The sequence below is a fragment of the Parasaccharibacter sp. TMW 2.1891 genome (assembly GCF_023337675.1).
Lineage (GTDB): Bacteria > Pseudomonadota > Alphaproteobacteria > Acetobacterales > Acetobacteraceae > Bombella > Bombella apis.
Genome location: NZ_QORT01000004.1, coordinates 1 through 57671, shown reverse-complemented (window position 1 = coordinate 57671; position 57671 = coordinate 1). Strand labels below are relative to the sequence as shown.

The 57671-nt window shown below is 59.8% G+C and carries 46 protein-coding genes, 3 tRNA genes and 1 riboswitch (1 of these 50 running past the window's edge); of the genes, 31 read left to right on the top strand and 18 right to left on the bottom strand.

Features of this window, described 5'->3' with window-relative positions:
- The 4 genes from DTJ15_RS08690 to DTJ15_RS08675 form a co-directional block, all read left to right on the top strand.
- Window positions 1-493, top strand: the 3' portion of a protein-coding gene (locus tag DTJ15_RS08690) for a glycosyltransferase (protein WP_248630878.1). 2489 nt of this gene lie to the left of the window's left edge; only the last 493 of its 2982 coding nucleotides appear in the window; its start codon lies beyond the left edge, outside the window; the stop codon is at window positions 491-493.
- Between the two features lie 134 nt (window positions 494-627).
- Entirely contained in the window at window positions 628-1518 is an 891-nt protein-coding gene (locus DTJ15_RS08685) for a hypothetical protein (protein ID WP_081563372.1), read from the top strand.
- Between the two features lie 49 nt (window positions 1519-1567).
- Window positions 1568-2821, top strand: coding sequence for a glycosyltransferase (locus tag DTJ15_RS08680; protein WP_197981651.1), 1254 nt, complete (start codon window positions 1568-1570; stop codon window positions 2819-2821).
- A complete protein-coding gene (locus tag DTJ15_RS08675; protein WP_086431843.1) occupies window positions 2818-3357 on the top strand; it encodes a hypothetical protein in 540 nt (179 codons plus the stop codon). The genes DTJ15_RS08680 and DTJ15_RS08675 overlap by 4 nt, the downstream gene beginning before the upstream one ends.
- A gap of 163 nt (window positions 3358-3520) precedes the next feature.
- Here the strand turns inward: DTJ15_RS08675 and dps are convergent, their stop codons facing one another.
- Window positions 3521-4027 (bottom strand): DNA starvation/stationary phase protection protein Dps, encoded by a 507-nt coding sequence (gene dps / locus DTJ15_RS08670; RefSeq protein ID WP_043559660.1) that lies wholly within the window; start codon window positions 4025-4027, stop codon window positions 3521-3523.
- 90 nt (window positions 4028-4117) lie between these two features.
- Complete coding sequence (locus DTJ15_RS08665) at window positions 4118-6622, bottom strand: glycosyltransferase (RefSeq protein ID WP_249109842.1); 2505 nt, start codon at window positions 6620-6622, stop codon at window positions 4118-4120.
- 255 nt (window positions 6623-6877) lie between these two features.
- Between DTJ15_RS08665 and pstC the strand changes: the two genes are divergently transcribed.
- Genes pstC through phoU form a run of 4 tightly spaced genes read left to right on the top strand, consistent with a single transcriptional unit; the run spans window position 6878 to window position 10300 of the window.
- Window positions 6878-7822, top strand: coding sequence for a phosphate ABC transporter permease subunit PstC (gene pstC / locus DTJ15_RS08660; RefSeq protein ID WP_081562574.1), 945 nt, complete (start codon window positions 6878-6880; stop codon window positions 7820-7822).
- A complete protein-coding gene (gene pstA / locus DTJ15_RS08655; protein WP_043559651.1) occupies window positions 7819-8727 on the top strand; it encodes a phosphate ABC transporter permease PstA in 909 nt (302 codons plus the stop codon). The genes pstC and pstA overlap by 4 nt, the downstream gene beginning before the upstream one ends.
- 20 nt (window positions 8728-8747) lie before the next feature.
- Window positions 8748-9554 (top strand): phosphate ABC transporter ATP-binding protein PstB, encoded by an 807-nt coding sequence (pstB, locus tag DTJ15_RS08650; protein WP_198027217.1) that lies wholly within the window; start codon window positions 8748-8750, stop codon window positions 9552-9554.
- A 20-nt stretch (window positions 9555-9574) separates the two neighbouring features.
- Window positions 9575-10300 carry a phosphate signaling complex protein PhoU gene (gene phoU / locus DTJ15_RS08645; protein ID WP_043559648.1) on the top strand — a complete coding sequence of 242 codons (726 nt, stop codon included), beginning with the start codon at window positions 9575-9577 and terminating at the stop codon, window positions 10298-10300.
- 108 nt (window positions 10301-10408) lie between these two features.
- On the opposite strand, the gene DTJ15_RS08640 is transcribed toward phoU, so the two are convergent.
- Both DTJ15_RS08640 and DTJ15_RS08635 read right to left on the bottom strand, forming a co-directional pair.
- Window positions 10409-11827 (bottom strand): amino acid permease, encoded by a 1419-nt coding sequence (locus DTJ15_RS08640; protein ID WP_043559646.1) that lies wholly within the window; start codon window positions 11825-11827, stop codon window positions 10409-10411.
- Between the two features lie 172 nt (window positions 11828-11999).
- The gene (locus tag DTJ15_RS08635) at window positions 12000-12629 is read right to left on the bottom strand and encodes a TetR/AcrR family transcriptional regulator (RefSeq protein WP_052349008.1); all 630 of its coding nucleotides are present in this window, start codon (window positions 12627-12629) and stop codon (window positions 12000-12002) included.
- 264 nt (window positions 12630-12893) lie between these two features.
- Between DTJ15_RS08635 and DTJ15_RS08630 the strand changes: the two genes are divergently transcribed.
- Genes DTJ15_RS08630 through DTJ15_RS08615 form a run of 4 tightly spaced genes read left to right on the top strand, consistent with a single transcriptional unit; the run spans window position 12894 to window position 19089 of the window.
- Complete coding sequence (locus DTJ15_RS08630) at window positions 12894-14069, top strand: efflux RND transporter periplasmic adaptor subunit (RefSeq protein ID WP_081562571.1); 1176 nt, start codon at window positions 12894-12896, stop codon at window positions 14067-14069.
- 6 nt (window positions 14070-14075) lie between these two features.
- Complete coding sequence (locus DTJ15_RS08625) at window positions 14076-17219, top strand: efflux RND transporter permease subunit (protein WP_043559643.1); 3144 nt, start codon at window positions 14076-14078, stop codon at window positions 17217-17219.
- Window positions 17220-17221: 2 nt separating this feature from the next.
- Window positions 17222-18709 carry an efflux transporter outer membrane subunit gene (locus DTJ15_RS08620; protein WP_408902178.1) on the top strand — a complete coding sequence of 496 codons (1488 nt, stop codon included), beginning with the start codon at window positions 17222-17224 and terminating at the stop codon, window positions 18707-18709.
- Between the two features lie 26 nt (window positions 18710-18735).
- Window positions 18736-19089, top strand: coding sequence for a hypothetical protein (locus tag DTJ15_RS08615; RefSeq protein WP_052349007.1), 354 nt, complete (start codon window positions 18736-18738; stop codon window positions 19087-19089).
- 25 nt (window positions 19090-19114) lie between these two features.
- Here DTJ15_RS08615 and pnuC read toward each other — a convergent pair whose 3' ends face one another.
- Genes pnuC through DTJ15_RS08600 form a run of 3 tightly spaced genes read right to left on the bottom strand, consistent with a single transcriptional unit; the run spans window position 19115 to window position 23049 of the window.
- Window positions 19115-19690, bottom strand: a complete 576-nt coding sequence (gene pnuC / locus DTJ15_RS08610) for a nicotinamide riboside transporter PnuC (RefSeq protein WP_249109840.1) — start codon at window positions 19688-19690, stop codon at window positions 19115-19117.
- Between the two features lie 3 nt (window positions 19691-19693).
- Window positions 19694-20818, bottom strand: a complete 1125-nt coding sequence (locus tag DTJ15_RS08605) for a phosphotransferase enzyme family protein (RefSeq protein WP_249109839.1) — start codon at window positions 20816-20818, stop codon at window positions 19694-19696.
- A gap of 2 nt (window positions 20819-20820) precedes the next feature.
- On the bottom strand, window positions 20821-23049 hold the full coding sequence (locus DTJ15_RS08600; RefSeq protein WP_249109836.1) for a TonB-dependent receptor domain-containing protein: 2229 nt from the start codon (window positions 23047-23049) through the stop codon (window positions 20821-20823).
- Window positions 23050-23299: 250 nt separating this feature from the next.
- A riboswitch (TPP riboswitch) is annotated at window positions 23300-23414 on the bottom strand.
- Window positions 23415-23573: 159 nt separating this feature from the next.
- Between DTJ15_RS08600 and rpe the strand changes: the two genes are divergently transcribed.
- Window positions 23574-24248 carry a ribulose-phosphate 3-epimerase gene (gene rpe, locus DTJ15_RS08595; protein WP_081847690.1) on the top strand — a complete coding sequence of 225 codons (675 nt, stop codon included), beginning with the start codon at window positions 23574-23576 and terminating at the stop codon, window positions 24246-24248.
- Window positions 24249-24251: 3 nt separating this feature from the next.
- Complete coding sequence (locus DTJ15_RS08590) at window positions 24252-25895, top strand: heparinase II/III family protein (RefSeq protein ID WP_052349005.1); 1644 nt, start codon at window positions 24252-24254, stop codon at window positions 25893-25895.
- Window positions 25896-25900: 5 nt separating this feature from the next.
- On the opposite strand, the gene DTJ15_RS08585 is transcribed toward DTJ15_RS08590, so the two are convergent.
- The 5 genes from DTJ15_RS08585 to DTJ15_RS08565 form a co-directional block, all read right to left on the bottom strand.
- Window positions 25901-27121 carry a GIY-YIG nuclease family protein gene (locus DTJ15_RS08585; protein WP_192848782.1) on the bottom strand — a complete coding sequence of 407 codons (1221 nt, stop codon included), beginning with the start codon at window positions 27119-27121 and terminating at the stop codon, window positions 25901-25903.
- Between the two features lie 4 nt (window positions 27122-27125).
- A complete protein-coding gene (locus DTJ15_RS08580; protein ID WP_249109834.1) occupies window positions 27126-29219 on the bottom strand; it encodes a DEAD/DEAH box helicase in 2094 nt (697 codons plus the stop codon).
- A gap of 4 nt (window positions 29220-29223) precedes the next feature.
- Window positions 29224-31977 (bottom strand): DNA methyltransferase, encoded by a 2754-nt coding sequence (locus tag DTJ15_RS08575; RefSeq protein ID WP_249109832.1) that lies wholly within the window; start codon window positions 31975-31977, stop codon window positions 29224-29226.
- A 128-nt stretch (window positions 31978-32105) separates the two neighbouring features.
- A complete protein-coding gene (gene tyrS, locus DTJ15_RS08570; RefSeq protein WP_249090390.1) occupies window positions 32106-33356 on the bottom strand; it encodes a tyrosine--tRNA ligase in 1251 nt (416 codons plus the stop codon).
- Window positions 33357-33401: 45 nt separating this feature from the next.
- Window positions 33402-34094, bottom strand: coding sequence for an alpha/beta hydrolase (locus DTJ15_RS08565; RefSeq protein WP_043559620.1), 693 nt, complete (start codon window positions 34092-34094; stop codon window positions 33402-33404).
- Window positions 34095-34418: 324 nt separating this feature from the next.
- Between DTJ15_RS08565 and DTJ15_RS08560 the strand changes: the two genes are divergently transcribed.
- The 5 genes from DTJ15_RS08560 to putA all read left to right on the top strand — a co-directional run bounded on the left by DTJ15_RS08560 (window position 34419) and on the right by putA (window position 42128).
- Entirely contained in the window at window positions 34419-35627 is a 1209-nt protein-coding gene (locus DTJ15_RS08560) for a cysteine desulfurase family protein (RefSeq protein ID WP_249109831.1), read from the top strand.
- Between the two features lie 7 nt (window positions 35628-35634).
- Window positions 35635-36768, top strand: coding sequence for a cysteine desulfurase family protein (locus DTJ15_RS08555; protein WP_249109847.1), 1134 nt, complete (start codon window positions 35635-35637; stop codon window positions 36766-36768).
- 32 nt (window positions 36769-36800) lie between these two features.
- Window positions 36801-37115, top strand: coding sequence for a ferredoxin family 2Fe-2S iron-sulfur cluster binding protein (locus tag DTJ15_RS08550; RefSeq protein WP_043559617.1), 315 nt, complete (start codon window positions 36801-36803; stop codon window positions 37113-37115).
- 11 nt (window positions 37116-37126) lie between these two features.
- Entirely contained in the window at window positions 37127-38203 is a 1077-nt protein-coding gene (gene mnmA, locus DTJ15_RS08545; protein ID WP_043559613.1) for a tRNA 2-thiouridine(34) synthase MnmA, read from the top strand.
- A 289-nt stretch (window positions 38204-38492) separates the two neighbouring features.
- A complete protein-coding gene (putA, locus tag DTJ15_RS08540) occupies window positions 38493-42128 on the top strand; it encodes a bifunctional proline dehydrogenase/L-glutamate gamma-semialdehyde dehydrogenase PutA (protein WP_043559610.1) in 3636 nt (1211 codons plus the stop codon).
- Between the two features lie 146 nt (window positions 42129-42274).
- On the opposite strand, the gene DTJ15_RS08535 is transcribed toward putA, so the two are convergent.
- Window positions 42275-43222, bottom strand: a complete 948-nt coding sequence (locus tag DTJ15_RS08535) for a hydrogen peroxide-inducible genes activator (protein WP_043559608.1) — start codon at window positions 43220-43222, stop codon at window positions 42275-42277.
- A 233-nt stretch (window positions 43223-43455) separates the two neighbouring features.
- Here DTJ15_RS08535 and ahpC point away from each other — a divergent pair, with 233 nt between their 5' ends.
- Window positions 43456-44028 carry an alkyl hydroperoxide reductase subunit C gene (gene ahpC / locus DTJ15_RS08530; RefSeq protein WP_043559605.1) on the top strand — a complete coding sequence of 191 codons (573 nt, stop codon included), beginning with the start codon at window positions 43456-43458 and terminating at the stop codon, window positions 44026-44028.
- A 147-nt stretch (window positions 44029-44175) separates the two neighbouring features.
- Complete coding sequence (ahpF, locus tag DTJ15_RS08525; protein WP_249109830.1) at window positions 44176-45741, top strand: alkyl hydroperoxide reductase subunit F; 1566 nt, start codon at window positions 44176-44178, stop codon at window positions 45739-45741.
- Window positions 45742-45832: 91 nt separating this feature from the next.
- Here ahpF and DTJ15_RS08520 read toward each other — a convergent pair whose 3' ends face one another.
- Together DTJ15_RS08520 and DTJ15_RS08515 are read right to left on the bottom strand one after the other, a co-directional pair.
- Window positions 45833-46702 carry a restriction endonuclease gene (locus tag DTJ15_RS08520; RefSeq protein WP_249109829.1) on the bottom strand — a complete coding sequence of 290 codons (870 nt, stop codon included), beginning with the start codon at window positions 46700-46702 and terminating at the stop codon, window positions 45833-45835.
- A gap of 29 nt (window positions 46703-46731) precedes the next feature.
- Window positions 46732-46806 (bottom strand) — tRNA-Thr (locus tag DTJ15_RS08515).
- A gap of 116 nt (window positions 46807-46922) precedes the next feature.
- Here DTJ15_RS08515 and DTJ15_RS08510 point away from each other — a divergent pair.
- From DTJ15_RS08510 to DTJ15_RS08500, 3 genes are read left to right on the top strand one after another with little or no spacing between them, the layout of a single operon-like run.
- Complete coding sequence (locus DTJ15_RS08510; RefSeq protein ID WP_081562561.1) at window positions 46923-48365, top strand: paraquat-inducible protein A; 1443 nt, start codon at window positions 46923-46925, stop codon at window positions 48363-48365.
- Window positions 48362-50044 (top strand): intermembrane transport protein PqiB, encoded by a 1683-nt coding sequence (locus tag DTJ15_RS08505; RefSeq protein WP_081562560.1) that lies wholly within the window; start codon window positions 48362-48364, stop codon window positions 50042-50044. The genes DTJ15_RS08510 and DTJ15_RS08505 overlap by 4 nt, the downstream gene beginning before the upstream one ends.
- Before the next feature lie 3 nt (window positions 50045-50047).
- Window positions 50048-50707 (top strand): membrane integrity-associated transporter subunit PqiC, encoded by a 660-nt coding sequence (locus DTJ15_RS08500; protein ID WP_249109828.1) that lies wholly within the window; start codon window positions 50048-50050, stop codon window positions 50705-50707.
- Between the two features lie 162 nt (window positions 50708-50869).
- On the opposite strand, the gene nusG is transcribed toward DTJ15_RS08500, so the two are convergent.
- From nusG to DTJ15_RS08485, 3 genes are all read right to left on the bottom strand, one after another.
- Entirely contained in the window at window positions 50870-51403 is a 534-nt protein-coding gene (gene nusG / locus DTJ15_RS08495; protein WP_043559594.1) for a transcription termination/antitermination protein NusG, read from the bottom strand.
- Between the two features lie 9 nt (window positions 51404-51412).
- Complete coding sequence (gene secE, locus DTJ15_RS08490) at window positions 51413-51667, bottom strand: preprotein translocase subunit SecE (protein WP_081562558.1); 255 nt, start codon at window positions 51665-51667, stop codon at window positions 51413-51415.
- Between the two features lie 69 nt (window positions 51668-51736).
- Window positions 51737-51813: transfer RNA gene (locus DTJ15_RS08485), tRNA-Trp, on the bottom strand.
- Between the two features lie 189 nt (window positions 51814-52002).
- On the opposite strand from DTJ15_RS08485, the gene DTJ15_RS08480 reads away from it, so the two are divergent.
- The 7 genes from DTJ15_RS08480 (at window position 52003) to atpC (ending at window position 57345) form a co-directional block, all read left to right on the top strand.
- A tRNA-Gly gene (locus DTJ15_RS08480) sits at window positions 52003-52077 on the top strand.
- Between the two features lie 27 nt (window positions 52078-52104).
- Window positions 52105-52389, top strand: a complete 285-nt coding sequence (locus tag DTJ15_RS08475; RefSeq protein ID WP_143539988.1) for a hypothetical protein — start codon at window positions 52105-52107, stop codon at window positions 52387-52389.
- Window positions 52390-52404: 15 nt separating this feature from the next.
- Window positions 52405-52980: an ATP synthase F1 subunit delta gene (gene atpH / locus DTJ15_RS08470; RefSeq protein WP_043559589.1), complete on the top strand. Its 576-nt coding sequence runs from the start codon at window positions 52405-52407 to the stop codon at window positions 52978-52980.
- Entirely contained in the window at window positions 52980-54515 is a 1536-nt protein-coding gene (gene atpA, locus DTJ15_RS08465; protein ID WP_043559586.1) for a F0F1 ATP synthase subunit alpha, read from the top strand. Before atpH ends, atpA begins: the two co-directional genes overlap by 1 nt.
- A gap of 12 nt (window positions 54516-54527) precedes the next feature.
- Window positions 54528-55424, top strand: a complete 897-nt coding sequence (locus DTJ15_RS08460) for a F0F1 ATP synthase subunit gamma (RefSeq protein WP_043559583.1) — start codon at window positions 54528-54530, stop codon at window positions 55422-55424.
- Window positions 55425-55446: 22 nt separating this feature from the next.
- A complete protein-coding gene (atpD, locus tag DTJ15_RS08455) occupies window positions 55447-56910 on the top strand; it encodes a F0F1 ATP synthase subunit beta (protein WP_043559688.1) in 1464 nt (487 codons plus the stop codon).
- A gap of 3 nt (window positions 56911-56913) precedes the next feature.
- Entirely contained in the window at window positions 56914-57345 is a 432-nt protein-coding gene (gene atpC, locus DTJ15_RS08450) for an ATP synthase F1 subunit epsilon (protein WP_043559580.1), read from the top strand.
- The last annotated feature ends 326 nt before the right edge of the window (window positions 57346-57671 follow it).

Below are 57671 nucleotides of genomic sequence, written 5' to 3'. Positions count from 1 at the left end.
CTGGCAGATCAGGGCATCAGGCCCCCTGTTGCGCAGTGAGCGCCTCCCAACGCCGGAGCGGCCTCTGAAAATACTGGTTCTGGGGGGAATCAGCCGCTGGAAAGGTCATGATGTGCTTCTGGCGCTGGGGCAGCACATCCAGAGGGAAGGGCTTCCTCTGCAACTCATAGTTGTTGGAAGTACGCATGATGACACGGCCAGCCTTGCGGCGGGCATCAGGGTGACTGGCTCTTATGAGGACAGGGATGTTCTGCCCCTGATAGAGGATGTGAAGGCGGATGTTGGTTTCGTGACATCCATTGCCCCCGAGACATGGTGCTATGCGCTGGGCTGGTTGTGGAAGGCCCGGCTGCCGGTCGTGGGCTTTGATATCGGTGCTTCTGCGGAACGTCTCAGGCAGGCGGGGCCAGCCTGGGGACAGGTTCTGCCGCTGGGGCTTCCGGTGGAACGGCTGGCTGGTGTTTTCCTGCGGGAAAAATGTCGCCAGGAGTGAACCGTGCCCATATATGACGATGACATTTTGCAGAATATTATCAAATCAGTTATGATTACAGGGACATTTTAAGATTTTCTGTGCAATGTGGGCGCCTCGCGCTTGACGCATGGAAGATGATCATCGGAGATAGCATGCCAGAGACGGACACAGAACAGCCTCGTCATCGTGTTGTGGACCTGAAGGCGGGAGCCCACGTGATGACGCTGGACGCCGGCGTTTTTTGTGTGTTTCACGCCCCGGGCCAGGTGGAAGCTGGGCCGAGCGGACTGCCGGGTGTGCGGATATCCCGGGCACCGGGTGTGCCGGAGGATGCCGTCGAGGTTGTCACGTTTGCTGCCGATGGCTGGATGGGAGCTGCCAACAGCGCTGCACTGGTAAGGGTGAGGCGTGGTCCTGCCGGTGTGATGGTGACGACCTATCAGGATGGTCAGGCAGGAAGTGAAACGCCCCGCCTTCAGGTGATCAGCCTTATCAGTGGGGTACCGGCGGACCCGGCTGCGGGCGCCATGGCGGAAGGGAACCGGGTTGGTGGCAGCAAGGCTTCCGTCTCTGGTGCTGTTGGTGGAGCAACCCGGGATGTTGTGGCCCATATCCAGCGTCGTGGTGATGTGGGCGGTGCTCTTGGTGAATGGATCGGACAGGTCGACAGCAAACGCTGGATCGAGGGTTTCGCCGTTCGTCCCGAGGGGCCTGTCCGGGCCAAGGATATTGAATATCAGGCCGTTCTGGGGCGTGGTTGGTTGTCTCCCTGGTCCGAGGGAGGGCAGTTCTGTGGTTCACGGGGGATGTCCCTGCCGATTCTGGGGCTGCGGGTCCGCCTGAAGGGTGAGGCTGCCCATAAATGGACGGTCAGGCTGGCGGCCAGCTTTACGGATGGCACGAAGGTGGGGCCCATCGAGGGGGGAGAGGAGGCTCTTCAGGCTGAGAGTCTGGCCCCGCTGGAAGGGTTCCAGCTTGAGTTTGTCCCGGTGAAGGGGCAGGGGAAAAACCAGGCTGCGGCGGCTTCTGGCAAGCGCAAATAAGGCCGTAGAAGGGGGTTGAAGGCAACGGCCCTGACAGGGCGTCAGGGGCATGATCAGGCCGGGGGAAGTGGTGCGTTTTCTTTTTGTTCATCAGAGCTTCCCAGCGCAATATGCCCATATGGTGGCTCATCTGGCCCGCAGGCCGGAGCATGACGTTGTGTTCATCACGGCGGGCAAGGGGCCGGATATTCCCGGTGTCCGCCGGGTGCTCTATCGTCCGCCGGAGGTGAGGCAGGATGGGGCGCATCCGTTCGTCCGGGAGATGGACCACGCCATCCATCGGTCTGAGGCCATTGCGACAGTGGCCCGGTCGTTGCGGGATCTTGGGTTCCGGCCAGATATTATCATTGGGCATCATGGCTGGGGGGAGCTGCTGAATATCGATTCAGTCTTTCCCGGTGTGCCTGTGCTGGGTTATTTCGAGTTCTATTATGGTCTGGAAGACCGGGACATAGGGTTTGACCCGGAGTTCCCCATGCCGCAGGAAGCGGGCCTTCTGATCCGCTGCAAGAATGCCATCAATCTTCAGGCACTGGCCGGGCCGGGGGAGGGGCAGACACCGACCCGTTTCCAGCTGGGAACGTATCCGGCCTGGGCGCAGGAGAAGATCACCCTGCTGGATGAGGGGGTTGACCTCACCCAGTATCGGCCTGACCCTTCGTTGCGGCAGAAGCCATTCCGGCTGGGAAGCATCAGCGTTGCCCCTTATGAGACGCTGGTGACCTATGCTGCCAGGAATCTGGAACCATACCGGGGGTTCCACAGCTTCATGCGCTCTCTTCCCGCCCTGATGAAGGCCCGGCCGGACTGCCGGGTCATTCTGATGGGGCAGGAGGATGTCAGCTATGGTCTTCCCCCGGCGGGTGGCGGCACTTGGCGGCAGACCATGCTGAGGGAGCTTGAGGGCAAACTTGATCTTTCCCGCATCCATTTTGTCGGCTGGCTGGAGAGGGAGCAGATGGTCCGGGTTCTGCAGCGTTCGGATGCCCACATCTATCTGACCTACCCTTTTGTCCTGTCATGGTCGCTCAGGGAGGCCATGGCCGTGGGCTGTCCGCTTGTGGCCAGTGATACGGCCCCGGTGCGGGAATATCTGACGCACGGGGAGACGGCTCTTCTGGTTCCCTTCCTGCAACCGGATGCCATCGGTGATGCTGTCCTGCACCTTCTGGAAAACAGGACACTTGCCGAGACGCTGGCTCATAATGTACGGCGCCATGCAGAAAATGTGCTGGATGTAAGGCAGTACCTTGCCCAGTATGAGGCCTTGATAGGCAGAATGACAGGTCGTGAGGGAATATGAACATGCCGGAGATGGACAGGGCTGCCTTTCAGGCATTGGTGGCTGGCTGGATTGTCAAGAAATCCCCGTCTTCTGCGCCGCAGCGGCTGACGGAAGAGGACTTTGCCCAGCTGGAAGATGCTGCCTGGCGGAGCTGGTGGGCCGGGCAGGCTGGGGCTGAGGAGAATCCGGCAGAGAAAGCCATGCTGAAGAGCGTGACCGAGGGCTGGATCGTGCAGCGGGAGCGGGGGGGCATACCGGGGCCTCTGGGGGAAGAGGATTTCAGGGCGATCATGAATAGCCTGAAGCCTGAGAGAGTTCCGCCTGCCGTGCCTGAACCTGTTGTGGAGGCCGAGCCGGAGGCCGTGTCCGAACCGGACCAGCCTGTCCTGCAGCCCTTGCCTGCAGATGCCAACATCAAGGACTGGCGTGCCGATTACATGCCGGATGATCTGGGGGCCGGAAACGACGTCCTGCCGGATGGTCGTGCTGTCAGGGATGTCTTGAAGGAAGATCCTTTCTATTTCGCACGGCTTCATCTGGCTCTGTCCCTCTGAGGGCAGATACGGTGCGGAGATTGGGAAAGGGTGGCTGTGGCCACCCTTTTTTCATGCCTGAAAGGGATGCGGGTGTCGGGCAAAGAAAAAGGCATGCCCCTGTGGGAGACATGCCTTTTCCCGGTCAGCACGAAGCCCGAAGGCCCCGGTGTGGCCCAAACCCTTAGCGGGGGCCTGCTTCAGCCTGGAGGTGAGCCTCGAGGAACCAGAGGTTCTTGTCCAGCCCGCGGGAGATCTCGGTGAAGATGTCGGATGTATCTTCATCGCCAGCTTCGGCCGTCACCTTGATGGCTTCACGGACCTTGTTGGCCACGACGCCATAACGCTCTGCCAGAGCCTTTACGTGGTCATGCACGGTGTAGATGTCCGTGGGGTACGGAGCGCAGTTGGTGTTCTTCTGCACTGTCTGCACGGTACCGAGAGCCACGCCACCCAGCTGGACGGCACGCTCTGCGGCGGTATCGACAAAGCCATCCAGCCCGCTGCGGAAGCCGTCCAGCATCTCGTGTACGCCGATGAAGTTGACACCCTTGAGGTTCCAGTGGGCCTGCTTGGTCACCAGTGCCAAGTCGATCAGGTCAGCCAGACGAGCATTCAGTGTCTCGATGGAAACAGCCTTCGTGTTGTCCGGTGTGTTGTTGCTGGTGTGATAATGATTGATCTTGCTCATCATAGTGCTCCTTCGTGTTCTCCCGTCCTTCACTGGAGGGGAGAAAACTTTTTCAGAAACCGGGAGGGACTCCTCCGGGCCTCGTCACCCTCAGGACCATAAATCCTCTGGGTTGCGGAGGTCAAAGAAGGTCCTCAGGTCCTGCCGGAAATAATGTGGGTATGCCGGATCATTTTTAAAGAGCGGATTGTCTTTCCATCGTTCCAGCATGATCTGTTTTTCGTTGAAAAAACGGGCCTCATGTTCCGGGCGGTCGTCACTCCCCCGGGAGAAGCTCTCATGATGGACGGCTTCCGCCTCGGCGCAGAAGAGGATGCGGTACCCGTTGTCGCGGATTTTCAGGCAGAGATCGACATCATTGTAGGCAACGGTCAGGCCGACTTCATCAAATCCCCCCATGGCATCAAAGAGCGGGTGGGAGACCAGCATGGCAGCCCCGGTGATGGCCGTCACCTCGTGGCTGATACACAGGCGCCCGATGTAGCCGAAAGCTTTCGCCGGCTGGAGACGATGGACATGGACCCCGATGATGTCTGGCCCGACAGCCACACCAGCATGCTGGATGGTGCCATTGGGGTAGAGGAGCCGGGCCCCGACGGCGCCAACATCCGGTGCGGCCTGTGTTTCCTGCACCATCCGTTTGAGGAAATCCGGCTGGGTGACGATGACGTCATTATTGAGGAAAAGCAGCAGGTCGCTGTTGCTGTGTCTGGCTGCCAGATTGTTGAGCCGGGCGTAGTTGAACGCTTCTTCTACATGCAGGATGCTGATCCGGTCATGGTTCCGTATTCCGTCCAGCCATGCCAGCGTTTCCCTGTGTGTAGAGAAATTGTTCACAAGGATGATGTCGAAGGCACTGTAGGTCTGGGTGTCCAGGAGGGATTCAACACAGCGCCGTGTCATGTCCAGCTGGTCCCGGAAGGGGATGATGATGCTGACGGCAGGCTGCTTCCGGAACGGCCAGCGAATGGAATAGAGGCTGAGATGCTCCACGGAAGAAACGGTCGCCTTGATGCCACGGCGTTTCAGATGCTCGGTGATACAGGCTTCACCGGCCCGGATGGCATTGCCCTTGTTGCTGACATTGCTGGACGTGGAGTTGGGGCTCTTGCGCCAGTGGTACAGAATTTCCGGTACGTGGTGGATGGCCTCGCGCGGGATGATCTCCACGGCACGGAGGAGGAAATCATGGTCCTGTGCCCCGTCATGGCGGCTGTCCAGTGGGCCGGTCTGGCGGACAGTGTCTGCCTCCATGAAGGTGAGATGGCAGATATAGTTGCAACCCAGAAGGTAGCGGTAGTCATAGTCGGGTTTCAGGTTTGGTTCGAGGAAGTGCCCTCCAGCATCCACCTTGTCCTCGTCGCAGTAGAGCAGCCTGGCGCCGGTCTCCAGCGCAGCCCGGACCATGTTCTCCAGGGCGACATCCACCAGCAGGTCATCATGGTCGAAGAAGGCAATGTAGGCGCCCTTTGCGTGGCTGATGGCCTTGTTGGTTGCCCCGGCAATGCCCCGGTTCACTTTCAGTGAGAATGTGCGGATTCTTCTGTCTTTCCGGGCATATTCCCTGAGGAGCGCTCTGGTCCGTTCACACTGGCTGCCATCATCGACAAGGATGAGCTCCCAGTTTTCATAGGTCTGGTCCAGGACGGATTCGACAGCAGCGCGGAACTCCGCCTCATCTGGCCGCCATGTCGGGCAGAGGACGGAGACGAGAGGTGTTTCCTTCAGCGGACGGGCCTTGCGCAGCAGGGCTGTCTGTTCCCGCAGGAGGGGGTAATAGCTTTTTGCCCAGCGGTCATAATGCTGGAGGCTGAGCGGCTTGCGGGGAATCAGCGAGCGTGTGGTGTTGCGCAGGGCTGTCAGCTGCTGGTGCAGGGCGGCGATGCTGTTTTCAATCTGTACGAGTTTTGCCGTCAGCTGGTCATCGGCCAGGGCCGTGACCAGCGGGCTGCCGACAAGCGGGATTTCGTCAGGCAGGCTGGTAATGGTGATCTCGTGGGGAAGGCCATCATGATAGCGCTGGGGGATGGGCAGCTCGAATCCGCAGTTGGGGGCGCTTTTCAGGAACTCGACAACATCGCCCCGGTAGCAGTCGGCCCGGACAGTCCCGACCGGCACACCATCCACCCTGACAGACACGACAACATGGCCGGACCAGTCAGCCCCCGGATGATTGCGGGAAACGACCCAGCCTCGCAGAAGCCCTTCGAACATGCCATCAACGCAGCTCTGATATTCGGTCTGGGGCGGGCGTGAGAAGGTGAGGGTCTCATGCGCCCTGTCGGGCTGGTCCTCATCGGGGAAGAGAAGGGCGGTGCGGTCATCAAAGCGGATGGAGATGCCGTGCTGTGCGCCATCACAGGCTTCCGGGGGGAGCCTGAAGCGGAAGCCCAGCTTGTTGCTGGGAATACGCAGGATCTGGCGGACATCCTCCCGTTTGAGGTCGCAGAGAACCTGCATGACTTCCTGGCCATCCACCAGGACATGCAGCAGGACAACACGGGACGGCTCGTGCAGGTTGACAGCCCAGCCTGCAATGATGCCGTTCTGGCTGTCCACCGTATCAACAAAACCCTGGAACTGATGTGCAGGCATTGTCCTCTCCTGAAATCAAGGTCTGGTGAAAGAGGTCTGTTTCATAATTGTGAAATATTTCCGTGCCAGACACATGGCATTTTTCATTCCGAAATGAGGAATACAGAAAAAAGCGGGTTCTTCCACCATCAAAGTGGGACAATCGCTTTTTCTGACGGTTGTTCTTTGCGGGCAGGGACGGTAATGCACGAAGGCGAGGCATCCTTCATCATGAGGGCAGGCCTCTGAAGGTGAAACGGTCAAGGCTTCGGATACATGCGCATGACGCCCGTATTGCGTTCATCACACCGTAGAGCGGGGTTCGACGCCGTTTTCCATGGGTTGCTCCTGCTCTGCTCACTGCTGGTGCTGGCCATGCTTGGCGGGCTGATCCTGCTGATGGCCACAGGCGGCTGGCAGGCTTTCACAAGGTTTGGCCTTTCCTTTTTCACGACAGTCTCGTGGAATCCCGTCAAGGATACATATGGGGTTCTGGCCCCTCTGCTGGGGACACTCGTCAGCACGCTCATTGCCATGCTGATTGCCGTCCCCATGGCGTTTGGTACGGCCTTCTGGCTGACCTACATCGCCTCGGGGCGGTTTGCCTCCATCGTCGGGACGACCATCCAGCTTCTGGCGGCCGTGCCCTCCATCATTTTCGGCATGTGGGGGTTCCAGACCATCGTCCCGTTCATTGCCCGTGATGTACAGCCTTTCCTGAACCATCATTTCCGGCATGTGCCTGTTCTGGGGTCCGTGCTCTCCGGTCCTCCAGTTGGTACGGGGCTTGTGACGGCCGGTATCATATTGGCGGTGATGATCGCTCCATTCATCACGGCGGTGATGGTGGATGTGTTCGGGGCGGTTCCCCCCATGCTGCGGGAAAGTGCCTACGGGCTGGGGGCAACACGCTGGGAGATGATGCGCAAGATTGTCGTGCCCTGGTCCCGCAATGGCATGATCGGGGCGATCGTGCTGGGCATGGGGCGAGCACTGGGTGAGACCATGGCCGTGACTTTCATCATCGGTAACGTGACGACCGTGGGCTGGTCCCTGTTTGCGCCACGCAGCACCGTGGCCTCGCTGATTGCTCTCCAGTTCCCGGAAAGCCCGGAAGGCTCCCTGCGTCTCTCGTCTCTCATGGCGCTGGGCTTCATCCTCATGCTCCTTTCCTGTGTCAGCCTGGCGCTGGCACGTTGTCTCAGAGGGAAACGTCAATGACGGAACCTGTGATCTCTCCGGCATCTTCCAGCGAGGCCGACAGGGCCGGTTCTGAGTCGGGGCGATGGCGTCCGGGGCGCAAGGCCCTGCGGCGGCAGATGCTGGATTATGTGGCGACAGGCGTCAGTATTGTGGCGGGGAGTGTCCTGCTTCTGGTTCTGGTCTCCATCCTCTGGACGCTGCTGAGCCGTGGGCTGGTAGGTCTCTCATGGGCAACACTGACGCACAGGATGGGGCCTCCCGGTTCTGGTGGCGGGTTGGCCAATGCCATCGTGGGCAGCCTTTTGCAGACGGGTCTTGCCCTGTTGATGGCGGCCCCGGTCGGGCTGATGTGCGGCATCTATCTCTCCGAATATGGGCGCAAGGGCAATCATTTCGCCAGCGCCGTGCGGTTTGTGGCGGACATGCTGATGTCGGCCCCGTCCATTCTGATCGGCCTGTTCATCTATCAGCTGCTTGTCGTGCCATTCGGTCACTTTTCCGGGTTCTCCGGTGCCGTGGCGCTGGCCGTGCTGGCCCTGCCTCTCATCGTGCGGACAACGGAGGACATGCTCCGCCTGGTACCAACGGCCATGCGGGAGGCGGGAGCGGCCCTGGGAGCGGCCCGCTGGCGGGTCATCCTGTCCCTTTGCCTGCGTTCGGCCCGCAAGGGCGTGACGACCGGCATTCTGCTGGCCCTGGCCCGCATGGGGGGGGAGACGGCTCCGCTGCTGTTCACATCGCTGGGCAATCAGACCATGTCCACCGACATGACCCGGCCCATGGCCAGCCTGCCCATCGCCATCTACCAGTATGCCGGTGCCTCTTATGAGGACTGGGTGCAGCTGGCCTGGACGGGTGCCCTGCTGGTGACGTTCGGCGTACTGCTCATCAACATCACCGTGCGGCTTTCATCCCGTCACTGAAATCAAGGGAAGAGAATTTCATGCCTTCTGCTTCGATGTCATCTGCCAGCCTGTCGGGCAGGGAACCTGTACAGGATGTCGCCCTTTCAGTACGGGACCTGAACTTCCATTACGGGACGCACCATGCCCTGCATGGCATTTCGCTGGATTTCCCGGCCCGCTGCGTGACGGCCATGATCGGCCCCAGCGGGTGCGGCAAGTCCACCCTGCTGCGTGTCTTCAACAAGATTTACGCCCTTTACCCCGGCCAGCGGGCCACGGGTGAGGTGATGTTCGATGGACGCAACATCCTTGATGATTCCATCAATCTGGACATGCTGCGCTCCCGCATCGGGATGGTGTTCCAGAAGCCGACGCCGTTTCCCATGTCCATTTATGACAACATCGCTTTTGGCGTGCGCCTGCATGAGAAGCTGAACCGTACGGAGATGGACGAGCGGGTGCAGGACGTGCTGACCCGTGTCGCCCTCTGGAACGAGGTGCGGGACCGGCTGAATGCCCCGGCGACCGGGCTTTCCGGCGGGCAGCAGCAGCGTCTCTGCATTGCCCGCAGTATTGCGACCAGGCCGGAGGTTCTTCTGCTGGATGAGCCGACCTCCGCTCTGGACCCGATCTCCACAGCCCGGATTGAAGAGTTGCTGGATGAGCTGAAAGAAGAGTTCACCATTGCGATCGTGACGCATAACATGCAGCAGGCTGCACGTTGTGCCGACCGTGTCGCTTTCTTCTATCTCGGCAGGCTGGTGGAGGTGGATACGGCAGACCGTATCTTCACCAACCCTCGTGAGAAGCAGACACAGGACTACATTACCGGCCGGTTCGGATAAGCGGGAAGGGGAGAGAGATCATGCCACACGAGCGTTCTCATATCGTCTCGAGTTTTGAGCAGGAGCTGGAACAGCTCCGGGCCATGATGGTGAAGATTGGCCGTATCGTGGAGGAGCAGGTGGGGCTTGCCCTTCGTGCCATTTCCGACCATGACGAGTCCGCCGCTGAAGAGGCCACGAGGCTGGACCCGGAGGTGGACGAGCTGGAGCGGGAGGTCGAGAGTCTGGTCATTCGTCTGCTGGCCCTGCGCAGCCCGATGGGGGCGGACCTGCGGGAGATCGTTGCGGCCCTGAAGATTACGGGGGACCTGGAGCGTATCGGCGATTATGCTGCCTCCATTGCCCGCAAGGCCATCAAGGCGGCGTCCGGTGATGGACAGATTTCCCTGTCCGGCCTGCGGAGCATGGGGCGGCTGGTGAAAGAGAATCTGGGCCGGACTGTGGATGCCGTCATTGAACATGATGCCAATCAGGCGATGGAAGTCTGGCACGCCGACCGGGGCGTGGACGAACATTACGTGACCGTGTTTCGTGAGCTGGTCACTTACATGATCGAGGATGCCCGGAACATCCGTGCCTGTACGGAGCTTCTCTTCATTGCCAAGAATCTGGAGCGTATTGGCGATCATGCCACCAATGTGGCCGAGCGGGTCTACTACGCCGTGACGGGTGAGAACCTGCCCACGACCCGCCCTCGCGGAGGAAGCCCAACCCGCTCACTCGGGCAGGGTGAAGACACGGACTGATCTGCTCCTCCTACCGGCTCCCGGGAGGGCCGGCCAGCAGACATGAAAAACCCCCGGCAGGCTCAGGCTCTGCCGGGGGTTTTGTGTGATGGCGGGATGCCGGGTCCCTCAGGACTCGGCCTCGTCATCATTGCGTTTCAGGAGCAGCCAGCCGCCATAGAAGATCAGGGCCAGAACAGGGATGGAACCAACCGTGATGGTGCCGGATGGATAATCAAAAGCCATCATGATCAGGACCATCACCAGGAAGGCCAGTGTCAGCCAGCCTGTATAGGGGGCTCCCGGCATGGCGAAGCCCGTCCTGGCGATGCGCCCCTGTTTTATGGCTCTGTGCAGGCGCAGCTGGCAGAGCAGGATGGTGGCCCATGTCCCCAGAATCCCCAGAGAGGAGATGCTCAGCACGATCTCGAAAATCTGCGTAGGGTACAGATAATTCATCAGTACGCCAATGAGATAGATGAAGAGTGTTGCCCCGATCCCCACATAAGGGACGGCATTGCGGTTCAGCTTGCTCATGGCCTGTGGGGCAGAGCCACCAAGGGCCAGGGCACGCAGGATACGCCCTGTGGAATACAGGCCGGAGTTGAGGCTGGAGAGGGCGGCCGTCAGCACCACGAAATTCATGATGCTGTCAGCAGCAGGCAGGCCCAGCTTGTGGAAGAAGGTGACGAACGGGCTTTCTCCGGCATGGTAGGCCGACCATGGCATGAGGCAGACCAGCAGGGCGACAGACCCGACATAGAAAACCACAATGCGCCAGATCACGCTGTTGACGGCATTGGGGACGACCTTGCGGGGGTTTTCACACTCACCGGCGGCAATGCCGATCAGCTCTGTTGCAGCATAGGCAAAGACGACACCCTGGATCAGCATCAGCGAGGCAACGACTCCGTGCGGGAAGATGCCGCCGGACTCGGTAATGAGATGGAGACCCGGCGTGTATGAGCCAACGTGCGTGCCGCTCAGCAGGACATAACCGCCCACGCTCAGAAAGATGACCAGCGTGAGGACCTTTACCAGTGAGAACCAGAATTCAATCTCACCAAAGTACCGCACGCCTGTGAGGTTCACCGCTCCGACCACAACCAGAGCTCCCAAGGCAATCAGCCACTGGGGAATATGGCCGAACATCGGCCAGTAATGGATGTAAAGCGCAATGGCCGTGATGTCGACGATGCCGGTCATGGCCCAGTTGAGGAAGAAAAACCAGCCAGCCGCATAGGCGGCGCCTTCTCCAAGAAACTCACGGGCATAGGTGACGAAGCTGCCGCTGCTGGGCCGGTACATCACCAGCTCCCCCATGGCCCGCAGGATCATGAAGGCACAGATACCGCAGATGGCATAGGTGATGGCCAGCGACGGCCCAGCAATCTGGAGGCGGGACCCCGCCCCCAGGAACAGACCGGTGCCGATGGCTCCACCGATGGCGATCATCTGCACATGCCGCCGGCTCAGATCTTTCTGGTAACCTTCATCCGTGGCGCTGGCCTGTCTGGGTCTGGTCTGGTCGGAGGGAGATGTAGTCATGCGATGATCCTGCAATGGTCGGTCTAGAAGGCCCATGGCCCGGCAGGGTGATACCTTTTCGCTTCCGTCTGGTCTGCCATGTGTTTTACGAATAGATTCTATAACTAACACTAAAGGCTTTGCCAATGCGCAGCGGAAGGAAAGAAACTTTTAACAACCTATTATTTTGCGGTTACTGGTCTGCCATGCCTGTCATGCTGGCTCTGGTGCGGCATCCATGCAGGAATATGCGGAGTCCTTCTTCCAGATAATGGTGCAGGTTTTCCCTGTCACGTGCCGGCCCGCAATGGGCAAGCCGGGACAGGATGGGGCCGCCGATGGTCAGGCCAAAAAGGTGGTCTGCGGCATCGGCAGCATTGCCAAAATGCAGCAGTCCGGCCTTTTTCTGTACCTCAAGCCAGTTCTGGATGTTTGTCTTGCTGCCGGCGTTATGGAAGAGCTCTGTCATGAGCTGCTGGATGGAGGGGGAACGGTTTGTTTCACCGATGATGGTGCGCATCAGGCCGAGGCGTTTTTCGCAGAGGAGAATTTCCGCCATCTGGAACACCATGGCACGGAGCTGGTCTTCCATCCCGGTTTCCGGGATGGGGGAGGGGGTAAGCGGGACGAAAAGCTCGGAGAGCAGGAGCTGTTCCAGCAGGTTCCGTTTGGAGGGGAAAAAGAGGTAGAGCGTCTTTTTCGACATTCCTGCATGGTGGGCGATATGGTCCATCGTGGTGTGATGGTAGCCCTGCTGTTGCAGCAGCGTGCAGGCGACCCGGAGAATGGTGCTGCGGCGGTCCGTGTCATCATGAGGCTGCATGGCACCACGCTCCTTGCGAGATGGAAGAAGAAGTTTTGCCTTGTGCCCGATTCCGGCATGGGTCTGTCAAGCCCTGCATGAAAAGAGACCGTTTTCATGATCTTTTTGTGAGAAGAGAGCAGGGATGGGATTGACCGGCGGGGAGGAAACTGGATAGTTTCCTCTTCCACTACGTTTTTTTCATGGCGTGATATGGTGCAGGCGGTCTTTTTTGCCTGTAGCTTTGTTGCCCCATGTCCATTCCTCAGAGAGGCCGTCACGTTTATGCTCATGTTCCGCCCGAAACTGGCTGTGCGTCTGTCCCAGACGGTCATTTATGGCAGTACGGCCCTGCTGGGTTTTGGGGTTCTGGCCGGATGTCAGAAGAAAACGCCCCCAGCACCGCCGCCCCAGTCCGTTGCCGTCATGACACTGCACAGGCAGAGCGTTCCGCTGGAAACATCACTCCCGGGTCGGACGGATGCCTACGAACAGGCACAGATTCGCCCGCAGGTCAGCGGCGTGCTCGTTTCCCGCACCTTTGAGGAGGGCAAGGACGTACAGGCCGGGCAGCCTCTCTATCAGATTTATATTGCACCGTTTCAGGCGGCGTATGACCAGGCCCGCGGGCGGTTGATGGAGGCCCAGGCCAGCGCCATCCGTGCCCATGCCCAGCTGAAGCGTTACAAGGCTCTTGTCGGGCCCAGGGCCATCAGCCGTCAGGAATATGACAATGCGCTGGCTACGGCCCGTCAGGCGGATGCCGAGGTGGTGCAGGCACAGGCCGCCGTCGAAACGGCCCAGGTCAATCTCAACTACACTCATGTGCAGTCACCAATTGATGGACGCATCGGCCGGACGCTTTACACGGCAGGCACACTGGTCACGGCCAATCAGAGTACCCCCATTGCCGTGGTTACACGGCTGGACCCGATCTATGTGGATGTCAATCTGGCGGCAGAAGACATGATCCGCCTGCGGCGTGAGCTGGCATCTGGCCAGCTGGAGCGGAACGGCAGCGAGGCCGCCGTGACGCTGGAACTGCCAGATGGCTCCACCTATGGTCAGACAGGTCAGCTGAAACTTTCTGAAGTGACGGTCGATCCCGGTACGGGGACGCTGGTGATGCGTGCTGTCATGCCCAACCCGGACAAGCTGCTTCTGCCGGGCATGTTCGTCCATGCCCACATCAAGGAGGGCAGCGACCCGAATGCCCTGCTCCTGCCGCAGGTTGGCGTGCAGCGGACGCCCAAGGGTGAGCCTTATGTCATGGTGGTGGATGGGCAGAATCACGTCCATCTGCGCATGGTCGGGCTGGGGCAGACAGTTGGGGCCCGCTGGATGGTTACCAGAGGCTTGAAGGATGGGGAAAGGGTGATCGTTGAGGGCTTGCAGAAAGTTCATCCTGAAGGGGAGGTCAGACCCCATGAGGTCAGTCTGGCTGATCTGGGGATGGAGTAACGGCCCATGTCACTGTCACGTTTCTTTATCGACCGCCCCATCTTTGCCTGGGTGGTCGGGCTGATCATCATGCTTGTGGGTGGTGTGTCCATCACCCAGATGCCAATCGCCCAATATCCCACCATTGCTCCGCCGCAGATTGCTGTCAGTGTGGATGATCCCGGTGCCTCGGCCGATACAGTCAACAACACGGTGGTACGGCCCATCCTCCAGCAGATGTCTGGTCTGGACCATCTGGAGTATCTGTCTGCCCAGTCCTATGGCAGCGGCCATATGGAGATCGACCTGACCTTCGAGCAGGGGACGAATCCCGACATCGCCCAGGTGCAGGTGCAGAACAAGCTCCAGCTTGCCCAGCCCCGTCTGCCGCCCGAGGTGGTCAGCCAGGGGCTGAGTGTCACCAAGGCAGCCAAGAACTTCATGCTCGTCATCGGCTTCATCTCCACTGACGGGAGCATGAACGGGAAGGACATTTCGGATTACGTGGCGTCCAACGTGATGGACCCGCTGTCCCGCATTTCCGGTGTGGGGGATCATACGCTTTTCGGGTCCGAATATGCCATGCGCATCTGGATGGACCCGGACAAGCTGTACAAATATGGCCTGACCGTGAGTGACGTGCAGAGTGCCATCCAGAGCCAGAACATCCAGGTGGCATCCGGTGAGCTGGGTGGCCTGCCTGCCCGCAAGGGGATCGGGCTTGATGCCAACATCATCGGCCCTGTCCGCCTGACGGAACCGGAACAGTTCAGCAACATGCTGCTGAAGGTCCAGCAGGATGGCAGCCAGGTCCGCATGAGAGATATCGGGCACGTTGAGCTGGGGGCACAGAGCTACAATTTCACGTCCCGCTACAACAACAAGCCGGCCACGGCCATGGCCCTGAAGCTGGCCCCCGGTGCCAACCAGCTTGTGACGGAAGATGCCGTCCGGGCGAAGATTGCCCAGCTGTCGCAGTTCTTTCCCAAGGGGCTGAAGGTCGTCTACCCGCTGGATACGGCACCGTTCATTACCCACTCCATTGAGGAGGTGATCGAGACACTGCTGGAGGCCATTGCGCTGGTCTTCATCGTGATGCTTGTCTTCCTTCAGAATTTCCGGGCGACCCTGATCCCTACCATCGCTGTTCCGGTGGTGCTGCTGGGAACGTTCGGCATCCTGTCGGTGCTGGGTTATAGCATCAACACGTTGACCATGCTGGCCATGGTGCTGGCTGTGGGGCTGCTGGTGGATGATGCCATCGTGGTGGTGGAAAATGTCGAACGTGTGATGAGCGAAAAGGGCCTTTCCCCACGGGACGCCGCCCGTGAATCCATGGATGAGATCTCTGGAGCGCTGGTGGGTATCGTGCTGGTCCTCAGTGCGGTGTTTCTGCCCATGGCCGCCTTTGGCGGGTCCACCGGGGTGATTTACCGTCAGTTCTCCATCACGGTGGTGGCGGCCATGTGGCTGTCCGTTCTGGTGGCCATGGTCATGACGCCGGCTCTTTGTGCCACCATGCTCAAACCCATGAAACATGAGGTCCATTTCCGTCCGGCAGTCTGGTTCAATGAGCGGTTCGACTGGCTGACGAAACGGTATGTCAGTGGCGTGCGCCGCATGTTGCATTTCCGCACCCCTGCCATGATCGTTTTCCTGGCCCTGACAGGGCTGGTGGGCTTCTTGTTCATGAAGGTGCCAACGGGCTTCCTGCCAGACGAGGATCAGGCCCTCATTTTCGGGCAGGTCAGCATGCCTGCTGGGGCAACCGATGCGCAGATGGGGGCCGTCAACCACCGCATCACCGAATACGTGCTGAAGACCTATGGCCGGGATGTGGAATCCGTCTTCACCATGAATGGCTTCAGCTTCGCCGGGCAGGGGCAGAATGCCGGTGCGTTCTTCATCAGGCTGAAACCGTGGGACAAGCGGCCTGGTTATGCACATTCCAGCATGGCCATTGCCAACAGAATCATGGGGCATTTCTGGGGGGATCCGGCAGCGCAGATTTACGCCCTGAACCCCCCTGCGGTGATGGAACTCGGTAATGCCACCGGGTTCGATCTGGAGCTGGAAGATAACGGCCATATCGGTCATCAGGCCTTCCTTGCCGCCCGGAACAAGCTTCTGGCAGCGGCGTCCAAAAATCCGCTTCTGTCCGCTGTGCGCCCGATGGGGCTGGAAGATGCCCCCCAGTTTGTATTGGACCTCAACCGTGAGAAGGCCAATGCACAGGGCATCAGCAATGCGGAGCTCAACACGACGATCCAGGGGGCCTTCGGCTCGATTTACGTCAACCAGTTCACCCGCAATGACCGTGTAAAGCAGGTCTATATCCAGGGTGAGCCTTTCTCCCGCATGACGCCAGAGGACCTGAACCGCTGGTATGTTCGCAACAATCTGGGGGACATGGTACCCTTCAATGCGTTTGCCACGGGCCACTGGATTCTCGGTGCGCAGAAGGTGGAAAACTATAATGGCCTGAATTCTTATGAGATTCAGGGTGTGCCTGCCGTTGGGGTCAGTTCCGGCCGTGCGGTGGAGGAAATCGAGAAGATCATCAAGACCCTGCCGCCGGGAGTGGGGCATGAATGGACGGGCCTGACCTTTGAGCAGCTGGCGTCCGGCAACGCTACGGGGCCGCTTTATGCGCTGGCGGCCATTGTGATCCTGCTCTGTCTGGCTGCCCTGTATGAGAGCTGGGCCATCCCGTTTGCCGTGCTGCTCGTGCTGCCGCTGGGCGTGCTGGGGGCCATCGGTTCGACACTCTGGCGTGGGCTGAGCAATGACGTCTATTTCCAGGTCGGGCTTCTGACAACCGTGGGGCTGGCCGTGAAGAATGCGATCCTGATCGTGGAATTCGCCAAGGCCTTTTATGAGCAGGGCGACACGCTGGAAGATGCTGTCATGAAGGCCGGGCAGGAGCGTCTGCGTCCCATTCTGATGACCTCCATAGCTTTCGTCTGCGGTGTGTTCCCACTGGCTATTGCCACGGGTGCCGGTGCAGCCTCCCGTGTGGCGATCGGGACCTGTGTGGTAGGCGGTATGCTTACCGCTACCATTCTGGCCATCTATTTCGTGCCGCTGTTCTTTGTGGTTGTGCTGCGTCTCTTCAGGGTCAGGCGGCTTTCGGAACAGCCTCATGCAGGGCAGGAAGGAGATCACGCATGACCATGAAGCAGCACGGCAGGAACAGGGCCGTTCTTGCAGGGATGATGGGGCTGGGCAGCCTGCTGCTGACTTCCTGCAACCTGTCTCCGAAATATCATCGGCCGGATGCGGCCGTCTCGCAGACCTACCCGGCCGATGCAGAGATCAGGCCGGGCCAGCCCGCCCATCAGCAGGTGTCCGATCTTGGTTGGGAAGATTTCTTCACCGATCCACGGCTGAAGGCCCTTATTGGTCTGTCCCTTGCCAACAACCGGGACCTTGCTGCCCAGATGGCTGCCGTGGCGGCCGAACAGGGGCAGTATCAGGTGCAGAATGCCGCCCTGTTCCCGACCATTTCAGTCGGGGGTGGTGCGCAGTATTTGGGGCCGTCTGATACGGCCGGGTTCTCCTTTGCACCGGGGTCTGGCACATCGGTGTCCACCCTGCGTTTCTATCAGACGTCCATCGGGTTTTCGTCCTATGAGATCGACCTCTGGGGCCGCATCCGCAATCTGAGCCAGGCCCAGAAGGAACAGACGCTGGGCACGGTCGAGAATCTGCGGAACCTGTGGATCACCACCGTCTCACAGGTGGCAAGCACCTACATCCAGTGGCTGGCGGATCGGCGTCTGCTGGACCTCGCCCACTGTACAGCCCGCACGAGGGCGGATACATGGCGTCTCAACAAGCTGGAATATGATCATGGCGAGCTGGATGCCCTGACCTTGGCCCAGAGTGCGACCGAGCTGGAGCAGGCCCGTTCTGACGAGGAGAAGGAAACAAGGGCTGTGGCGGATGACGAACATGCGTTGCAGCTGCTCGTCGGCACGCCCCTGCCTGCAGACCTGCCGCCGCCCCTCCCGATGGGACGGCAGACGATGATTTCCGACCTGCCAGCCGGTCTGCCGTCCGACCTGCTGCAGCAGCGGCCCGACATCATGGCGGCCGAGCACAGCCTGCTGGGAGCCCATGCCTCTGTCGGGGCGGCCCGGGCCGCTTTCTATCCCCGTGTGACGCTGACGGCGAGCGAGGGGACCAGTTCTCTCCAGTTCCGCCGCCTGTTCAGCCATCTGGCCGAGACATGGGGCGTCTCCCCCAACATCAGCATCCCGCTGCTGACATGGGGTGTCAATGAAGGGAACCTGCGGACGGCCAAGGCCAAGCTGAAGCAGGGCATTGCCGAATATCAGAAGGCCATCCAGTCGGCCTTCCGGGAAGTGTCCGATGCGCTGACAGCACGGGAGACATACCGTCGGCAGGACAGTCATATGATCGTGCTGGAAACACAGGCCCAGCGGGCTTACGATCTCGCCCGGATGCGCTATCATGCTGGCATCGACAGTTACCTGACCACGCTGGTGCAGGAGCGCCAGCTCTATCAGGCCCAGCAGACCCGCATCATGGTCGAGGCGGCACGGTTTCAGAACATGGTAACGCTGTATCGTGCCCTGGGTGGCGGCTGGAGCCGCAAAAGCCAGGGGACATCAAACACACCACCCGGCCATCTGTAAGGGGTCGGGCCGAGGGGAGACGGCATATGCGTTTTATGAAACAGGCTGGCCTGCTGGCAGGAACTGGCATGATGCTGATGGGTGTGGCCGGACTGGCTCCTGCGCAGGCTGATGAGGCTGATTCGGTTGTCAGAAAGCCGATGCCCGGCTCGTCCCTGCCCAGGGTACATGCCGATTATAGCATGTTTCATTTTGTTCCCCGGGGTGATGAGGTGACCGTGCAGCCCGAGCGGAACCGCCTGCTGTTCCGCAAGAAAAGTGGTCAGCCAGATGGCTATGGCGAACGCCGTGGGGCAGCCATCGTCTATTATGATTCCAGCGGGAAACCCGTCCGCATCCAGCGTCTCACGCCGGAAGAGCTGGATCGGATGAACCAGTAGGAACGGTCCTGCCTGTTTCGGGGGGTCAGCGTTTCCACTTCCAGTAGCCGTAGAGGCCGAGGCCGGTATAGCCGGCATAGAGCAGGGCCGTGATGGTGAGAGAGCGGTTGATGAACAGGCCCGTATAGATCACGTCAATGCCGGACCAGAGCAGCCAGCTCACACGGTGGCGCCGGGCTGTCCAGAGCTGGGCAAGCAGGCTGGCTCCGCTCAGCCCTCCATCCAGAAGAGGAGTTGGGTCGTCACTCCAGCGTTGCAGGGACAGAATCCAGAGAATGGAGAGAATCAGGAAGAAGCCCGTCTCCAACATGGCCCGGTTGAAGGCGAGAGGGCGGGCGGGCAGGTCATCTGCCGGGCTGGATGGCCTATCGTGGCGGAGATTCCCTCCGGCCTGTTTTTCTCGTGCCCACAAGGCCCAGCCATAGAGGATGGCGATGCTGAAGACACCTTGCAGCACCGTGTCTGCATAGAGATGGGCCTGGAAGAACACCGTGCCATAAAAGAGCGTTGCCAGCAGGGAGATGGGCCAGCCCATCATGAGGCGTTGTGCTGTCAGCCAGACGCCGGAGGCACTGAGCAGTGCGGCGATCAGTTCCGTCATGGGTCAGTCTCTTTCCAGCATGGCCAGCAGGGCCCGGCCACGTTCCGTCTGGAACCAGCGTGCATGGCCGATGAGGTAGTCCCGCCGGGATATGTTGGCGGCGTTCCTGTTGCCGAGGACATGGCCGTAATAGGCAACCTCTGAAAGGGCAAAGGTGACGTGGCAGAGGGGTAGCCAGCAGGCGGTGAGGCGTTTCTCGGCAGGGCTGCGGGGCCGCTGGACATCATAGGCGTGCAGGAAGGCCCTCAGCTGCTCCTCATGCACGGTCGGGTAGCCATCCGGGGCCAGCCAGCTGATGAAGCTGCGTTCCATGGCCACGGCGAGGTCGAAGCTGGCACTGGTCAGGTCACACATGCCGAAATCGAAGGCACGGGCAGCCACGAGCCCATTACTCTCCCTGTGCCAGAGGAGGTTGGCCCCGTGCCAGTCCCCATGCCCCCAGAGGGGGCGGTCTTCTGGCAGCAGGGGGAGCAGGGCTTCATGGAACGGGGTCAGAAGGGGCAGGACATCCCGTTGCAGCGATGAGAGGGGATATGTGTCTGTCAGCCCTTCCTGTCGGGTGATCCACGGGATCAGGCTGTCCGCCAGCCTGTCGCCCAGCAGGGGATGCCGGGCGGAAATGAGGGGTGGGTCATGGCGTGGTGGGGCCTGATGGCCCTCGCTGGCCTGATGCAGCCGTGCCAGAAGTGTTCCGCTGGAAGCCGCCTGTGCCGTGTCGTGATAGGGCCGCCATGAGTCCAGCCCCCGATAGGCGTCCTGCTCCGTGTAAAGGGGGAAGGCTTCGTAGGTATGCTCAGGCGTGGCCAGGGCGGTCCGGCCATCCAGCATGGGCAGTGGGGCGGCGGCTGGCAGGCCCCGCTTTGCCAGATGGCTGGCGAAGCGGTGTTCTTCCGTCAGTGTTTCCACAGAGCGCAGGGCACGTCCGTGGCGTTTGAGGAACAGCCGCCCCCCATCTTCCAGCGCCACGATGGCCGAGGCGGAGAAGGGGCGCCGGCTGTGCCAGAGGAGGGGATTCCGGGCGGGCCGGACGCCCCAGTGCGGCAGAAGGGCCGTGACGTCACCGTCTGTCAGGGGAGGCCAGACGCAGCCATTGTAACCGCTTTCCAGACCAAGAGGGCGTGCCGACATGCTCAGAATCCAGCCGTCAGGCTGGCAAGGGCGGCGAAGGGGGCCCCGATATAATAGCCCGGGGCCGAGCCGCTGACCCGCCCGCCATGAAGGCCGGTCGTGTCATGGGCATTCAGGGTGGTGGAGTTGATGCCCGAGAGATAACGCTGGTTGCTGATGTTGCTCAGGTTCAGCCGCAATGTGGGTTGATGCAGGAAGCCCACATTGTTGAAGCGGTAACCAAGGGTCAGGTCGGCTGTCATGATGGCAGGGATGCGCTCGTCATTCATGAAGGTGGAATATTGATGGCTCATGTAATGCATGGAGATCATGCTGAAGAAGTGCCCATCATCATAGCGCAGGCCCGCTCCTGCCTGAAAATGGGGGCTGCGGACGGCTGTTTTGCCCGCTGTGGGCAGGATGTCGCTCCCGGCGGCGATGTTGTTGTCGATGGTGGCATGGAGATACTCGAAGGACGCATAGGGGCTGATATGGTGCCATGGGCGTGTACCGAGTTCCACATCCACACCGCGGGAGGTCTGTTTCCCGGCATTGATGGTCGTGGTGATGTTGGGGTTGCTCGCTTCCCCGGTCTGTACCTGCCGGTTGCGGAAATTATAGTTGAAGAAGGTCAGGCTGGCTGTCAGCCAGTCTCCCGTGCGGCGGTAGCCGAACTCTTCGGAGACGGAATATTCATTCTTCAGGCGGTTGGTTCCGGCCTGGCTGATGGAACCGTTGGGTACGCCATTGGCATCCACACCGGCATAGCTGTTGTAATAAGTGGGAACAGCCGGTGTCCGGAAGTTGGTGTTCACGTTGAGGAAGAGTTGATCCTGTTTCGTGAAGTTCCAGCGCATTCCGAAGCGTGGCAGGGGCTCCTGCCTGTTGCTGGAGATGTTGCGCTGCGGCCCGGGTACGTCATTGGTCCCCCAGCGATGCAGCATGACCTCTTTGAAGCCGATATCCATCACCAGCCTGTCCTGCATCAGGGAGATGTGGTCTCCCACATAGAGGGCATTGGTCTGGGACATGGTGTGAAAGCTCCCGGCCAGATAGGGGTTGCCATCCGGCATGAGGATGCGGCTGCGTTTTTTGTCCGCCCAGATATTGGCGGCAGAGCCATCACTTCCGACAGATGTGAAGGGTTGTGGTTCGTTATCGTCTGAATAATCGTACCAGTAGCCCATGACGAAGTCGTTCCATTTATATCGGGCATGGAGAGCCATGTTCACGCCAGAGCGGTAGCTGCGCTGGGTGTAGTCGGCCCGTACGGTCTGGCCGTCCGTCACGGGCAGGGAGGTGACGGGCTGGGTGCCGTAATAGTTCCCCGTGCTGGAGAGTGTGGAGCCGGAGGGGAAGTTGCCATAGGCACGCTGGGCATAGGGCGTGATGTCGAAGGACAGACGCTGGCTGAAATGCAGGTGCACCGGTGCCCCGACATAGAGCGTTTCTTCCGGATCACGGGAAAGGCGCCAGTAACTGGTGCTGTTCTCCCCGGGTTCGAAATGTCTGGTCAGCCGACCGCTGCGGGTGCCGGAACTTTTCCAGTCCTCGAGGGAGGTGAAAGGGTAGTAGCTGGTGTCGGCCCTGTTCCATGATCCCAGAATGCCCGCCTGGTTTCCCTGCCCCCATTCTTTGAGCAGCCGGAAATCAATATGCTGGCGGGTATCATAGCCGCCACTGCGCCAGTTATCCGCATGTGTGTTGGAGTAGGAGACAAAGCCTCTCACGCCGCTATGGCCTATCTCACCCGTCTCCAGCCGGATGAAACCCCGCCTTGTATTGAAGGACCCGTAGGAGAAGGAGGCCAGCCCACCGGGCTTCAGGGACGGGTCGAGGAAAGAGAGCTTCATCAGCCCACCGGCGGCGTTGAGAACCGGGCTATCCAGATCGGCTGCCCCCTGCTGGAGACCGACCTTGCTGTAATTCTCCGTATCGGCGAACTGGTTGGGGTACCCGCCATAGGAGGCAACATCGTTGAGCGGCATGCCCTCCAGCACGTAGCCCAGGGCATCACCGTTCAGGCCGCGGACGCTGATGTTGGTGTTGGGCGAGATGCCGAAGGGGTCGGATGTCATGACATTGGCACCCGGCAGGACGGACACGAGCTGGAAGGCCGAGGCCGTAGGCGCCTGTATGTCCATGTAGCTCCGGCCCACCTCGCTGATGGATTGCGTGCCATGCTGGGGCTGGATCAGCCCGCCGCCCCGCTGCACGGTTTCCGGGGCCGCCCGGGTAGTGATGTATTCCACCTTTTTGGCCTGTACGGCTTTGGCCGGTCTGGCATGGGAAGGCTGTTGGGCCGGGTGGTGGTGTGCCGCCGACGGATGAGTCGGTTTTCCTGAGTCTGCCAGTGCCAAGCCGGGGCTGCACAGGAGCAGAAAGAGAGGGGCCTTTTTGTGGCTGGAAAAAAATAAGCGCATGGAATCTTCGCCTTCGGAGCACGATGGTGAAGGTTCGCTGTGCAGGCGTCAGTTCAGGGGAGATGACGGGGACATCCCGTTCCGTGCTGTTTTCCTGTCCCTTCGCCGGTACGAACCGGATCAGGTTCAAAGGGTTGGATGGGCCGGACCCACCCTCTCAGCCTTGTATGGTGAAGGCACCCCTCGGAACATTGCCCCCTGTTAGCAGAGAAGGCAGATCGTGTCCATTTTCTGTCATCTCTGTACAAATGAATGGCCATGTACCGGCGCAAAATGGGCTTCTCTTGTAAAAAAGCCTTATTCTGCCAATATCGGATGAAAATATGCATCTTCAGTTTTCAGAGAGAGGTTACATGCCCATCATCGCACCAAGCCTGCTTGCCGCCGATTTCTCCAATCTGCGTCATGAAATGGGCAGTGTGGCGGAGGCACCATGGCTGCATCTTGATGTCATGGATGGGCATTTTGTTCCGAACATTTCCTTTGGTATGCCCGTCATCAAGGCGCTGCGCCCTCACAGTAGGGCGCGCTTTGATGCCCACCTGATGATCGAGCCGGCAGATCCCTATCTGGCTGCCATGGCAGAAGCGGGAGTGGATCACATCACCGTGCATGTGGAGGGGAATGCCCATCTTCACCGTACTCTCCAGAGCATCCATGCGCTGGGTTGCAAGGCAGGTGTGGCCATCTGCCCTGCCACGCCGCCGGAGGCTCTCTCCGAGGTCATGGACATGGTGGACATCATTCTGGTCATGACGGTCAATCCTGGTTTCGGAGGGCAGAAATTCCTGCATGGCCAGTTGGCCAAGATACGGACCCTTGCCGGGATGATCCGGCAGAGCGGCCGTGACATCGTGTTGGGTGTGGATGGTGGTATTGATGAGACCACCACCCCACTGGTGACAGAAGCCGGAGCAACCATGCTGGTGGCTGGTTCAGCCATTTTCGGCAGGGATGACCGGGCGGCAGCGATCCGGGGCCTGCGTGCGGCGGCCAAGCCTGCCACACTGGCCCCATCAGGGGAATGATGGTTGTTTAGGTCCTTCAGGCGGTATTTCCGGTTGCTGCTCGTCTCCCTGCCCCAGCGGCAGCATGAGGGGACAAGCCCTGTCTGTCTCTATCAGGACAGGGAAGAGGGCGATGTGGACCAGGGCGCCCTGCTGACGGGGGGTGTGTTCCGTTTTGCCCAGAAAACCTACAGCTTGCCCCTGCGGGGGGTCTGGCAGAGCAATAGCTGGCCGGAGGATGTCCGGCGCTGGTTCTATGGGTTTGACTGGCTGAAGGACCTGCGGACCTTTGGTACGAATGGAGCCCGACTTCTGGCGCGCTCCATGGTGGCATCATGGGCAGACCGCCCCCCGGCTGATCCTGTCGCCCGGGAAAGCAGCGTGATGGGGCGGCGGCTGGCCAATTGGCTGGGGCATTATGAGTTCTGCCTTTCCACGGCTACGGAAGGGACGCAGCAGCTGGTGCTGGATGCCGCCGTGAAGGAGGCCCGTCGCCTTTCGGCCATGCTGCCTCTGCCTCCCATGGGGTGGGAAGGGCTGGCTGTTCTGCGGGGCTTGCTGGCCGTCTATATGGCCGTGCCGTATTATGATGGGTTCTTCAAACGGTTTGAGCAGCAGCTGCCGCTGGAGCTGAAGCGCCTGCTGGGTGATGAGGGCATTGTGGCCGAGCGCAGCCCGGAGGCCCAGTATCGTTGCGTGCAGGAGCTGACAGCCATTCAGGGCATGTTCACCACGTTGCAGTGGATGCCACCAGACTGTGTCCCGGTGATGCTGGGGCGGGCCTGTGCCGTGTTGCGGGCCTTCTGCCATGGGGATGGGGGGCTGGCCCTGTTCAATGGGTCGCAGGAGCGTGGTGCGAAAGCCGTGCAGGCTCTGCTGGAGCAGGCAGAGCGATACAAGGTAGTGGCCTCCAGCCTGAGCCGGGGCGGTTTTGCCCGCCTGACAGCCGGAAGGGCCCTGCTGCTGGTGGATGCCGCCGCACCACCGCCGCAGGGGATGGATGGTATGGCCCATGCCGGTACATTGTCTTTTGAGTTCTCCCACGACCGGCAGCGTCTGTTCGTCAATTGTGGGGCAGCGGAGGGCGGCCCCTGGCGGCGGGCCCTGCGCAGTTCGGCAGCGCATACGATTCTGGTCGTGGATGGTGAATCCTCGTCCGATTTCGGGAATGATGGCCACGTGACCCGCCGTCCCTCACAGGTACGCTGCGAACAGAAACGGCAGGGTCGTGTTCAGGAACTCCATCTGTCGCATAATGGGTACTACCCGTCCTACGGTGTCCTCTGGTCCCGCTCCCTGTTTCTGGAACCATCCGGGGAGGAGCTGCGTGGCAGTGAAACGGTGGAGGGGGAGCGGGATGTGTCTTTCATGCTGCGGTTCCACATCCATCCCGATGTCCGTGTGGAGCGGGAGGATGATGATATCCTGCTTCATGCGCCCTCAGAGCTGTGGCGTTTCCGTCAGACAGGCGGGGTGATCATGCTGGAGGATGATCTTTACATGGGACGGGGCGTGCCGGAACAGACAGCCCAGATTGTCGTCCAGTCCTGCCCTGGCCGTCCCCTGCCGCCTGCTGAGGAAGAGGCAACTGAAGCCGGGGGCAGGGCCGCCAAAGCGTCCAGACGCCAGCAGAAGGTGGACTGGGTGCTGGAGCATGTCCCACTATAAGGGTGTCAGGAAGACGCCTCCTTGCGGATGATGGCCTGTTGATGGGGATCATACGTATGGAGGTGGAGGGTGCCCTTCTGGAGGAGGTGGGCTGCCTGGCCGACCAGTTCGGCGTGGAGCAGGAACCATTCCTTCGGGTAGATCTGTTTTCCCAGTCGGTCCCGGACGTGAAGTATTGCCCGTGAGGGGGCAAAAAAGCGGTGCAGGCAGTCTTCCACCTTGCGATGGGAAAGATTGACCAGCGTATAGGTGGCTACAATCTCCACAGGGGCCATGAGAAAGGTGGGGTCATTGCGGGCATCAGCGACCCGGCGGCGAACGTCACCACTTGTGACGCCGATCTTGTAAAGTTTTCCCCGCAATTTACGGATTGATGGAACTTCGGAGAGGGAGCGGGCAACGTAAATGGTACCGGTGGCGTTGGCCACGGTCTCGCTCCCGGCGAGGGGCCCAAGGCCGATGCGGGAGATGAACCGGGCCGTTTTGTCCTCTGTCAGGGATTTACGGAAGGACGACATGAGCGGGTCGCTTTCCGTCCCATTGGAGAAGATGATGCGCAGGCGATGCTCTCTGTCGCCATGGCGATAGGTCTTTTCGTACTTCTCGGCGACATAGGCGATCAAACCGTTGCGGATGAAGAAATCGCCTTCTGCAGGTTCAAGAATCTGATTCTTTCTCACACGCCTTGCCGTACGGAGGCCGTTGGTTATCTCCTGCTGTACGGTCTCGAACAGGGCCTCATAATCCTGAAAATTGGCGCAGGGCGTGATGGTGGCCTGATGCTCCGGCACGGCCCGTTCTGCGGCGGGGCTGGAGTGGCGGAGGCTGAAGATGCTGGTATCCATCTCCAGATCATCATCATCGAGAATATCTTTCAGTGTGTGGGGGATGTCTGTGAAGGCCTGCTCATCCCGCCAGTCGGGCAGAGGGGGGGATGATGGCAGGTTTGGTCTGGCAAGCAGCCCCAGCCTGTCAGCTTTCTTTATGGCCGGGGAAGGGTTCTGGGCCAGACGATCAAGTGCGGCAGAGAGGCACATTTCTTCGTGATTTTCAGCCGTGTGCCTGGGAAGTCTGCCATTGTTTTCGACAAAACGTTCTGCTTCCTTCAGAAGGTCCAGTCCTGTCCTGCGGTTGGTCTGCCCTGTGCGGGCTGAGGAGGTATCAACCGGAAGCAGGCCGAGTTCATCATCTTCTGTAAAAATATCGTTCAGCGTGAGACGTTTCATCAGGTCAGCCCTGTTGCTGCTGGCGGAGAGTCCTGGCTTTTTCTCTGGCAAGATGAACCAGAGCCATGGCCAGACGCTGCTCCAGCTCATCGGGTGAATGGCTGTCTGGCATACGGCCTTCCTGGTCACGAAAAGCCTTGATGCGGGGCCAGAGGGCAATGGCCTCCTCAGTCGCCATGGGGTAACGCTGGGCGGTGAAGGCGGTCTTGATCTGTGCCAGCAGGGGGGCGTCCATGTCGCGGGAGATGATTTCAAACCGTTCCCGGAAGCAGTTGACGCTGTCGATCAGCTCAATATCGAGTTCTTTTACGTTGATGAGTCGTTGGACGAGGCTGAGCAACGTGTTGGGGGCGCTGGCCGTCTTGTCTTCCTCTGTGGTCTCTGTGGTGGGAGGGGTGCCCGCCCCGGATGAAGACCCGCTCCCGTGGGGTGGTGCTGGGGGTGTATCCGTTTCCTGAAGGGTCTGCCGGGCCAGTGTGGAAAGATTGATGCGGGCGGAAAGCTGCTGCCGGACAGATTCCGTTTCATCCTCTGTCAGATCAGGGTAGCGTTTCTCGATGATGCCGGTCAGCATGGGCTGGTTGAGGACCTCGGGGGCCGTGCCGGGGTTCAGGGCACGGCTGGACATATGTTGATGGGTGGTGGCGACAAGGTCGTTCATGTCCCTTTCGCAGATGTCACGGGCACGCTGGGTCGGCGGTTCATCAAGGTTGTGGATGCCAATGGTGACATGCCCCTGTGCATCCGTGCTGACAGGAGCACGGATATCGCCGTCTTCCCGCCTGTAGAACTTGAAGTTCGGTGCAAGCACCTGTTCCATCAGCAGGGAGCCGGAAATGGCTTTGAGCATGTCATTCACGGCATCCTGCACGATTTGCGTCTCCACCCCCGGCTCGGCGACCAGATTGGTGAAGACAGCCCGTGTTTTGGCGGGGGCGTCCCGTGTGGCCCGGCCGATGATCTGGACGATCTCCGTGAGGGAGGAACGGTAGCCGATGGTCAGGGCATGTTCGCACCAGACCCAGTCGAACCCTTCCTTGGCCATGCCGAGGGCGATGATGATGTCCACCTTGGCCCGGTCGGCTTCGTCATCCCGTTTGCCATCCGGTCCGGTGATGGTTCTGGCAAGGCTGGCCTTGATGAGGTCCCGGTTGGGGCCATCATCCACAAGGTCAGCCAGTTTGATGAGTTGGCCATCAGGCCGGCGGATGATGTCGAAGCCGGTTTCCGGGTCCCGCCTTTCAACCGTGCCGATGAGGTCGATGATCTGCCCGACTTCATCATATTTGTCACCAAAGGCCTCGGATGATCCACGGTGCGGAATGTGGATGATGGTCTTGCGTGTGGGGTCCAGAACATCCTTCAGCCCGTTGATGTAGGTGCCTTTATAGAACTCGTAGGAGATGCCCAGTTTCTTGAGGAACTCATAGCCCTCCAGCTGTTCGTAATAGCTGTAGGTAATGGGGGTGAAGCGGCTTTCATCTTCCGGGCGGAGAACGGGGATGGAATCCCCCCGGAAGTAACTGCCCGTCATCGCCATGAGGTGGCAGCGGTCCCGGCTCAGCAATTCCCGCAGGATGAAGCCGAGGCGGTTATTATCCCCCGCTGAAACATGATGAAACTCATCCACAGCGATGAAGCAGGAATCGAAACGCTCCACACCATCTTGTGCGATGACGGCATCATACCCAAAGCGGAAGGTAGCATGGGTGCAGACGAGCACCTGCGCCTTGTCATCCTGTAGAAAATCCTGAAAAGCCCGCACCTTGCGGGGGGAGCTTTCGTCACTGTCGAGGCAGAGATTCCAGCGGTCTTCCACCACCCAGTCACATTCAAAACCGGGGAGGGATGTGCTGCGGAAGGAGCCGCCGATGGAGGTCTCCGGCACGCAGATGATGGTCTTTTTCACATGCTGGTGGCGCATCTTGTCCAGCGCCACGAACATGAGGGCACGGCTTTTCCCGGCGGCAGGCGGGGCCTTGAGGAGGATATGCTGGGCCTGCCGAACATTGTAGACACGCTCCTGCATGGGGCGCATCCCCTGTGCGTTGGTGCCTGCCTTGCTATGGCCATAGGTCATGGTGAGCATGTTTGCCATCGGGTCAGCCCTCCTGCTTTTTTGTTGTGGAGCGTTTTTTGCGGGTAGTCTGTTTCTTCCGGCTTTGTGCCACACGGGCAGCATAACGGCGGAAGAGATGCTCCAGCCGTTGCGTATCGTTGGTGAAGGGCTGGCCCTTGTTGTACAGCCCCTCCAGCAGGGCATCATTGGCCCGATGGGCCTCCCGGAGATCGGCAGGCATTTTGTCCGGGTCGTACAGTTCTGCCAGATTTTTGTCGAAGTAGTACGCCCGTACCCGCATGATCGCCCGCCCGGACTGCTTCAGGGCCTCTTTGTCTGCCTCCGTGAGGGCAGGCACGGGGAAGGTGTGCCAGCCGAGCGTGTTGGAGTAGCGGAAGTCTGTTTTCAGTTTGCCGCAGACTGAGCTGATCCATGCCAGATGAAGGCGGGAAACCAGAAGGGCAAAGCACCATTCCGGGGCGTCATAGAGGACGAAGTTGAGGTCGGAGGAAATTGTGTCAGACTTGACCCGGATGGCCGGAAGATAGGGGCGGCGTTCCGAGCTGACACGGGGGACGAGGTAGGCGTGGCTGAAGGAAGGGGGAACGTTTAAGTATCCAAAACGCCATGGGTGGCTAGATAAGGAAACCGTTTCAGCTCGTTTGCTCTTTTGACGGAATAGGCTGACGGCTTCTATGTGTTTGGCAATGGGTGGAATCTGCTTTGCCTGTTTTAGTGTGGCTTCCTCAATCCAGAGGCAGTATCGCTCAAGATCATTGATGGCCTCTCTTGAGCCCATGAACCGCCGGATGAAGGGTTCAGCATGTGGGGCCTGTTGCAGAAGTTGGTCTTTTTCTTCTAATGAGAGGATGAGGTGGCCGTTATCAATAGGCATGTTGCCGAAAAGCATTTCAGGTAGGCCAAAGAGGCTTTTGCTGGCCTTTTCAATATACACATCTGGAGCATCCAGCAGATAGGCATTGATGTTCTGCGCCTGATGCTCCGTCTCTCCGGTGAAGAGCCGTTTTGGTGTTGCGATGGTTTTGGGTTCCGGGCGGTTGCGCAGCCCGACAATGATGCAGATGACAGCAGCATTATGGCTGGCATTGTTGCGCCATTTGAAGGAGGTATGGGCAAAGCTGATCTCCAAAGCTTCCCCCAACAGGTCGGGCCAGAGGGCATTGACGGCCTGCCCTTGGCAGAGCGAGTTGGTGGAAACCAGGGCGGCCTCTGCCTGTCGTCCCTGAATATAGCGGGCGGCTTTGAAGAACCATGCCGCCACATAATCCAGCCCCTTATAGTTTTTCACGGAGCCGGAGAAGGTGATGGCCATATCCTCTTTCTGTTCTGCATTCTGGTATTGTTTTCCCAGAAAAGGCGGATTGCCGATGATGTACACCAGCTCACCATCCCCCGGTGGCGGGCAGACCATATCCCAGTCGAGCCGCAGCGCATTGCTGCAGACAATATGGGCGGCCTCCCGCAGCGGCAGGGGGGCGATGGCCCGGCCAAAACGCTCTGCAAAGAGAGCATTGGCCTGATATTCCGCAATGAACAGTGCCAGCTTGGCCGTTTCTGCGGCAAAATCGGCACATTCTATGCCGTGAAAATTGGCAATCGGGATGGCAGAAAACAGCTCCATCGTGTCATTGCCGTTCAGCGCCGCCAGCCGTTGCAGGAGGGTCATTTCCAGTTCCCGCAGCTGGCGATAGGCAACGACAAGAAAGTTCCCGGAGCCGCAGGCAGGGTCAAAAACATGGATATGACCGAGCTTGTGCAGGAGCTTCTGTAGGGCAGCGGGTTTGTCCCAGTCCCTCTGGATATCGCTGCGTAGACCATCCAGAAAAAGGGGGTCGATGACTTTGCGGATATTGGGGACGGATGTGTAATGCATCCCCAGTTCGGCCCGGATGCCCGTATCCGCCACGGACTGGATCATGGAACCGAAAATGTCGGGGTTGATGTCCTTCCAGTCCAGCGCACAGGCATCCTTCAGGTAGCGGAAGGCCGTGACATCAAAGGTCGGTATGGCGATGTCCCCAGCAAACAGCCCGCCATTGACGTATTCCAGCGGGGCCGTCCAGTCTGGCAGGTGGCTGCGTTCGTCCTTTGGCAGGTTCATGGCCTCAAACCCTGCCTGAAGGACCGTATGCAGGGCCTCACCTTTTTTCCCGCCATAATCCAGTACGAGGCGGCTGAACTGGTCTTTGGGGAAGATGCCGACGTCCTCGGAGAACAGGCAGAAGATCAGCCGCATCATGAACTGGTTCATGATGTGCGTGTGGCTGGGGTCCTTCCATTCCGGGTTATGCCGGATGAGGGCATCATACAGTCTGGCCAGCTTGCCCGTTGCCTGCACGTCAACGGGGTTTTCCTCCACGGCACGGTAACGTTCTTTGCCGGCAGCAGGGAGGAAGAAGCCGAAATGTTTGGCCATTTCATTCAGCGGACAATGGAGGCTCTCCCCGCTGGCAGGATGGAAAGCGGCCAGCATGGTACCGTCCGTCGTGAGGAGGATGGCCGGTTTCGCCTGTTTGTTGCGGGTGGAGGCTTTCAGCTGGTCCAGAACGGCATCAACCGTCGTCTGCTCCGTCTCTCCGGCTGGGGCAAAATGGAACCGGCGGCTCAGCAGAACCCCGCCGGAGAGGTCGGAACGGTTCGTTGCCCCCTTGCGAAGCCTGTCCACGGTTGCTTTTGCGGCATCCGTAGCAAGGGCAAACTCGTAGGGAAATGCGCTGGCATCGTAGGGCTGAGAGGTGAGGTCCGAGAGAGCATCGTAAATTTCAGTCGGATTCACAGCATTAACCCTATATTAATAATGAGGGATAAGCGGATCACATACCGTCAGTTTTGTCCAGAGGTGTTGCGGCATGTCACGCTGCCAGAGAGGGCGCTGCTTTCCCTCCCTGACGGCGTGGTGTGCGGTTACCCAACCCGGATGAGGATGTGCTTCTTCTTGCCGGAGGACAGTTTCAGCGTGCCGTCCGTCAGGTCGGCGGGGGTGACGGTCTGGTTCTCATCCTTGATGACGACGTCATTCAGCCGGGCACCACCGCCACGGATAAGACGGCGTGCCTCGCCCCCGCTGGCGGCCAGGCCTGCCTCTGCAAAGAGCCTGAAGGCAGGCACACCCTCGGCAAACAGGCTGGCGGGCACGGCAACTTCCGGCAGGGCGGCCTGGACGCTGCCCTGCTCGAACACCTTGCGGGCAGTTTCGGCAGCTTCCTCGGCGGCTTCACGGCCGTGGCAGATGGCCGTGGCCTCGGTGGCCAGAATCTTCTTGGCCTCGTTGATCTCTGCCCCTTCCAGCGCACCGAGGCGTTCACATTCCTCCACGGACAGGTCCGTGAACATCTTCAGGAAGCGGCCCACGTCGGCATCCTCGGTGTTGCGCCAGAACTGCCAGTAATCGAAGACAGGCCGCCGCTCCTTGCGGACCCACACGGCCCCGTTGGCGGACTTGCCCATCTTGGCCCCGGAGGAGGTGGTGACAAGCGGCGTTGTCAGCCCGAACAGGCGTGCCCCATCCGTGCGGCGGGCCAGGTCGATGCCGGAGACGATGTTGCCCCACTGGTCGGACCCGCCCATCTGGAGAATGGCCCCGTGGCGGCGGTACAGCTCCCGGAAGTCGAACGCCTGAAGGATGGAATAGTTGAATTCAAGGAAAGTCAGTCCTTGTTCCCGGTCCAGCCGCTGCTTCACGCTTTCGAAGGAAAGCATCCGGCTGACGGAGAACTGCACCCCGACATCCTGAAGCAGGCTGATGTAGGAGAGCCTGTCCAGCCAGTCCGCATTGTTGACGAGACGGCACGCCCCATCCCCAAAATCCAGAAACTGTCCCAGAGAGGCCCGCAGCCCGGCAAGGTTGTGGGTGATGGTCTCGTCCGTCATCAGGGAGCGGGCCTCATCACGGAAGGATGGATCACCGATCTTTGCCGTGCCGCCGCCAATCAGGGCGATGGGGTTGTGCCCGTGCTTCTGGAGCAGCCGCAGCATCATGATCGACATGGCATTGCCCACATGCAGGGAGTCTGCCGTGGGGTCAAAACCGATATAGGCCGTAACGGGACCTGCCAGCATCAGCTCGTCCAGCGCCTCGAAATCGGTGCACTGGAAGATCATCCCACGGGCCTGGGCTTCCCGCAGGAATGGGCTTTTAAGTGATGTATCGGTCATGAAGGGCATCTTTCCTGATGGCTGTCCTGTCGGGGCGGAGCGGGCTTAGCCCACGGCCTCTGCCGCAGGCTGGATCATGGCGTCTTCAGGGGCGAAGAGATTCCGCTGGCGGGTCGTCACATGGTCCTCCAGCGCATCGGCAATCAGTTCTGCCTGCTGGGAGAAGATATGATCGGCCTCGGGGAAAACACGGTAATCCACCGTGACATTCTTCTGCGTGTTCAGCTTGTCCACCAGCTTGCGGATGACGGGCTCGGGGGCCATGCTGTCCTTTCCACCGGCGATCATCAGGCCGCTGCACGGGCAGGGAGCGAGGAAGTTGAAATCGTAATCGTCAGCCGGAGGAGCGACGCTGATCCAGCCACGGATTTCTGGCCGACGCATGAGCAGCTGCATCCCCACGAAGGCACCGAAGGAATAACCGGCGATCCACAGCTCCGAGGAGTTGGGGTTGATCATCTGCATCCAGTCCAGCGCAGCGGCGGCATCGGAGATTTCCCCGATTCCACCATCATACCGCCCCTGGGAGCGGCCAACCCCACGGGAGTTGTAGCGCAGGACAGAAAAGCCCATGGTCTGGAAACGGCGGTACATGGTGTAGGCGATGCGGTTGTTCATCGTCCCGCCATGCAGCGGATGTGGATGGATGATCAGGGCGAGAGGGGCGTTGGGGTCTTCAGAATGATGGTAATGGCCTTCGAGCCGCCCATCCGGGCCGGCAAACATGACTTCAGGCATGTGTCTCTCATCTCTTTGTCCACCCCGTTGCCTGCTGAAGGCCCAGAGCGGTTATGCGAACCGATAATGCCCGGGTCCCTGTCCGGGCCCGGGCATGATTTTACGCCCCGGGCAGAAGGCACGGCCCCAGTCCGGGAAGAACATACCGGCGTTGTATATCGGTTCCATCCTCGTGATTTCTACCAAAATCGACTCTTCTGCGCTGGTTTTTTCAAAATGGTAAAGAAGATTGTATCTATCATCCTGTTTGGGCAGGGTTTGTCATGGGGCTTGCGGGAAAGGCACTGTCCCGGATGTGCATGAGCGGAGCAGAAGGTTTTTTTCATGGTTCAGGATACAGCTGTGCAGCAGGGCCCTGTCTATCTCGATGCCAATGCAACCGAACCCCTGCGGCCTGCTGCACGGGCTGCCATGCTGGCCGGGCTGGAGCAGACAGGGAATCCGTCTTCTGTCCATGCCGCAGGACGCAGGGCCCGCATCATGCTGGAAGAAGCCCGCCAGACGATGGCCTCCGCTTTTGGCAGGGAGGCTGACTGCTGTGTGTTCACGTCAGGGGGAACGGAGGCGGATACGCTTGTCCTGCATGGCTTTGGTCGGGCGGAAGGCCGTGCCATTCTCATTGGTGCCACCGAGCATGATGCCATCCGCAAAGCTGCCCCGGAGGCGTCCCTCATTCCGGTTGACGGGCAGGGGGTGATCGACTGCATGGCGCTGGAGGAGATGCTGGCAGCCCATACTCCCGGAACAGGTGATCGGCCGGGGCCGCTGGTCTGCATCATGGCGGCGAATAATGAGACGGGGGTATACGCTCCCCTGCGGGATGTAGCCTCTCTCTGTCGCCAGCATGGTGCCTTTCTGCATGTCGATGCCGTACAGGCTGCAGGCCGGATGCAGGAGCGGGACGAGTTCTCACTGGCTCTGAAAGACGGGTCCCTGGCGGGGGCCAGTCTGGCCCTGTCCGCCCACAAGATGGGTGGTCCCAAGGGGGCCGGTGCCCTGCTGCTGCCGGAGGACAGGCCCCTGGCTCCCCTGCTGCCCGGTGGCGGGCAGGAACGGGGACGGCGGGGTGGCACACCGGCCCTTGCATCCCACATGGGTATGGCCGCTGCTCTTGAGGAGAGCCGGAAGCAGGACTGGACCCTCCTGGAGGCGCTGCGGGATGAGCTGGAGGGTGTCATGGTGCAGGCTGGAGCCCTCATCATGGGGCATGGTGTGGCCCGGCTGTCCAATACCATCAGTGCGGTCCTGCCCGGTGTGGCGGCCCAGATGCAGCTCATGGCGCTGGATATCGAGGGATATTGCGTTTCAGCCGGTTCGGCCTGTTCATCCGGCAAGGTGGCCCGATCCCATGTGCTGGAGGCCATGGGGCAGGGGGAGGCAGCCGGGCAGGCCATCCGTGTCTCGCTGCCGTGGAATGCCGAAGCTGGAGCTGTCAGGGCATTTGGGCAGGTTTATGCTCTCATGGCCCAGCGTTTTGCCGGACGTGGCCTTCTGAAACGCAGCTCTCTCCAGGGAGGTGGCCGTGCACCCTGAAGCTGATGTGATCTATCTGGATTACCTTGCTACGACTCCGTGTGATCCAGCCGTGCTGGAGATCATGCTGCCATGGTTCACACAGTATCCCGCCAACGCAGGGAGCCTGCATCTGCCGGGGCAGAAGGCCAATGCGGCCGTGGAGCAGGCCCGGGAGGAGCTTGCCGGGGCTCTCGCCGTCAGCCCGCAGGAGCTGATCTGGACCTCCGGGGCAACGGAGGCCAACAATCTGGCCATCAAGGGAGCCGCCCGTTTCCTGAAGGAACAGGGTGATGGGCGACGGCGCCTTGTCACCGTGGCAACGGAGCATAAATGTGTGCTGGAAGCTGTACGGTCACTGGAGGGCGAGGGGTTTGAGCCTGTCATCCTGCCGGTGGAGCCGGATGGCCGCCTGTCACCGGATCGTCTGGCAGAGGCCCTGAAGACACCCGCGCTGCTGGTCAGCATCATGGCAGCGAACAACGAGACAGGCGTGGTGCAGGACCTTGGGCGCCTCATGCCGCTGGTGAAGCAGGCCGACGCCCTGCTGCATGTGGACATGGCCCAGATGTTCGGCAAGCTGCCCTGCACGCTGGAGGGTGTCGATCTCGCTTCATTTTCGGCACACAAGATATATGGTCCCAAAGGCGTGGGAGCGCTGTATGTCCGGCGGCGGCCCCGTGTGCGGCTGCTACCTTTGTTTTCAGGCGGCGGGCAGGAGCGCAGCCTGCGTTCTGGCACGTTGCCGGTCCCGCTGATCATCGGCATGGGGAAGGCTGCCCGGCTGGCCGTGGAGAGCGGGAAGGAGGAGGCTGACCGTCTTGCGGGCTTGCGGGAGAGGCTGTGGCAGGGTATGCGGCAGCTGTTCCCGGTGGTGCGTCTCAATGGTGCGCCTGCCCCACGGCTGCCGGGCGTCTTGAATGTGTGCCTGCCCGCCGGGCTGGAGGCCCAGCAGGTCATGGCAGCAGTGCCGGGGGTTGCTTTTTCATCCGGTTCGGCCTGTTCAGCGGCATCTGGGGCACCATCCTATGTCCTCAGGGCAATGGGATTGACAGAGGCGGAGGCACGCAGGAGCTTGCGCCTGTCGGTGGGACGTTTTACCTCGGCAGGTGATGTGGAGTGCGCAGTGGCCCGTTTTGGGCAGGGCCTTGCCGGGAGGTGAGACCGCTGCATGGATACAGGGAGTAGGGACTTATGCCCCGGATGGTTTTTGTTGAGCGTGATGGTAGCCGCCACGAGGTGGAGGCACAGGCAGGTCTCTCTGTGCTGGAGATCGCCCATGAGAATAATATCGACCTTGAAGGGGCCTGCGAAGGCTCGCTCGCCTGTGCGACCTGTCATGTGATCGTGGACCCGGCCTGGGCGGACAAGCTGAAAAGCCCGACTGATGATGAGGAAGACATGCTCGACCTCGCTTTCGGGCTGGAGAAGACATCCCGTCTGGGTTGCCAGATCGTCATGACGGAAGAGCTGGACGGTCTTGTCGTCCATCTTCCCAAGGCTGGCTGAGGTTTCCAGTCATGCGCATCCTTGTGGCCATGTCTGGTGGGGTGGACAGTTCCGTGGTGGCAGCCCTGCTGAAGCGGCAGGGCCATGAGGTCATCGGAGCAACCCTCCAGCTTTACGACCATAGCGGTCCGGCAAAGCCTGGGGCTTGCTGTGCTGGACGGGACATCATGGATGCCCGCATGGTCGCCGAGCGTATCGGCTTTCCCCATTACGTCATCGATGCGGAGAGCCGCTTCCGGGAAAGTGTGATCGAGAGTTTTGCCGATTCCTACGCTCGGGGGGAGACCCCCGTTCCCTGTGTGGCCTGCAATCAGGGGGTTAAATTCACGGACCTCCTGAACATGGCCCGGGACCTCGGCTGTGAGGCCATGGCAACCGGTCATTACGTACGTCGGCTGGAAGGCCCGGAAGGTGTGGAGATGCACCGCCCGGTGGACCGGGACCGGGACCAGAGCTGGTTCCTGTTTGCCACGACCCGTGAGCAGCTGGAGTTCCTGCGCTTCCCGCTGGGCGAGATGCCCGACAAGGCCCATGTGCGTGCTCTGGCGGAGGAGCTGGGGCTGGATGTGGCTACCAAGCGGGACAGCCAGGATATCTGCTTTGTCACGAACGGCTCCTATGCCGGGCTGGTGGAGAAGATGCGGCCGGAGATTGAAGGGCCGGGTGACATTGTGGCTGAAGACGGGACCGTGCTGGGCCGTCATGAGGGCATTGCCCGTTATACGGTTGGCCAGAGCCGTCGTCTGGGGGATATTCATACGGGGACGGGGGAGCGCCAGATGGTCACGGCCATTGATGTGCCCTCCCGCCGCATCATTGTTGGCCCCCGCCGGAAGGTGACCAGTGATGAAGGCCGCCGGACCGTTCGCCTGCGGGATATGAACTGGTTGATTGACGCCCCGGCAGAGGGTGTGCGCTGTGGTGTACAGCTGCGGGCACGGGAAGGGCTGCGGCAGGCCCTGGTGCGGCCCCTGGAGGGGAACCGGGCCGAGGTGCAGCTGGATGAACCCGCCCTGCCAGCCCCTGGTCAGGCCTGCGTGATGTATGAGGGTGACCGTGTTCTGGGGGGTGGTTTCATCCTTGCCTGAGGGGATGGAACACACTGTTTCCCCAAGCCTTCACACAATATTTATCCAGCCCTTCGGGAGGGTTGTTCCGTCTTGCAGGGGCGGTCGATTGAAGCGGAGGGACGGACATTCCTTGCCGTGCTGCCTTTCTGGCATTCGGAAACGTTTCGTAACCCGAATATAATTTGTGCGAATCGCATTTTTGGATATGGACAACACCCCATGTTTCATGGTCTGGCTGGAGATAGAGAAGTTCCTTCTCCTCTAACAACAGGAAGTGGTTGTCACGCGATCAGCTTGAAGGTTTGCTATGGCTTATTTTGCACGTCATTTTGGTTCATTGCCGGAACGTTCTGCTCTGCGGAAGGCCATCGCCGAGAAGATCCGGTATCCAGAGCAGGAGTGTGTGGAAGCGCTTCTTCCCGCCGCTGAACTGAAACCTGACGAGGAGATCGTGGCTGGCAAGGTGGCCCTTGCTCTGGCCCGCAATCTGCGTGATCACCGTCGGCCCGGCCTGGTTGAGACGCTGGTGCAGGAATTCAGCCTTGGTTCCGCCGAAGGTGTGGCACTGATGAGCATGGCCGAGGCCCTGCTGCGTACTCCTGACCACGCAACCCGGGATGCTCTGATCCGGGATCAGGTTAGTGTCGGTGACTGGCTGTCCCATATGGGGCGTGACAGTGGGCTGATCATCAATGCTGCCTCTTGGGGGCTTGATGTCACGAGCCGTCTTGTATCCCCCAAAAAGCGCATGGGGGCAATTCATGACCTGCTGCGCAAACGGGGTGAGCCGGTTGTCCGCAAAGCCGTGCAGTTTGCCATGCAGATGATGGGCCAGCAGTTCGTGCTGGGCCAGACCATCGAGGGGGCGCTGAAGGATTCCCACAAGCGGCAGGCCCAGGGCTTCAACTACTCTTACGACATGCTGGGTGAGGCAGCGCTGGACCGTAACGATGCCGAGAGGTATCAGGCCTCCTACCATGCCGCTCTGGAGGCGATCGGCTCCATGGCCAGGGGCAACACGGTTTATGAGCGCCCCGGTCTGTCCATCAAGCTGTCTGCCCTGCATCCTCGCTACGAGCGTGCCAAGCGTGAGCGTGTGATGGGTGAGCTGCTGCCGACGGTCAAGGCACTGGCCGTACGTGCCAAGCATTACAATATCGGCCTGAACATTGACGCTGAAGAAAGCGAACGTCTGGATCTGTCCCTGGATATTCTGGACGCACTCTGCCGTGACCCGGAGCTGGCCGACTGGGATGGCATCGGTTTTGTTGTGCAGGCCTATGGCCGCCGTGCCGCTGCCGTACTGGATTACATCATCGCTCTTGGCCGTGAGACGCACCATCGCATCATGGTCCGCCTCGTCAAGGGGGCCTATTGGGATACCGAGCTGAAAAAGGCCCAGATTGATGGTGTGCCGGACTTCCCGGTTTTTACCCGCAAATGTCATACGGATGTCAGCTATATCGCCTGTGCCCGCAAGCTGCTGGCCGCTGGTGATGCCGTTTTCCCCCAGTTTGCCACGCATAACGCCCGCACGGTGGCGTCCATCTACGCCATGGCTGGCCGGGACTTCCACGAGGGGCAGTACGAGTTCCAGTGCCTGCATGGCATGGGCGAGGCTCTTTATGAAAGCGTCGTAGGGCAGAAACATCTGGGTCGCCCCTGTCGCATTTATGCCCCGGTCGGAACCTATGACACGCTGCTGGCCTATCTGGTCCGCCGCCTGCTGGAGAATGGAGCCAATTCGTCCTTTATCAATCTTCTGGGAGATTCGAAGATTTCCCTGGAGAAGCTGGTGGAGGACCCGGTCAAGACAACCCGGTCCTACACTCCGGTTGGGGCCCCTCATGCTGAGATCAGCAAGCCGCTCGACATGTTTGAGCCTGACCGCCACAATTCGAAGGGCATGGACCTGAATGATGATCTCGTTCTGGCCCGCCTTGGAAAGGGGCTTGAGGGACTGCCGGAGCATTATGAGGCGGCTCCGCTGGTTCCGGGCCTTGGCAAGGCCGAACGCCCTGTCCACCCGGTGACGAACCCGGCGGAGCGGAGTGACCAGGTCGGGACAGTGACATTCGCCGTGCCAGAGGATGTCACTCGTGCTGTGGATGTTGCTGAGGGAGCTTTCGAGGAGTGGGCAGCCCGGTCCCCTGATGACCGTGGCGCCATTCTTGAGCGTGCGGCCGACCTGCTTGAGGAACGCTACATCGCCTATATGGGGCTGGCTGTCCGGGAGGCTGGCAAGTCCTATCCCAATGCCGTAGCTGAGGTACGGGAAGCGATCGACTTTCTCCGGTACTATGGCGGGACGGTCCGGCGTGAGTTCAGCAGCAAGACCCACCTCCCATTGGGGACAGTTGTCTGCATCAGCCCTTGGAACTTCCCGCTGGCCATTTTCCTTGGGCAGGTCTCTGCCGCTCTGGCCGCTGGTAATACCGTTCTGGCCAAACCGGCAGAAGAAACGCCGCTGATCGCCATGGAGGCCGTCAAACTTCTGCATGAGGCTGGCGTGCCGGAAGAGGTCCTGCAACTCCTGCCGGGTGAGGGTGATGTCGGTGCTGCCATGGTGGCGGACAAGCGCATCGCTGGTGTGCTCTTTACCGGTTCCACGGTTGTGGCGCAGATCATTGCCCGCCAGCTGACTGGCCGTCTCGGGCGCAATGGGCAGCCTGTGCCGCTCGTGGCGGAGACGGGTGGCCTGAACGCCATGGTGGTTGATTCTTCGGCCCTGCCGGAACAGGTGGTGAAGGACATCGTTGCCTCCGCTTTCGACAGTGCCGGCCAGCGCTGTTCCGCCCTGCGTGTTCTCTGCGTGCAGGACGATGCAGCCGATCGCATCATTTCCCTCCTGAAGGGCGCCATGGAAGAACTGCGGATCGGCATCCCGGCCAAGCTGGCCACGGATGTCGGGCCGGTCATCAGTGAAGTGGCCCGCAAGGGAATTGTCGATCACATTGAGGCGCTGCGTGGCCGTAACCATCCGGTCTTCCAGGCGCCGGTCGTGAAGGACGAAACGGCTGACGGCACCTTTGTTCCGCCGACACTGATCGAGGTCAATGCGATCGCTGATGTGGGGGGTGAAATCTTTGGCCCGGTGCTGCATGTGCTGCGTTACCAGCGTGAAGAGCTGGAGGCCCTGATCACCCGCAGCAATGCGGGCGGCTATGGGCTGACCTTCGGCGTGCATAGCCGTGTTCCGTCCCGGATCGACTATCTGGTCGAGCGTGTCGAGGCTGGGAACATCTACGTCAACCGCAACATTGTCGGGGCGATTGTCGGTGTCCAGCCGTTTGGTGGTCATGGCCTCTCAGGGACTGGCCCCAAGGCAGGTGGTCCTCTGGCCCTGCGTCGGCAGCTCGCCCATGCGCCCCGTACGCTGCTGGCCAAACCGGACGCCATGCCTGCCATGGCACGGTCCTGGCTGCTGTGGCTGGGAACGGATGACCGTGAGCTGGTCCGTGAGGTGACGCCATGGATGGATCATGGCCTGCTGGATTGCCGTCTGGAGCTTCCTTCTCCTGTAGGTGAGCGGAATACGTACAGGCTTGAGCCCCGTGGCCGTGTGCTGGTTGTGGCAGAGACACCTACCGGCCTGAAGCGCATGATCAGCTATGCGATCAGCTGCGGGAATGAGGTCGTGGCGCTGGCTGCTCCTGCGGTCATTGCCTCTCTGGATACGCTGCCTGATGTTCTGCGGGAGGTGATCAAGCCAGCAGATTCTCTGGGGGATGTGGAAAAATGTTCCGTCATCCTGACGGAGACCATCAATGAAGGGCTGTGGCAGATCGTTGCAGACCATCTGAAGAACCCGGATGCACCTGTCCCGCTGGTCTATTGGGCTGACAGTGTGACGTTGCAGCCGGAAGCCCTGTTGCAGGAGCGGGTGGTCAGCGTCAATACGGCAGCTGCCGGTGGCAATGCCGAGTTGATGACACTGAGCTGACAGGCTGAAAGGAGCCGGGCTGACAGGGTCAGCCCGGTGTTCCGGGCATGTTGTGTCTGTAGATGAAAGAACGGGTGGAGGAGCCATGCTCTTCCACCCGTTCTTTCATGTTGGGATATGGAGTCTGCCCCGGGGAGAAGAGCCCTTCAGGTCGGGATCTTCGTTTTGGGCAGCGGCAGGCAGCCATCTGGTGTGGTAGCCCGCAGGAAATTGGCCAGCTCCCGGAAGGATGTTGCCCGTGGGTCGGATGGACGCCAGACGAGGCTGATGGTCCGGCGGGCTTCGCTCTCACTCAGCTCCCGGACTGTCACAAGGCCGTCAAATTCCTGCCGGTTGTTCAGGGCCAGACGGGGAATGAGGGAGAAACCTTCTCCGGCGCCGATCATGTGCCAGAGCATTTCCAGACTGGTGGCCAGACGCTGGTCCTGCGAGCGGAAATTGCTGGGGCAGAGGGAGAGGGCCTGGTCCCGCAGGCAATGTCCGTCTTCCAGCAGCAGCAGGTCCGGCCGAGCCAGGTCGGCAATGGACAGATTCTTCTTGGTGGCCAGCTCATGGTCTTTGGGGAATACCGCCAGGAAAGGTTCCTGAAAGAGCGGTGCATGTTCCAGTGTTTCGGTAGCAGCCGTGGGTGCCATGAAGGCAACATCCAGATCGCCCTGCCGGAGAGCCTGTACCAGATTGGGCGTGGTGTTCTCATTCAGCCTCAGGCCCAGCTGGGGGTACTTCTGGCGCAGGCGGGGCAGAAGGCCGGGGATGTAGTACGGCCCGAGAGTGGGAATGACGCCGATATGCAGGAGGCCGTCCAGCGGTCCTGTATGGGCCCGGGCGACTTCCAGCAGATTGCGGGCTGAGGCCAGCACATCCCGCCCCAGGGCGATGAGGCGCTCACCTTCCGGTGTGGGAGCCACATGCCGACGGGAGCGTTCGAACAGGGTGACATTGAGAAGCTGCTCCAGCTTTCTCACCTGCTCGGACAGCCCCGCCTGACTGACCCCGCAACGCTCAGCTGCACGGGAAAAGTTGCGCAGGTCATCAACTGCGACGACGTACTCGATGTCCCGAAGGGACAGACCGGAAAGAGGAACGTAGGACATAAGGATACCAATAAGCTGAGTTGGAGGCAGGGCCAAGGGAAAAAGACTGGAATCGCATAAGGATTGATAATGATTCTCAATTATACTGATAACAACCCTCAATTAGACGGTTTCAGAGCCGTGGGCTAGAAGGTGAACATGCTTGACATTCCCAAGGTTGGGCTGTCCCTTTGAGGGGACATCCGCAGGCCCTGCGGAAGTCTACAATTCTGAAAGTGAATGAGGAGGTTTCCATGCCTGCTATTGGTTCCGAGATTAAGCCGTTTACCGCCCAGGCTTTCCGTGATGGCAAGTTCCTTCAGGTCTCTGATGCAGACCTGCGTGGCAAGTGGTCCGTCGTGTTCTTCTACCCGGCTGACTTCACCTTTGTCTGCCCGACAGAGCTGGAAGACCTCGCCGAGAACTATGAGACCTTCCAGAAGATGGGTGTCGAGGTCTTCGGTGTCTCCACAGACAAGCACTTCACCCACAAGGCATGGCACGACACGTCCCCGGCCATCGGCAAGGTGCAGTACACCATGATCGGTGACCCGTCTGGCGACATCGCCCGCAACTTCGATGCTCTGCGTGCCGATGGCAGCCACACGGCTGACCGCGCCACGTTCCTGATCGACCCGGAAGGCAAGATCCAGTACATCGAGATCACCTCCGAGGGTGTGGGCCGTAGCGCTGCCGAGCTGCTCGACAAGATCCGTGCTGCCCAGTACATCGCTGCTCACCCGGGTGAAGTCTGCCCGGCCAAGTGGAAAGAGGGTGGCGACACGGCAACCCTGAATCCGTCCCTGGACCTGGTCGGCAAGATCTGATCACGTCCTGAAAACGGGAAGTATGGTGGGGGGCCTCTCCCCACCGTTGAGGGGAGGCGTGCTGCGTTGTGGTGCGCCTCCTTTTTCATGGGGCCGATTCCCCGGTCTGCCAGACCCTGAGCACCAGAGATTCTGGAGAGAGAATTCATGCTGAACGACGAACTCAAAGGCCAGCTGAGAGGGTACCTCCAGCATCTGCGCCACAACATCATTCTTGTTGCCTCCCTTGATGAGGGCGACAAGTCCCGTGAGATGAAAGAATTTCTTAACGAAATTTCCGAACTCTCTGATAAGGTTTCCTATCAGGAAGGTGGCAATGACGCCCGTCGCCCGTCTTTCCTGATCCGTGCCGCAGATTCAGATGTTCAGGTCTGCTTTGCGGGCATCCCGATGGGCCACGAGTTTACGTCTCTGGTACTGGCCCTGCTTCAGGTTGGTGGTCACCCGCCGAAGGTCGAGGCTGAACAGGTTGCGCAGATCAAGGCCCTGAAGGGTGATTTCCATTTCGAGACCTATTTCTCCCTGTCCTGCCACAACTGCCCGGATGTCGTTCAGGCCCTGAACACGCTGAGCGTGCTCAACCCCAACATCCGCCACACGGCCATTGATGGTGCCCTGTTCCAGGATGAGGTGAACGAGCGTGATGTGCGTTCCGTCCCTCAGGTGTTCCTGAACGGTGAGCGTTTCTCCACCGGTCGCATGGAACTGCCGGAGATTCTGGCCAAGATCGATACTGAAGGTGCTGCCAAGGCTTCCGAGAAGCTGAATGACGAGGCTCCGTTCGACACGCTGGTGATCGGGTCTGGTCCGGCTGGCTGTGCCGCCGCCATCTACACGGCCCGCAAGGGTGTCCGCACTGGTCTGCTGGCTGAGCGCTTCGGTGGTCAGGTCATGGATACGGCTGGCATCGAGAACTTCATCTCCGTACCGGAGACCGAAGGTCCGGCCCTTGCCAAGAATCTGGAGCAGCATGTTCGCAGCTATGATGTCCGTGTCATCACGGCACAGCGTGCTGCCAAGCTGATCCCGGCCGAGAAGGAAGGTGGCCTGCACGAGATCGTGCTGGAGAGCGGTGCCCACCTGAAGGCCCGTACCATCATCGTGGCAACAGGTGCCCGCTGGCGTCAGCTGAACGTGCCGGGTGAGGAAGAATACCGCACACGGGGCGTCGCCTACTGCCCGCATTGTGATGGTCCGTTCTTCAAGGGCCGTCCGGTTGCTGTTGCCGGTGGTGGCAACAGTGGCGTGGAAGCCGCCATCGACCTCGCCGGTATCGTGTCCCACGTGACGCTGCTTCAGTATGACCCTGTGCTGACGGCTGATGAGGTCCTTCAGAACAAGGTCCGCAGCCTGCCGAATGTCGATATCGTGGTGAACGCCCGCACGACCGAGATCCGTGGTGATGGCCGCAAGATGACCGGCCTGAGCTGGCAGGATGTCAAGGATGGCAGCGAGTACAGCATCGACGTGGACGGCATCTTCGTCCAGATCGGCCTGCTGCCGAACACGGACTGGCTGAAGGGTGGCATCGAGATGTCCCGCATCGGTGAGATCGGCATTGACGAGCGTTGCCGTACCTCCATCCCCGGCGTGTTTGCTGCCGGTGATGCCACGACGGTGCCGTACAAGCAGATCATCGTGGCGATGGGTGAGGGTGCCAAGGCTGCCCTGTCTGCCTTTGACCACATCATCCGTGTCCCGGCTGCTTCCTGAGGGAACATCTGATAGGCCCGGACTGCTTCTGATGTGGAAGTCTGGGTGACTGGATGAAGAGACCGGCCTGTTTCAGGCCGGTCTTTTTTGTTTATGGGTGAAAAAGGTCCGGCTGGGGCTGGAGGTCCATGAGGCCCAGTGTTGAAAGCTGGCTGTGATGCAGCAGATGGACACCGGTGGCATGGGCCAGCTGCCGGGCTGGGCGGGTATAGCCAGCGTTGGAGACGACAGCTGCATACTGGGCCTGACGGTGCTGCCGGGCTGTGAAAATTTCCTGGACAGCCTTGTTCCCGACCGGCCTGCCATAGAGTTTGCATTGTATGACGAGCCGGACTCCGCTCTGCTCGGCAATGATGTCCATGCCCTGGTCTGCCCCCGGTGGTGTGGTGCGTGCCTGCCATCCGGCCTGACGCAGCAGTCCGGCGCAGAAACGTTCATAATCCAGCGGGTCCATGGTGGCGGTGAACTGCCGTGGTGTGGTGCTGCTTCCGGCGGCGGCTGGGGGAGGAGATGTCCTGTTGCGCTTGAGAAGGATTTTTACCACACGGCTGATGCGGCGAAGGGTCCGCCGCCGCAGGGAGGGCCATATGTCAGCCAGATTTTCCTGCATCAGGCAGGTGAGAAGGATGCTCTGGCAGAAATAGTCCAGCTCCCTGTGCCAGCGTTGTTTGTCCACGACGCCATAATGGTTTTCGGTCAGGCAGGCCTGTTGGCGTTGCGCCAGTGTATGCTGATGCCGGGCAATGAGCTGGCAGAGAAGCTGCCAGGCCTTGCGCCTGCGTCGCACACGATGGTGGTACTGGAGAAACAGGACCAGGAAAAAGCCGAGGAGAAGTGCATCCGCAGGAAGGATGGCAATACCATGCCCGGGCAGGAAGGAGGGTGTTACGCTGCCGTGGTGAAGTGCTGGGGGCAGTGGACCGGAGCGGGGAAAAAAACCACCATCCGGTTGTCCCGCCATGTCCGCCTTCGATCCTGTGTAGGGGAAGCTGGTGCCGACACTCGGAATTGAACCGAGGACCTACTGATTACGAATCAGTTGCTCTACCCCTGAGCTATGTCGGCATCGGGTTGAGCCTATACAGAAAAATGAGGTGACAGGCAACGGTGTATGTAAAATATTTATGGATAACGGCCTGAAAGGGGTTGCAGACCCCTCTCTGGCGGCGCAAGAGGGGTGGATGTTCAGAAAAGATCATTTTCACAAAGGATTGTGGAGCCAGGGCGGAGCCTGTTCCTTCCTGCGGCATGATGTGGACCAGCCCGCACTCAAGGTGGTGGCCGGGGTGGATGAATGTGATGTCTGTGGTCTCTTCCAGCATGTTCCTCACCTGCGGCCAGGACATGTTCTGAGCTGCGCCCGTTGCGGAAATACCATGGCACGACGGCGCAGGACTTCGGAGATTGGCGGCCCGCTGGTCTTCTGCCTTTCAGCTCTGGCGCTGTATATCGTGCTGCTGGTCAGCCCGCTCATGACGCTCAACATCTACGGGCGGGAGAACATGGTCACCCTCATGAGCGGCCCGCTGGAAATGGCCCGGCAGGGTTATGGGAGCATTGCCATACTGGTGGCTCTGGCCAGCGTGCTCATGCCTGGCATCGTGCTCGTCTGCATGACGCTGATTCTTTATGGTGCGTCCCGGGATGAAATGCCCCGTTGGGTCCGTCCCCTGCTGGCCTGGTATGAAAAGCTGCGCCCGTGGTCCATGGTCGAGGTGTACGTCATTGGCCTGCTCGTGGCCTATACCAAGCTGGTTGATCTGGCCCTGGTCATCCTGCAACCGGGCGTGTACCTGCTCGGGGGGCTGATGGTGATGATGGCAGCCATGGATTCGGCCTTTGATGCCGACATGATATGGAGGCACAGGTCCGTCACCAGGCGCCCTGGTCTGGGCATATACATGGCGGAGGGGCGTGCCCTGCCGCCGGAGAAGCACATGCTGTCCTGCCATGCCTGTGGACTGGTTTTTGTCGCCCGTGGCCCGGTGGATGATGAGCGTGACATGGGGGATTGCCCCCGTTGTGGGCAGATACTGCGGCGGCGCAAGCGGAACAGCCTTCAGGCGGCCATGTGTTTTCTGGTGGCGGCTTTCATTTTCTACATTCCGGCCAACATGCTGCCGGTCATGGCCTTCGTGAAGGTTGGGCACGGACACCCCAGCACCATCATTTCTGGAGTGATCCAGCTTTGGGAGGCTGGCCTTTACTTTCTGGCTCTGCTGGTGCTTTTTGCCAGCATCACCGTGCCGGTCCTCAAGGTGTTCCTGCTGGCCCTGATGATCGGCTGTGAATGTCGGGGCAGGGCCTCTCACAAGGCGCTGAAGCGTCTGACAGGCCTTTACAAGGTCGTGGTGTTCATTGGTCGCTGGTCGATGATTGACGTGTTCATGATCTCCATTCTGGCGGCTGTGGTCCGGTTTGGCTTCATGGCGAGCGTGACGGCCGAGCTGGGCGTGGTCTTCTTTGCTCTTGTGGTTGTGTTAACTATTTTTGCCGCAGACCTGTATGATCCCCGGCGTATGTGGGATGCTGCAGGCTATAACCGGCAGGGTCTGGGCCATTCCAGGCAGGGTGGAGAAGAGGATGTGACGGAATTACGGGATATGGAGCCTGAAAAAGCGTGAGAGATGAGCATCTGAAGCGACATTCCGAAGGTGGACATGGTGCAGAGGCCAATGTCCGGCTGCCACGGTTTTCCGTGCTCTGGATCATTCCCATCCTTGCTCTGCTGATTGCCGGATGGTTGGCCTGGAGGCACTTTGCCACCATGGGGCCGAGCATTGTCGTCTCCTTTGATGCTGCTGATGGCATTGTTCCGGGGCAGACGCAGGTCAAGAACAAGGCGGTGAACCTAGGTGTGGTGCAGGGCGTAGCCCTGAGCCCGGACATGACCCATGCTGATGTGACCATCCAGATGAGTGGCATCGATCCGCGGACGCTCAATGAGCATACCCGGTTCTGGGTTGTCAGCCCGCGCATCAACGGGGCCAGCATCACGGGGCTGGATACGCTTTTTTCTGGCGCCTATATCGCCATGGACCCGGGCAAACCGGAGGGAGGCCATTACCAGACCCACTTTAAGGGTCTGGAAACGCCTCCCGGTATCCGCTCGGACAAACCGGGCAGCACATATTGGCTGGTTTCGTCCACCCTGGAATCCCTCGGGGCCGGGGCTCCCATCTTCTACCGGGACGTACAGGTGGGGGAAATCCTTGGCTATACCATGCCGCCTGGTGGAGAGGGGCCTCTTTTGATCAAGGCCTTCGTGAAGGCGCCCTATGATCGTTATCTGAGGGCTGACAGCCGGTTCTGGAATGTATCGGGGATGCAGATAGGCTTTGGAGCCGGGGGCATGAACATTCGCCTCCAGTCATTCCAGGCTCTCCTTTCCGGTGGGGTGGCGTTTGGTCGTCCTGACAGTGCACAGACTGAGGATACGCCGCCTGCGGTGGCCAATTCCGTTTTCCATCTCTACAAGACAAAGGAGGATGCGGATAATGCCCGTTATCGTCACAAGGTCCCTGTTCTGACCTATGTCGATACAGCTGTGGCTGGTCTGACGGAAGGCAGCAAGGTGACGATGTTCGGTCTTCAGGTCGGACAGGTGACAGGTGTGCATCTGGAGTTGGGAGGTAATAAACGTGGTCACGCTCCCCGTGTCCGGGTGGAGATGCAGCTTGAACCTGAGCGTGTGATTGCTGACGATGAGCAGGATTCCGCCCGGAAGAGCGATCTGCTGGGCAGTTTTGTGGCTGAAGGGATGCGTGCATCTGTCCAGAATGTCAGTTTTCTGACAGGGGAGGCCATGATTGCCCTGTCTTTTGCGCCTGACAAGACGCATGAAGGGCAGCAGATAACGTTTGAGAATGGTGTAGCCGTGATTCCAAGCCAGCCCGGCGGCATGGACAGCATCCTCCAGTCAGTGTCCACCATCACGGACAAGATTGCGGCCATGCCGCTGACCCAGATCGGTGACCATCTGAATGAGATTCTCGCTCATGGTGATGAACGTCTCAGAAGCCCCGAGGTCACACGGGCCATGGCCGGCCTGAGTGGCTCTCTGGTCTCGCTGAACCATCTGCTGGACCATGCGGATGAGCATCTTCCAGAGCTGATGGTCAATCTGAATGGCACACTGGCGCAGGCCCGTACGATGCTGTCCTCCTATGGGGGCAATCCGGACTTCCGCAGAAATCTTGAAGAGCTGATTGTCCAGCTGACACGGATGTCCCGCTCTTTCCATCTTCTGGCGGACTATCTGGACCATCATCCATCATCTCTCATTACCGGTCGGGGGCCCTGATCCATGAAGCGTTTTTTCTACCCTTCCTTCGTGCGTTCATGTGGGCTGCTGGGAGCTGTCTGCCTGGGAGGTGTTCTGTTGGCCGGGTGCAGCAGTACACCTACGACCTATTATGTTCTGGCACCGCAGACCGGGCCAGTGGCGTCCCCTGTGATACAGGCGGCCCTGCCACAGGCCATTGAGGTGCTTACCCCATCCATCACCTCCCGGCTGGATCGGGATGGTCTTTTGAGGGTGATGCAGGATGCCCAGGATCATATGGTGCCTGCTGCTGCTTGGAGTGAGCCGCTCGGCGAGATGCTTGGTCATGCCCTGGCAGCCGACCTGAGGCAGCGCCTGCCCGGCCATGTGCTGTTTTCCCAGAATGATTCTGTAGCCGTGACGGCTGGAGCCTATCTGGAGCTGAGCCTGTCCCGGTTTGAGCAGGATGTATCTGGTCATGCTGTCATTACTGGTGTGCTGTCTGCCCACAGGGCAGGGGCGCCAGATTCACAGGCTTGTGCAGTGAATGTGCAGTGGGTATCGCCGCAGCCTGTCGGAACGAAGCCAGCCGACATGGTGCGGGTTCTGGCGGAAGGTATGGGAGTACTGTCCGACCAGGCCATCCAGCTTCTGTATTCGCTACCGGCACTGCCGGTCCATGAGGAGGCCTCCAGCCTGTAACGGAACAGGGCTTCTGCCTGATGGGGAAACCCTGTACGGCCTCTGGAAGGCTGTACGGGGTTTTTTCATGCCTTCATGAATGAGAAGGGGAAGCCATAAAAAAACCACCCGCTTCAGACCATGAAGGGGTGGTTTCTTTGGAAAGGAACGAAGGCCCTTCCTTCAGAGTTTTTCGACCTGATTGTAGTCCAGATCCACCGGTGTGGAGCGGCCAAAGATGGAGACGCTGACCTTGAGGCGCTGGTTCTCCGTATCGACTTCTTCGACACTGCCATTGAAGGATGTGAAAGGCCCATCGGAAACCCGCACCTGCTCGCCAATCTCGAAAGACAGGCTGGAGCGGGGACGCTCGACACCTTCCTGAGCCTGCTGGAGAATCCGCTTGGCTTCAGCATTGCTGATGGGCGTTGGCTGGTTGTTGCGTGTACCCAGAAAGCCCGTCACTTTCGGTGTGTCCTTGACGAGATGCCAGGCACGGTCCGTCAGTTCCATTTTGACCAGAACATAACCGGGGAAGAATTTGCGTTCCGTGTTCACCTTGCGGCCACGACGGACCTCGGTCACTTCCTCGGACGGTACCAGAATTTCTTCGAACTGATCGCTCAGCCCCTTCTTTTCGGCCTGTTCACGGATATGATCGGCAATCTTCTTCTCGAAGCCTGAATAGACATGCACAACGTACCAGCGTTTTGCCATGATGCTGCTTTAGCCTCCGATGCCTAAGATTTTGCTGATCCCCAGGCCGATCAGCTGATCGACGACGAAAAAGAAAATACAGGTGGCGACGACCATGGCCAGCACGGCACCTGTTGTAATGATGGTATTGCGACGCGTCGGCCACGTAACACGTCTGGCCTCGGCACACACATCTGAAAAATATCTACGAAGGCTGAATCCTGGGCCTTTCTGGGCCGGAGGCATCTTCGGTGAATTGCCTTTCGGCTTTGTGACCGACACCATTATCCTCAAATCTATCTCGGCCCGAGCCCTGTCACCCGGGTAAGGCAGTCAGGCGGGCAGGGTATGACGTGGCAGGGGTGGAGGGTCTCGAACCCCCAACCTCCGGTTTTGGAGACCGGCGCTCTAGCCAATTGAGCTACACCCCTTCAGGGTCGAATCGACCTGCGACCGTCCGCCCCTCAGGGCTTGACGATGGGCAGGAAAAGATAACGACAGGCCCATAAAGTCAAGCACTATCTCCAAGAAAATGAAAAAACCTTTCACATCTGCAGGGTGGGGTGAATCCCCCCTTGTCTTGCTCTGGGAGAGCGGTTATATCTCCAGCCCGAAACAGAGCGGGCGTAGCATAATGGCTAATGCAGTAGCCTTCCAAGCTTCTGATGAGGGTTCGATTCCCTTCGCCCGCTCCAGTCTCCTGAAAAATTGACACTCTGCGCATGGGCCTCGCCATCTATCCATCTAGTAAATGGATGGAACGGGGGCTGCTTGGTGCTGGAGTCCGCGGGCATTGCATCCCTGCTATGCTGGCCGGTTCCACCGGTGTTGTGGGCCGTGGCCCGGTTGGTCCTCTGGTTGCGCTGGAGGGCCCCGCCGTGTTAGTGGACATGGACGAAACACTGGCCGGGTTCCGGCTCTGGGACGCCGTGCTGTCACGCAGCATGTTCCGGGGCATGCCGGTTGGGTTGTGCCGGGAAACCGGTCGTGAAAGCAGAACCTCATGAAGACGGAATGAACCCGTGACGGTTGCACAGGAAAAGCAGATCAGGGCGCCAGGCGAAGTGGCGCAGCGTTATGCCCGGGCCTTTGAGGACTATCTCTCGGACAGCAAACAGGACAAGGCCACCGTGCTGGAGCAGGTGCGGGCGCTGCGAAAGGCCATCGCCCAGCTGCCGGACCTGCGTACCGCTCTGGCGGATCCCCGGCTCGACATCAGCCAGACGGAAAAACTGGTGAAAGCCCTTGGCTCCGCTCTCGGGCTTGGTGAGGCCCTGCAGCGGTTTGTTGGCTTCATTGCCCATCAGCGCCGTCTGTCTGGCCTGGATGAAATCCTGTCAGCCGTTCTTCTTCTGGACGCCCGCCAGCGTGGCGAGGTGCGTGTGGAAGTGACGACTGCCCGTCCAATGGAAGATGGGCAGCGTGAAAGCCTCCGTGCCAGCCTCCAGCAGGCCGGGTATGCCAATATTGCCATGACTGAACATGTTGATCAAACCCTGCTTGGGGGTATGGTTGTGCGTGTTGGTTCAGTTCTTTTTGATACATCGATCGCCGGGCGTCTGGCCCGTCTGCAGAACGCCATGAAGGGAGCCGCGTGATGGAGATCCGTCCCGCCGAGATTTCAGAAATTCTCAAGCAGCAGATCGCGTCCTTTGATCAGCCTGCCGCTGTTTCAGAGACAGGGACCGTTCTGTCCATTGGGGATGGGATTGCCCGCGTTTATGGTCTGACCAATGTTCAGGCCGGTGAAATGGTCGAGTTCGAGGGGAGTGGCGTGCGTGGCATGGCTCTCAACCTCGAGAGCGACAGCGTTGGTGTCGTCATTTTCGGTGAGGGTGACCTCATCAGCGAAGGTGATACCGTGCTGCGCACCGGCAAGGTTGTGGAAGTTCCCGTCGGCAAGGGGCTTCTGGGGCGTGTCGTGGATGCTCTGGGCAACCCGATTGATGGCCGTGGTCCGCTGGAGAATGTCGAATATCGTCGTGCTGATGTCCGGGCTCCGGGTATCATGCCCCGTCAGTCCGTCAGTGAGCCGATGCAGACCGGCATCAAGGCCATTGATGCCCTCGTGCCGATCGGGCGCGGGCAGCGTGAGCTGGTGATTGGTGACCGTCAGACAGGTAAGACCGCCATCCTGATCGACACCATCGTGGCCCAGAAGGGTGTCAATGCCGAGGGTGACCCGAAGAAGTCCCTGTACTGCATCTATGTTGCTGTCGGGCAGAAGCGGTCCACGGTGGCCAACCTTGTGCGCAAGCTGACAGAAGCTGGTGCGATGGATTACTCCATCGTCGTGGCTGCCACGGCCTCCGATGCTGCCCCGATGCAGTATCTGGCTCCTTATTCTGCTTCTGCCATGGGTGAGTATTTCCGGGATAACGGGATGCACTCCCTGCTCTGTTATGATGACCTCTCCAAGCAGGCTGTGGCCTATCGCCAGATGTCCCTGCTGCTGCGCCGTCCGCCGGGGCGTGAGGCTTTCCCGGGTGACGTGTTCTACCTGCACTCCCGCCTGCTGGAGCGCTCCGCCAAGATGTCCGAAGAGTTCGGTGCCGGGTCCATGACGGCCCTGCCGGTGATCGAGACACAGGCTGGTGACACGTCCGCCTACATTCCGACCAACGTTATTTCCATTACGGATGGTCAGATCTTCCTTGAAACTGACCTGTTCTACAAGGGTATTCGCCCGGCCGTGAACGTGGGTGGGTCCGTGTCCCGCGTGGGGTCGGCTGCGCAGATCAAGGCCATGAAGCAGGTTGCCGGTACCATCAAGCTGGAGCTGGCCCAGTATCGTGAGATGGCTTCCTTTGCCCAGTTTGCCTCTGACCTTGATCCGGCAACACGCCGTCAGCTGGATCGTGGTGCCCGCCTTGTGGAGCTGCTGAAGCAGCCGGAAACCTCCCCGCTGGCTGTTGAGGAGCAGGTGGCTGTTCTGTACGCTGGAACCCGTGGCTATCTGGATTCCGTGGCAGTCAACCAGGTGACGTCCTATGAGGCTGCTCTCCTGGAGGAGCTGCGCAACGGTGGCAAGAGTGTTCTGGCCAGGATCCGTACCGAGCAGAAGCTGACACCGGAGATCGAGGGTGAGCTCAAGTCCCTGCTTGAGGCCTTCAGCAAACGTTTTTCAGCCTGAGGGTTGTAGCTCATGCCTTCATTGAAAGAACTGCGCGGAAGGATTGCGGGGGTCAAATCGACCCGCAAGATCACGAGCGCAATGAAAATGGTCGCTGCCTCAAAGCTGAGGCGCGCCCAGAATCAGGCCGAGGCAGCCCGCCCCTATGCTGATACCATGCGGCGTATGATGAGCGAGCTGGCAGCGGCATCGCAGGGGATGGACCCTTCCACCCTGCCGCCGCTTCTGGCTGGCACGGGACGGGACAATGTGCATCTTCTCATTGTTCTGACGTCCGATCGTGGACTGGCCGGTGGCTTCAATGCCAACATCATCCGTGCTGCCCGTCAGCAGATCGAGGACCTTCTGGCGCAGGGTCGTACCGTGCGTCTGCTGCCCGTTGGCCGCAAGGGCGCTGAGATCTTCAGGCGCTATTATCCGGACATGGTTGTGGATTCGCTCCACAACAAGGCGGGGACCCAGCAGGATGCTTATGCCCTTGCCCAGGATCTGGCGAAACGTGTTGCCGATCTGGTCGAGGGTGGGGAGATTGATGCCTGCACCCTGATGCGCAATCGCTTTGTCAATGCGATGACCCAGACGCCACAGGCCCTTGGTCTTGTTCCTCTGCCTGTTGCGGAGAATGACAATGCCGGGGAGAAGAGGACAGACGGCGCTGTCTACGAGTTTGAGCCTGATGAAGGCCACCTTCTTGCACAGCTTCTGCCACGCAATCTGCTTGTGCAGTTTTATGCTGCCGTGCTGGAGAGCGCTGCCGGTGAGCAGGGTGCCCGCATGACGGCCATGGATAATGCCAGCCGCAATGCGAGCAAGGCCATCGAGCGTCTGTCGCTCCGGTATAACCGGACACGTCAGGCCAATATTACTAACGAGCTGATCGAAATCATTTCCGGCGCAGAAGCCGTCTGAGATCATGCAGGAGAGAAATCTGATGTCTGAGGAACTCAACCGCTCTGCTGAAAATGCCGGTGTTGGTGTTGGACGGATCACCCAGATTCGTGGCCCGGTGGTGGATGTCCAGTTTACGGACAAGCTGCCGCATATTCTGAATGCCCTTCATGTCATGAATGGTGATCAGACGGTCGTGCTGGAAGTTGCGCAGGAAATTGGTGAGCGTCAGGTCCGTTGCATCGCCATGGAAGGGACTGATGGTCTCGTTCGTGGTGCTGAGGTGACCGATACGGGCAGCCAGATCACCGTGCCGGTTGGTCCGGCTACTCTGGGCCGCATCATCAATGTCATTGGTGAGCCGGTCGATGAGAAGGGGCCGATCAAGACGGAAACCCGCTTCCCGATCCACCGCCCCGCTCCCTCCTTTGAGGAACAGGCTGCCAATACCGAGATTCTGGTGACAGGTATCAAGGTGATCGACCTTCTCTGCCCGTATCTGAAGGGTGGTAAGATTGGTCTGTTTGGTGGTGCCGGCGTGGGTAAGACCGTCATCATTCAGGAGCTCATCAACAACATCGCCAAGGCGCATGGTGGTGTGTCCGTGTTTGCCGGTGTGGGTGAGCGTACCCGCGAAGGGAACGACCTGTATTACGAAATGCAGGGTGCCGGTGTTATCAAGATTGATGAGAACGGTCATACTGACGGTTCCAAGGTGGCACTGGTCTATGGCCAGATGAACGAGCCGCCGGGTGCCCGTGCTCGTGTGGCCCTGACGGGTCTCTCCGTGGCCGAGTACTTCCGTGATGTGGAAGGTCAGGACGTCCTCTTCTTCGTGGACAACATCTTCCGCTTCACGCAGGCTGGTTCCGAGGTCTCCGCTCTTCTGGGTCGTATCCCGTCTGCTGTGGGTTATCAGCCGACACTGGCAACGGAGATGGGTGCCCTTCAGGAGCGTATTACCTCCACGAAGAAGGGGTCCATCACCTCCGTTCAGGCCGTGTACGTGCCAGCCGATGACCTTACCGATCCGGCTCCAGCTGCTACCTTCGCTCACCTTGATGCCACGACGGTTCTGAACCGTTCCATCGCTGAGATGGGCATCTATCCGGCTGTGGATCCGCTGGATTCGACCTCCCGCTCTCTGGACCCCAAGATTGTGGGGCAGGAGCATTACGAGGTGGCCCGTGCTGTCCAGAGCACGCTCCAGAACTATAAGGAGCTTCAGGACATCATCGCCATTCTCGGCATGGATGAGCTGTCCGAGGAGGATAAGCTGGTGGTGGGCCGTGCTCGCCGCATCCAGCGCTTCCTGTCGCAGCCTTTCCATGTGGCGGAGGTCTTCACGGGGTCTCCGGGCAAGCTGGTGTCTCTGGAAGATACCGTGCGGTCCTTCAAGGCCGTTGTGAACGGTGAGTGCGATGACCTGCCTGAGGGTGCCTTCTACATGGTTGGCGCCATTGAAGAGGCGCAGGCGAAAGCCGAGAAGATGAAGCAGGAGGGCTGATCCATGCCGCTTCGCACCGAAATCGTCAGCCCGGAAAGACGCTATACGGACCGTGAGGTCGATATGGTTGTTGTTCCGGGTACGGAAGGGGACATTGCGGCCATGCCTGGCCGTGCCCCGTTGCTGTTGCAGCTTCGTGGTGGGGTGATCACTCTCTACAAGGACGACCAGGTTCTGGAACGCTGCTTCGTCACGGGTGGTTTTGTCGACATGACAGCGGATCACTGCACGATTCTTGCCGATTCGGTGCGGGCGCTTGAAGACCTGTCCATTGATGATGCCAGCCAGACGCTGGATGAGCTGAAGAATCAGTGGACAAGGGTTGGCCCTGATGAGGTTGAGCTTCAGGAAAGCTTGGGACGTCAGATTCAGGCTGCCCGTGCGGAGATTGAGGTTGCTGAAAAGGTGAAGCAGCACGATCTCAAGTCTCTTTGAAGCCTTCTTGGTCTCAGACTGTTTTGGGAAAGCCGGTCTCCTTTCAAAGGGGACCGGCTTTTTCTTTTCCATGTTCGATTCTTTTTGGTGGGGTGATTCGCCGGGGGGTGTGTTTTTGGGGTTGGGTGGCGGTTTTCTGGGGTTTTTGGGGTTTATGTGAAGAAACTTTGAGAAAGTTTCGGGAATCGTGTTGACCGTGTGGGGGTGGGTGCGTATAAGCCCATTCACCGGCGGCGCTGGAGCGGAAGTTTCGGGGCGGCTGGGGTGGTCATTGACAAGAGAATATGGGTTATAAAGTAGAGACTGGAAGGGATATGTTGGCGGCG

What these genes read in the sequence shown, in the direction of transcription:
- DTJ15_RS08625 (WP_043559643.1), top strand. Translation starts at nt 14,076, where the DNA reads ATGTCACTGTCACGTTTCTTTATCGACCGCCCCATCTTTGCCTGGGTG.
- putA (WP_043559610.1), top strand. Translation starts at nt 38,493, where the DNA reads ATGGCTTATTTTGCACGTCATTTTGGTTCATTGCCGGAACGTTCTGCT.
- secE (WP_081562558.1), bottom strand. Translation starts at nt 51,667, where the DNA reads ATGGTGTCGGTCACAAAGCCGAAAGGCAATTCACCGAAGATGCCTCCG.
- DTJ15_RS08640 (WP_043559646.1), bottom strand. Translation starts at nt 11,827, where the DNA reads ATGACTACATCTCCCTCCGACCAGACCAGACCCAGACAGGCCAGCGCC.
- DTJ15_RS08605 (WP_249109839.1), bottom strand. Translation starts at nt 20,818, where the DNA reads ATGTCGGCACGCCCTCTTGGTCTGGAAAGCGGTTACAATGGCTGCGTC.
- DTJ15_RS08620 (WP_408902178.1), top strand. Translation starts at nt 17,222, where the DNA reads ATGAAGCAGCACGGCAGGAACAGGGCCGTTCTTGCAGGGATGATGGGG.
- atpD (WP_043559688.1), top strand. Translation starts at nt 55,447, where the DNA reads ATGTCTGAGGAACTCAACCGCTCTGCTGAAAATGCCGGTGTTGGTGTT.
- phoU (WP_043559648.1), top strand. Translation starts at nt 9,575, where the DNA reads ATGCCACACGAGCGTTCTCATATCGTCTCGAGTTTTGAGCAGGAGCTG.
- DTJ15_RS08475 (WP_143539988.1), top strand. Translation starts at nt 52,105, where the DNA reads ATGGGCCTCGCCATCTATCCATCTAGTAAATGGATGGAACGGGGGCTG.
- DTJ15_RS08510 (WP_081562561.1), top strand. Translation starts at nt 46,923, where the DNA reads ATGTTCAGAAAAGATCATTTTCACAAAGGATTGTGGAGCCAGGGCGGA.
- DTJ15_RS08500 (WP_249109828.1), top strand. Translation starts at nt 50,048, where the DNA reads ATGAAGCGTTTTTTCTACCCTTCCTTCGTGCGTTCATGTGGGCTGCTG.
- pstC (WP_081562574.1), top strand. Translation starts at nt 6,878, where the DNA reads ATGCGCATGACGCCCGTATTGCGTTCATCACACCGTAGAGCGGGGTTC.
- DTJ15_RS08685 (WP_081563372.1), top strand. Translation starts at nt 628, where the DNA reads ATGCCAGAGACGGACACAGAACAGCCTCGTCATCGTGTTGTGGACCTG.
- DTJ15_RS08560 (WP_249109831.1), top strand. Translation starts at nt 34,419, where the DNA reads ATGGTTCAGGATACAGCTGTGCAGCAGGGCCCTGTCTATCTCGATGCC.
- DTJ15_RS08680 (WP_197981651.1), top strand. Translation starts at nt 1,568, where the DNA reads ATGATCAGGCCGGGGGAAGTGGTGCGTTTTCTTTTTGTTCATCAGAGC.
- dps (WP_043559660.1), bottom strand. Translation starts at nt 4,027, where the DNA reads ATGAGCAAGATCAATCATTATCACACCAGCAACAACACACCGGACAAC.
- nusG (WP_043559594.1), bottom strand. Translation starts at nt 51,403, where the DNA reads ATGGCAAAACGCTGGTACGTTGTGCATGTCTATTCAGGCTTCGAGAAG.
- DTJ15_RS08580 (WP_249109834.1), bottom strand. Translation starts at nt 29,219, where the DNA reads ATGGCAAACATGCTCACCATGACCTATGGCCATAGCAAGGCAGGCACC.
- tyrS (WP_249090390.1), bottom strand. Translation starts at nt 33,356, where the DNA reads ATGACCGATACATCACTTAAAAGCCCATTCCTGCGGGAAGCCCAGGCC.
- rpe (WP_081847690.1), top strand. Translation starts at nt 23,574, where the DNA reads ATGCCCATCATCGCACCAAGCCTGCTTGCCGCCGATTTCTCCAATCTG.
- pstB (WP_198027217.1), top strand. Translation starts at nt 8,748, where the DNA reads ATGCCTTCTGCTTCGATGTCATCTGCCAGCCTGTCGGGCAGGGAACCT.
- atpC (WP_043559580.1), top strand. Translation starts at nt 56,914, where the DNA reads ATGCCGCTTCGCACCGAAATCGTCAGCCCGGAAAGACGCTATACGGAC.
- DTJ15_RS08635 (WP_052349008.1), bottom strand. Translation starts at nt 12,629, where the DNA reads ATGCAGCCTCATGATGACACGGACCGCCGCAGCACCATTCTCCGGGTC.
- DTJ15_RS08565 (WP_043559620.1), bottom strand. Translation starts at nt 34,094, where the DNA reads ATGCCTGAAGTCATGTTTGCCGGCCCGGATGGGCGGCTCGAAGGCCAT.
- DTJ15_RS08460 (WP_043559583.1), top strand. Translation starts at nt 54,528, where the DNA reads ATGCCTTCATTGAAAGAACTGCGCGGAAGGATTGCGGGGGTCAAATCG.
- DTJ15_RS08630 (WP_081562571.1), top strand. Translation starts at nt 12,894, where the DNA reads ATGCTCATGTTCCGCCCGAAACTGGCTGTGCGTCTGTCCCAGACGGTC.
- mnmA (WP_043559613.1), top strand. Translation starts at nt 37,127, where the DNA reads ATGCGCATCCTTGTGGCCATGTCTGGTGGGGTGGACAGTTCCGTGGTG.
- pstA (WP_043559651.1), top strand. Translation starts at nt 7,819, where the DNA reads ATGACGGAACCTGTGATCTCTCCGGCATCTTCCAGCGAGGCCGACAGG.
- DTJ15_RS08615 (WP_052349007.1), top strand. Translation starts at nt 18,736, where the DNA reads ATGCGTTTTATGAAACAGGCTGGCCTGCTGGCAGGAACTGGCATGATG.
- pnuC (WP_249109840.1), bottom strand. Translation starts at nt 19,690, where the DNA reads ATGACGGAACTGATCGCCGCACTGCTCAGTGCCTCCGGCGTCTGGCTG.
- DTJ15_RS08520 (WP_249109829.1), bottom strand. Translation starts at nt 46,702, where the DNA reads ATGGCGGGACAACCGGATGGTGGTTTTTTTCCCCGCTCCGGTCCACTG.
- DTJ15_RS08675 (WP_086431843.1), top strand. Translation starts at nt 2,818, where the DNA reads ATGAACATGCCGGAGATGGACAGGGCTGCCTTTCAGGCATTGGTGGCT.
- DTJ15_RS08585 (WP_192848782.1), bottom strand. Translation starts at nt 27,121, where the DNA reads ATGAAACGTCTCACGCTGAACGATATTTTTACAGAAGATGATGAACTC.
- ahpF (WP_249109830.1), top strand. Translation starts at nt 44,176, where the DNA reads ATGCTGAACGACGAACTCAAAGGCCAGCTGAGAGGGTACCTCCAGCAT.
- atpA (WP_043559586.1), top strand. Translation starts at nt 52,980, where the DNA reads ATGGAGATCCGTCCCGCCGAGATTTCAGAAATTCTCAAGCAGCAGATC.
- DTJ15_RS08665 (WP_249109842.1), bottom strand. Translation starts at nt 6,622, where the DNA reads ATGCCTGCACATCAGTTCCAGGGTTTTGTTGATACGGTGGACAGCCAG.
- DTJ15_RS08535 (WP_043559608.1), bottom strand. Translation starts at nt 43,222, where the DNA reads ATGTCCTACGTTCCTCTTTCCGGTCTGTCCCTTCGGGACATCGAGTAC.
- DTJ15_RS08550 (WP_043559617.1), top strand. Translation starts at nt 36,801, where the DNA reads ATGCCCCGGATGGTTTTTGTTGAGCGTGATGGTAGCCGCCACGAGGTG.
- ahpC (WP_043559605.1), top strand. Translation starts at nt 43,456, where the DNA reads ATGCCTGCTATTGGTTCCGAGATTAAGCCGTTTACCGCCCAGGCTTTC.